We start from the raw sequence: 57671 nt of genomic DNA, 5'->3' as shown, positions 1-57671 counted from the left end.
ATGATCTTCCAGACCAAATTGATACATTGCAAATCGACTAGTGCGCCGAAAATCGATTTCCCGCAAGTTTCTGCCTTTGGGTCATTAAGATCAAGAAGAATATCCACCTGCTTCGGTGACGACGCTTACAGCAAGGCCAGGCTTTGAATTTCGCGGCTTATGATTGGCATCGCTCTCGGTTTGCGTCATCCCCCACATCCGGCTTCCGACTACTCACTTCGCGGACGGCTCGTCTTGAACAGGATTTCTCAGGATACCGACGCGACCAACCTCGACTTCACATACGTCTCCGGCAGAAAGGAAACGCGGTGGCTTGCGGCCTACGCCTACGCCGGATGGCGTGCCGGTCAAGATAAGGTCGCCAACCTCAAGTCGAACTGCCTGGCTGATATGGGACACAAGGAACGGCAAATCGAACATCATGTTGTCCGTGTTGTCGTCCTGGACCGTTTCGCCATTGACGCGCGTAGAGATCGCCAAGCCACGAGCGCCAGGCGGCAGTTCGTCAGCTGTCACAATTTCCGGGCCGATACTGCCCGACTTCTCGAAGTTCTTTCCGAGGGTCCATTGCGTAGAAGCAAGCTGCCAATCTCGCATGGAGCCGTCGTTGGCGATCGTATATCCAGCCACATGATCGAGCGCGTTCTCCTCGGTGATTCTGAAGCCACTCCGGCCGATAACTGCAGTCAACTCTCCTTCCCAGTCGAATTTCTCTGAAACAACGGGACGAAGAATGGGTGCGGAGTCACCGACGAACGAGGAAAGCAACCGAAGAAATATTGTCGGCGCTGCCGGCTTCTGCACCGCAGGAGCTCGCTCTGCCCCGGACGTTTCTCTGACGTGTTCCAAATAGTTGAGGCCTACGCAAAAAATCCTATTCGTCGCCTCTACCGGTGGCAATAGCTTCACATCTGACACGGGGATCGTTTGCAAAGAAGCAACTGAGCCAAGCCAATCCGTCAATGCCGAGCGAAAATCCGGCATGGCGAAAACCTCGGCGATGGTAGACGCCTGCGCGCTGTCCAGAAGCACAATCCGCTGATCAATCCGAACGCCGACTTCGCTCTTTCCCTTGTATTCGAATTTAACCAGACGCATGTCGTTCCCCTACAATCACGTTTTCAAACTCCCTGAGCAAGCTAGATCCGGACTTTGCGTCAGCCTTCCGCAATTGCCCTGCGAAGCGCCGGCTCGATGGAACGAGCAGGCGCTTTCGAATGGGCATCGTTCTCACGCAGGACGCCGCTGTCCATTGCAGCGACCCCTTCGCAGCACCCGACGAAGTTTCGCGGGCGTTTACGAGCGTAGGAACTCGAGGTTAACCCGATTGAACTCATCGAGAGCCTCCCATTGCGCCCAATGCGTAGCGCCTCGCAATTCGACAACCCGGGCGTTGGGAATGAGCTTGGCGTATTCATAAGAACACGCGAGGAAGCTATCCTTGCGATCAACCGCAGCAATGATCAGATAGGAACTCTTGACGCTGCGTGCTTCCTCATCGGTCACGACGCCATTGGTCCAGGAATGATCGAGGCCTTTGAAAATGTTTTCCATGGCCTGACGCATTCCAGGCTGACCATAGATCTTGAGGCGAATGCCCAACAGATCCGGCATCCGCTGCTCGGGATCGCCAATCAAACCGGCGAAGATCTTTTCCATCAACGGCCATGTGGGATTTTCGGCCGCGGCCATTCGGATCTTGTTGCCTTCAATGAAGAAAGGACTCGACATGTCGGGCGCAGCTGATGCCCGTCCCCAAGCTGAGACCATCGTCACCTTCTCTACGCGCTCAGGATTGGCCGCCGCCAGCTTCGTTGCGATCCAGGAGCCGAGGGAAATGCCGAGGAAGGACGCCTTTTCGATCTTGAGGGCGTCCATGCAATTTCTCACATGGTTGACGTATTCCGCCGTTGTAATGATCCTGTTCGGCTTATCCGTATAGCCGTGCCCGAGAAGATCGAAGGCGTAAGTATCGAAATGCTCCGCGTGCACCGGAAAATTGGCGAAGGAATTTTCCCAGCTTCCTCCCAATCCGTGCAACATGATGAGCTTGGGAGCGCCTTTCGGGCCGCCGTTGATGTACCGAGTTTTTATGCCGCCGGCATCCACATATCCCTGATGGAAAGATGCATCAGCAAGATGAGTCCAAATACTCTCGTATTTCTTTTCCGCCGTCATAATCGTCCCTGACATTTGTTGTGAGCGAAACTCATCAGAAAGGCGCGTCGCACCTTCGGCGATGGGCCGCACGCGATATCAGGCAGGCTCGTCTCGGTAGAGAAAGCTAGTGAGACTCGCCATCGCCCCATTCGACATAAATCGATTATCGTCAATGAAATCGATTTTGTCAAGGACCTCAAGGTGAGGATCTTATGAACATCGGCGTTTGTCTCCTCGTCGGAGGTCGGCGTTTCGGGATCGTTGTTCATCGCAACCGAGAACGGCGGCGAGTGACGATCTGACGAGCAACCGCACGGCCCTCGCGAGTTCAGAGGCCGAGATACGCTTTACGGATATGCGACTGCTGCGAGAGTTCTTTAGGATGCCCACAGCCGGCGATGCGACCGTCGTCCAGAACGTAAGCACGGTCCGCGATCTCCAGAGCCTTGAGCACGTTCTGCTCGACCAGCAGAACGGAAAGACCCCTGCTACGCAGCTCTGATATGATGTCGAACATCGTGTCCACGACGGAAGGAGCAAGTCCAAGAGACGGCTCGTCAAATAACACGAGACGCGGCCGCGTCATCAGCGCACGACCGATCGCGACCATTTGCTGCTGTCCGCCCGATAGCTGTCCTGCGGCCTGCTTCCGTTTCTCGCGCAACACCGGGAATAGCGTGTAGATCTCCTCCAGATGCTCCAAACGGTGTTTCCGCGCTTTTCTTACATAGGAGCCGATCTCCAGGTTCTCCTCTACGGTCATCTGCACGAACAGGCGCCGTCCTTCCGGTATAAGGGCGATGCCATGGCTGCAAAATTCGTGTGAAGGCACCGTCGTCATGTTGGTCCCCGAAAACATAAGACGTCCGTCTTTCGGTCTCAACAGCCCTGCGATGGAATTGATCAACGTGCTCTTCCCGGCACCATTCGGACCAATGACCGAGACGATTTCGCCGGTGTCGACGGAGAGCGAGGCATCCCACACTGCTATCGCGCTGCCGTAGGCAATCTGCAGATTCGTCGCTTCAAGCAGCAGCATATGCTTTTCCCAGATACAAACTGACGACGGAAGGATTGCGCATGATTGTCTGAGGATCTCCGATCACCAGCAGCTTGCCTCCGTCGAGCACTGCGACACGGTCCGACAGTTCTACTACGGCACGCATGAGGTGTTCGACAAAAATGATACTGGTGCCTTGCGCCCGGATGTTCTTGATCAGCTCGATCGCGTGCTCAATCTCACTCGGGTTCAGACCGGATAAAACTTCGTCCAGAAGAAGAACGCGGGGTCTGGCGGCAAGTGCCCTGGCCAGCTCGAGAAACTTCCGCTCGTGCAGATTCAGCGAATCCGGAGTTGCGTGAGCCTTGGACGCGAGACTTGCGAACTGGAGCCAATGCCACGCCTCTTCCCGTACCGATCGGGGCGAGAACGATCGGTTCGCAAAAGTCGTCGAGAGCATCACATTCTCAAGCACTGTCATTTGCTCGAAAGGACGGGGGATCTGATAAGTTCGTGCGATGCCGTGCTGCGCGACCAAATGGCCCGGTAGAGCCTCGATCTGAATGCCATCGCATATTATTTGGCCCGAACTCAGCTTGAAGTGGCCGCTGATCGCATTGATGAGCGTGGTCTTCCCGGATCCGTTCGGTCCGACCAAGCCGAGGATCTCCCCGCGATGCACGGAAAGATTGACGCCTTGGAGGGCATGTAGTCCTCCGAATGATTTTTTGGCCTCGACGATGTCGAGAATAACTGAATTTCCAGATCGCGGCTCCGGACGGACCGCGGCCTGCAACGGACGCGAAGCGGCTAGTGGCTCTAACGCGTCGCCGTGGCGAGTTCGCCGGAAGCGGTTCAGCAGATTCGGTACGATGCCATTGGGCAGGAACAAGGTTAGAATTACCAAAGCCAGCGCGACAAAGGCGCGCCCGAGAACCGAATAATCGCCACCCGTAAAAGTGAAGGTCGATCCAGCAATCAGCATGGCGCCGACGGCCGGCCCGAGCCAGTGACGACCACCGCCGAGAATACTCATCAGTACGACATATAGTGGAACCGTATGGCCGAACGTCTCGCCGACCGTCACATAGCCGACATACATGGCATGCAAGCCTCCGATCGCCCCGGCAAGCCCGGAGCTCAGAGCAAGAGCGATCATCTTGAACCAGAACGTCGGAACGCCGTTCACCTCAGCCGCATCTTCGTCATCGCGAATGGCAAAAAGTCCGGTTCCGAAGCGCGAGCGACCGATCGCATATAGACTCGCAACCGAAAGGGCCGCGAGGCCAAAGCCGAGCAGATATAGCGAAGTGGAAGAATCGCCTCCGAAGGTGGGGGGAGCTACGCCGGCGAGATAAACGCCTCCACCACCGTCGATGGGCGTATTCTGGATGATTGTTGCAACGACAAACGTGATCGCCAGCGTGAATAAGGCAAAGAACGCGCCACGTAGCTTATGATTGGGAAATACGACGACTCCGATAGCGGAGCCGAGCAACGCGGAAACTGTGGCCGCGGCCGGCAGCGTCCACAGAAATGGAACGCCAAACTTCGTCGTCAACGTGGCAGTCGTGTAAACGCCGACACCAAAGAACACGCCATGTCCAAAGCTGAGATAGCCGGCATACCCGCCTAGGATGTTCCAGCTGCTTGCTAAGGCCACCCATAGGAAAATTGTGTAGAGAACATCCTGATAATAGGGGGACGGATTGGCGTAGGGGAATAGAACGAAGCCGAGAACGATGACAATCGCGGCTACGAAGCCTTTGCGCGATGGGACTTTCACAGCCATTTGGGTTGCCAGATCAGCAATACGATAAGGATGGAAAAGGCCACCAGAGGAGACCATACGGGAGAGATGATCGCCATTGTGAGGGACTCGGAAACGCCGATGCCAATTCCCGCGATCAATGCGCCAAGAGGATTTCCGAGTCTGCCGATAATAACGACCGCAAACACCACGCCGAACCACGACCACATCTGAGAGGGAGATAATGTTGACACGAGCGCAATGAATACGCCACCGATAGCGGCAAGAGCCGCGCAGAGGCCCGCCAAAAGCAGTCCGAGGAGGCGAACATTGATGCCGAAGGCGGTCGCAATGGTCGCGTCCGCACTGACAGCCCGAAGAGCGCGACCCGCGTAAGTGTAACGCAGACCGGCCCAGGTCAAAATGCTGAGCATCGCCGCGGCGATGAATGCGCAGAAGTCGAAAATCGGAACAAAGATCGGTCCCAGTCGCATTGACTGGGTCGAATAAGCGAGTTCGTACCGTCGAAAATCAGCCGTCCAGATGAACTGGATGAGACTTTCTATCGCGACGAGCAGACCAAAAGTGACCAACAGCGAGGTAAGATGTGAGACTCGAAAGCGAACCAGAATGGCATGCAGCGCGACGCCAAAGAGAAAAAACGGCGGCAGTATACAGATAGCAACTAGCCACGGCGCTATTCCATGCGCCGTGCCTAGATCGTAGGTGATATATGCCGCCAGAAACGTGAGTCCAAGGTAGGCGATGTTGACGACGCTCAGAATGCCCCAGCTTAACGTCAAGCCAAGGGCCATAAGTCCGTACAAGCCGCCAAGCAGAACGCCGGCCACTAACGCTTGTCCGATCAAAGTGGGGCTAGGCATGGCTCGTCTCATTCAGGGCAGTTGGGCGGTCCTGCCCGGTGGAGCAAATTCGCTGGGCCAGACAATCGTCCACTTGCCGTCCAGGAGCTGGCGGACCTTGGTCAGATCCTCTCCTTGATTGTACTGCTTGTTGAATTGCAGCGGACCATGCATGGTCGGAACCGTGTTCGACCGCAGCCACGCAGCCAAAACCTTATCCTCGAGGCTTTTGGTCGAGTTGACAGCTGCAGCAAGGATCTGCCAGCTGACGTACTGAGCGACAGCTTGCCCCTCCACATACGGGTAAGGGAGTCCGGCTTTCACAGCACGATCGTGGAAGACAGACCCGAACTTCACGAATTCCTTGTCGGACGTGAAAGGTTCATGATCCTCGATGAACGATACCGAGAGGGCATTTTTCGCTTCCGGCACCGCAGCGATCGCCGGCGATGGATACAGTTGGTATTGTCGAGGCGGCTGATAATCGAGCTTCTTAAGCGACTCGAGCAGCTGACTGCCCTCCGGACCAATTGCGCCAGCCCAGAGAAAGTCTGCATTGGCCTCCTTGACCCGTGCCGCAATGGCACCGAAGTCACGCGTCCCGAAATCGTACTCCAGGTCCAGGACAACCGAGAGCCCACGCTCCTCCGCGACCTTCTTTGCTCCGTTCGTCACAAATTGCACAGACGGGAATTTACTTGCCACGAACGCAACCGACCGCGGCGGCGTCTTAGAGCGCGCAAGCAGGTCGAAGACCTTGGCCGGCAAGGTCTTGTTCGGCTCCGGACCAAATGGCGTCGCCGGGAACGCCATGTCATATGTAACCAGGCTGGGTATGCCCAGACTGTAGTGAACCAGTAGTTTTCCGTGCCGTTGAGCAACAACTGCAGCAGCGAGAATGCCGCTCGTCGCATAGGGCCCTATGAGGAGATCAACTTTGTCTGCCGTGATCAGCTTCTCGTAGAGGCTTCGCGCGACCTCCGGCTTGGATTGGTCATCATAGAGCACCCACTCGATCGGCCGGCCCAGCAATCCGCCCGCCAGATTGATTTGCTCGACCGCGACCTCGGCGCTGACCTTATGGAGGAGAGCTGTCTGGGCAAGGGGCCCCGTCAACGCCAGTGTGCTGCCAATGCGCACCGGCGCGCCCGCTGCAGGAGCCGCGTCAAGCCGTGCGCCAATACCGGCTGCAGCGAACGCGAGCGCCAACTTCAATGCCGTGCGACGAGTGGTGCCGCAGCGATCATCAAGACTATCTCTCGGGTTTTTCAAGCGCCTTCCCCCCACCTGATTTTTCCCCGCTTATAGATTCGAAAATCTATTTGTCAACATAAAATCGATTATTGGGTCGCGACACTCCGTCTGTTTGGACGGGATGCAAACGAAGTCATGGCCCCCGCGGACGACTCGCGAGGGCCTCCGTGCTTCAACTACGGCCGTGCCGGATCACTCTGCGGAGCCGTCGCCGCCGATCACGTCACCGAACAGTTCCCATTTTTCGCCCTTGAACCGCTCCAGCTGAAGCAGATCAATCGGAGCGAAAGAGGTCGGACGCGTGCTTATCTCGACGCCGGGCAGCAGGGTGTCAGGGACAAAGTCCTTCAGGAGCTTTTGGCGATTGATCGTAAGCGTCGTTCCGCTCCCACCTTCTCGCGGCGCATGGGATAGGCGAGTTTCACGATCTCTTTGAAGGGATCGGTTTGTGTCTATGCTTGACCATACGTTTAAATCGGACGTGACGACGGGCCGGCTGGAAGTGATCACGGAGACCGGACGACGTCGCTGGTTTTCCAGGGACGACAAGGCCCGGATTGTCGAGGAGACGCTGGTCCCAAGCGCGGTAGTTTCCGAGATTGCCCGACGACATGGGCTGACACCGCAACAAGTGCTCACTTGGCTACGGCAAGCACGTCGGCCAGCGGCAACGAAGCCTGACGATCCCGGTGGTAGATGCCACGGCGCCGGCCGTGGCTGCGGGCCATGAGCGCAAGACAGCGCGATGCAAGGCCAAACCAGATGCCAGGGTCATCGAGATCGAAGCCGGAGGCGTTACCATCCGGGCCGGCCAGGCGCGGACGCGGCGATGATTGCGGCCATCGTTCATGCGCTGAAGGCGATCCGGTGATCGGCCCGTCCGGAACTGTCCGGGTGATGGTGGCAACCAAGCCGGTCGACTTCCGCAAGGGAATGGAGGGGCTTGCCCTGTTGGTGCGCGAGCACATGAAGGCCGATCCATTCTCAGGCGCTGTTTATGTGTTCCGAGCCAAGCGGGCGGACCGGATCAAGCTGATCTTTTGGGAGGCTACGGGTTTGTGCCTGTTCGCCAAGCGGCTGGAAGACGGCGTCTTCCAGCGCCCAGTGATGTTCGGCCCGAAATCAGCATCAACAGATTTCGCATGTTATATTCGCCCCCAACATTCGACTATGCGGCTTAGAATCGCGAGCCCAGCGATCTGCATCGACTCAGAAATTACGCGGCTTCGTGTGCCATTGAAAAGCGCCAGGATAATGGGGTGGGCGCGAGGAACCTCGTCAGTCGACGTCGCGCGCTCGGTGGTTTATTGTCAGGCTAAGCACTTCCCATACCGCATGCGATCATCGGAGCCACGTCAGCGGCGTCGTGCCCGTAGAGCCAGCTAACGTCGGGAATCGAGCGGCCACCCGAATCCGCCGTCAGCGCGTCGCGTTGCTGCTGTTCGGGCCCGTCCGGCAGATGGAACCTCACGCGGTTGGCGGCACTAGCCTGCTGAAGCCGCGTGACACGCGGCTTGCGGATCTCCTCATAACGCCGGAGCGCGGCCGGCACGTCATCCGGCATCATCCTTAAAAGCGCGGCAAGTGTCGCGCCGTCTTCGACGGATTGCGCTGCGCCCTGTGCCATGAAGGGCAGCATGGGATGACAGGCGTCGCCCAGCAGCGTCACGCGGCCCTTGGTCCAGCCCGGTAGCTCGGGACGGTCGTGCAGCGCCCAGACGAAGGTCTCTGGAAAGGCCGCGATCAGCTCCTGCACCGTGGGATGCCACCCCTCGTATCGGGCCCGCACGTCGGCGACACGGCCCGGCGTCATCCAGCCATCGTCCGTCCATTCGCTATGCTCCTTGATGCAGACCACGTTCATGAACTGACCGGCACTGACCCAGTAATGCACAACGTGTCCGTCAGGCCCCATCCAGTTGTGCGCGGCGACATCGATATCGAGATGCCGGATCCGCTCGGCCGGCACCAAGCCGCGCCAGGCAGCGCAGCCGGTGAAGCGCGCCTTGACGGAACCAAACAGAAGCGCATGTACGCGGCTGTGGATGCCGTCGGCGCCGACCACCAGGTCCGCATCGGCGATCACACCGTTCTCGAAGCGCGCGATGACGCTCTCATCCTTCTCATCCAATCCCACCAACCTGTGTCCGACATGCACGCGCTCACTCGGCAAGGCCGCCCGTAGCATCTCGGCGAGGTCGCCGCGATGGAAGTGGTAGTGTGGCGCACCGAACGCCGCCTCCAACTCGGGCCCCACCGGAATGCTCTGCAACTTGCGGCCGTCGTCCCAGCGGCGTAGATGTATGGCTCGCGACCGCACCCCCACTTTGTCCATCGTCGGCTTCAGCCCGAGGCGGATCAGGAGTCGCGAGGCGTTGGGGCTGATCTGGATGCCCGCGCCGATTTCGCCGATGCGCGACGTCTGCTCGTAGACATGGACGTCGAAGCCCATCCGCAGCAGATGGAGCGCAGCAGAAAGACCACCTATACCACCACCTATGACGGCGATACTCATTGTCTTCAAGTCAGCTCGCATTGTATTTTGTGTGTTCGTCTGCATCGCCAAACCTTCCTCGTCCTGGAATCGTCCGGACCACGGAGCCGCGTATCCTCAAAATGTGTCACCGGACAGCTGGCCCGACGCCGTCCATTGCGGCCGTGGCACGGGTTAACGTCATTTCTGCGTGGCGCCTCCGCCGAACTGCTAACAGCGCCACCAATGCCGCTGTCACAAGTCCCGGGCCGCAGACAAAGAGCATCACTTGGATCGGCGGCAGCCCGAGGCTCAGAAGCGCGCCGCCAACGATTGGTCCCACGATCCCGCCCGGCCGACTGATAGCCAGCGCCCAACCGACGCCTGTTGCCCGTGTCTCGGAGGGATAGGCGGCAGCAGCCAAGCCGTTCAGCCCATTTTGACTCCCGATGAAGCCGCCACCCGCGATGGCCAGTGCGACCATCATGGGAACTATCGGCAAGCGCACCAGGCCGACGATGCCGATTGAGATTGCGCCGATGAGGAGGCTCGTCGCCAGCGTCCGTTCAGCTCCATATCGGGCGATGATCGGTCCGAGAAGCAACGCACTGATGATCGCACCTGCCGGAAAGGTCGACGTAGCGAACGCAGCTTCAGAGGGCGTAAAGCCCTCGAGATTGAGTACGGTCGGCAACCAATAGTTGATGAGATAAGTGTCCATGAGATTAATCAGAAAGATTGCCCACAGAAGGATCGTCGTCAGCGCGAGCCCGTCGACAAACAAGCTCTTGACTGGATTTTTTTTGGCGGAAGGCGGTCGCACGCCGCTTTGGAACTGCGGCGATTCCGGCAGAGCTGGGATCAATACCATTAGTAGAACCAGCGGAGCGACGCCTCCGACATAGAAGATGCCCTGCCAGCCCCAGTGCGGAAGAACCTGGGCGGCAATCTGGCCGGCGAAAAAGCCGCCGATCGCGCCGCCGGTGAACATCAACATCACTACCGAGGCGCGCCAACGATCCGAAGTGTAGTCCGAGGTAAGGGCAACCGTCGTCGGCATCACACCTCCTATCCCGATTCCTGTGACGAAACGCAGCGCCACTAACATGGGGAGGGAATTCGCCCACGCAGAGGCCAAGGAGAACAGACCAAACAGCGCCACCGAAATCAGCAGCGTCGGCTTTCGCCCAAACAGATCCGCCGCAGGTCCTGCCAGCATTGCTCCGACCATGATGCCGATGCTTGAAGACACGAAAGCCGGGGTGAATGCGGCTGATGGCAGCGACCACTCCTTGGCGAGAGACGGAATCGCGAGGCCGATGGATATAAGATCGTAGCCATCAAGCATTTGGATAAGGCCGCATAGAAGAGCGACGCGCCACAGCAGCGGACTCGAAGACCGAGCTCCAGCAGCGATGTTCTCGTTGGCCACCATCATTTTCGTTGCTTCCACTTGTTGTCAGGCCGCGCGCTTTCAGCAACTTTCCTTGCTCCACTTGTCACCAATTGCGCGGAGGGAAACTTGCTCGTCACGAAATCAACCGATAAAGGCGGCGTCTTGGATCGTGCGAGAACGTCAAATACCTTAGCCGGCAAGTCTTGTCGGGCCCGGCGCGGAATGGCGTAGTTGGGAAGGCCGTGTTACATGTGACGAGGTGACGCATATCCAAACACTAGTGGATACGCAGCTTGCCGTGGCGCTGCGTGACGCCGACCGCAGCTAGAACCCCTCTACCCGCGTACGGCCAAAGAAGTAGAATAACCTCATTTACCGTGATCAGCGTTTCGTAGAGGCTTCGCGCCTCTTCAGGCCTAAGGCGGGTCGTCATAGAGCACCGCTCGGTAAGCCGACCGAGCAATGCGCCCGGAAAATCGATTTGGTCGATCGCGACCTCGGTGCTGACCGGTGCGGACGAGAGCTGTCTGGGCAAGCAGAGCCGTTAATGCCGGGCGGGGTACTCCAACTCGCAAAGGCTGGCCAGGCGCGGGGCCGTGAGTCGCCCGCTGGCGCCGGGCGCTGCCAAGGCGACCGCCGCCATCAAATCCTCGCGCCGAATCACGCGTCATGACTGCCTCCCCGCTTCTGCAAGAGTCCCCCTCATAGCTTTTTGCAGTTCCCCTATAAGCACATAAATCGATTTGTCAATATAAAATCGATTTATACGGGAGGCTATGTCTCTTGCTGGCTGACTACATCTGCCGCAGCCCAAAGCGGCTTGGAGTCTGATCGTTAATCGTTGCAGTCCCGCTTTCCGAGCTCTCTGCTCCGAGAGATTTTGAACAATGTAATCGTGGGGAAGAGAGAATGCGGTTGGTTAGTTTCGAACATAATGGAACGGTCGAACGGTCGTGGACGCGTCTCGCGACGGCGCTACGTAATGGCACCGCGGACGTTCTTATCGTGACTGGGGACGTGCCGCTGCCGGACTGTTAGCCACAGCCGTCGCGTGTTGAGCTCAATTAGTCGAACCGACAGGCGCTCTTCGAGCGCGCGGAGGTGCCCGCTCGCCGCCGCATTGGATATCTGCAAGCTTTCTGCGGCCCTGGAGAGATCGCCAAGCTCGGCGGTCGGACCTCGCGTACGAACGCATGAAGGTGACGAGTAAGCGCCTCGCTGATCTGCCGGATTCGCGGATCGGACGCACCACTGATCCGCTCGAGTACCGCATCAGTAATCGTAATTTCATTGAAGTTACGCATGACGTCTCCAAAACTCCGGTTTGCCGTTGGAAAGTCGCATCGTTCAGAGGATGCAAACGGGCGCGGATTCCAGTAGGCGTTAGTGACGGCGAGTTCGGCCGCTTTCGCGATACCACTCTCGGGCATTCCGATATCGCGCAATGCGGTCTTTGCATTCGGTCGCTTTGCAAATTCGTAGAGTCCCTACGCGTCAACTCAGCCAATCGCACGCGAGACGCGCGCCGCCGCATCTGGGACCACCTCTGCGTTATAGGCGAGCGCATAAGGCAGCACGATCGTATGTGTCTCGGCGTGCGGCAGATCGAACGTGCCTCCGAGCGTGTGACAGAGCTTTATGATGCAGCGCCATATCGACTGCGCCGAGGCAGACACCGCAAAGCCAGGCGCCATAGAGCGCCTCTGCGCGTGCGTCGCGGTCGTCGGATCTCGCGGTGATGGCAGGCAGCGCGTTTGCCAGTGCGCGAATCCCTTCTTCCGCCATCAGCGAAGTCACGGGATTGGTGTCGCGCGCGTAAAGCGCTTCCACCGCATGCGCGATGGCATTGATGCCGGAAGTGGCGGCCAAGCCTACGGGCAGCGTCAAGGTTAGATCGACGTCGTAAATCACGGTCTCGGGCAGCACCGCTGCGTCGCGCACCGCGGTCTTCAGCCCATTCTCGGTCTGGCCGACGATCGGGGTCATCTCCGAGGCGGCATACGTGGTGGGAATGCAGAGCTGGTTGACGCCAGTGCGCAAGGCGAGCGCCTTGCCAAGGCCCGTGGTGGATCCGCCGCCGAGCGACACAACGCAATCCGCTTCGCAGGCCTTCATCACCGCCAGCGCCTGAGCGGTGACCTCGACCGGCGTATGCATGGCGGCCGCCGGAAAGAGGCCGGCATAGAGAGGGCCGCACCTAGGCTCTTGCCTTGCGCCTCCTGCTGGGGCGTCGTGAGCACCAGAGCGCGGTTGCCGCCTAGCCGCTCGACTTCGGCCTTGGCGGCGGCAATTGTGCCGCTGCCAAACACAACCCGGGACGGCAGGTTTTCAAAGATAAACGAACCGATCATGCGCCGGTCTCTATAATGAGATGATGGAACTGAAAGCGCCCCTTACCACCTCCTTACGGACTTGGGAGGCGCTTCTGCGATTAGACTCTGGCGACTACTCGCGCGCAACATCCTCCGCGCCAATTACGTCGCCGAACAGTTCCCACTTCTCGCCTTTGAATCGCTCGATGCGGAGCTGAGTGATTGGAGCGAAAGAGACGGCGCTGGTGTTGATCGTCACGCCCGGCAGTAGAGTGTCTGGGACAAAGCCTTTCAGGCTCGCGGCCTGTTTCATGACATTCGCGCGCGAGAGATCGTCGCCGCACATCTCAAGGACCTTCACGAGCGTTTGGGCTGCGGCATAGCCGTGGACGATGCCGGCATCGGTCTTGTCTGCGCCCGGCATGTACCTGTCGAGAAACTCCGACCATTTCTTCATGCCAGGATCGTCGTTCCACTGCGGATCAGCGCCATCCTTAGCGTAGGCCGCGGACAACACTCCCTGCGCGTTCTCGAAGCCTGCCGGCTTCATCACGCTGCCGACAAAAGAAGCCCCATTGTTGATGATCTGCAGTGGCTTCCAGTTGAGCTCGGCCGTCTTCTTTATCGCCTGAGCCCCGAATTTCGCCGTCGCAAAAATCATCAAAACGTCGGGATTGGCCACCTTGATCTTTGCGATATGGGAGTCGATAGACGGTTCGGAGACTTCGTAGCTCTCTTCCATGACAATGGTGGAACCGGCCCTGTCGCCGAGCATATCTTTGACACCTTTCAGATAGTCCTTACCAAAATCGTCATTCTGATAGAGAATAGCAGCCTTGGCGTCAGGCTTCTCCTTCATCAGCCATTTCGCGAAGACCTTTGCCTCGGTCTGGTAATTCAACTGCCAACCCATGGTCCACGGGAAGGTCTTCGGGTCGTTCCACTTCGAAGCGCCGCTTGCGACGAATAGTTGCGGGACTTTTTTTGCGTTCAGATACTTCTGGATAGCCGTGTTCGATGGCGTGCCAAGGGAACTGAAGACAAGGAGCACCTCTTCGCTTTCGACGAGTTTGCGAACCTGCTCAACCGCCTTCGGCGGCGAGTACGCGTCGTCATAGGAAATGAACTTGATCTTACGACCGTTGATACCCCCCTGGTCGTTGATCATTCGGAAATATGCTTCTTCCGTTTTGCCGATGATGCCATAGGCGGACGCCGGGCCGCTATAGGGCACTATGTTGCCGATCTTGATCTCAGTGTCGGAAGCACCGATATCGTATATCTTTTGCGCGAGCGCCGGGCTGGAGCTAACGGCTGCGATGGCCGCCAATAGCAATAGGGGTCGTGGTTTTCTCAAAGGCATCGAAATCTCCCTGTGCCGGTTATGGTCGTTTTCTGGACATATTAATCAGTTGTTGTGTGACGATCGCAGCCTGCTTATGAGATCGCTGTTCTCTTGGAAACGAACAGCCGCTTGGATCTCAGCGATTCCCGCAGAGCGAGTACTCCCGAATGAGACCGTTTGGCAGGCACAAATCGTTATGGGCACCCGGTGCCCAGTCGGCGAGGCGCGTGCCGCTAGGGGTAGCCAAGCGGAGGCGATAGACGGCCTCAGCAATCAACTCTTTCTCTTCCACACGCAGCGCTGGGGCCACCGGTCCTTGCGAATCCCTGGAGAGTCATCGCCGAACTCCCTCGCCCGCGCTCGAACGCCGGCTCGCGCAACGCAGAGCCGCCTAGCGGCTGCTGACAACACTTTGTGGTAAGGAGCTCTTTTTGTGAACTCGAGCCCCCGCTCACGTCGCCGGCCAATGGGCCGACGGCGCTGCCGTCGACAGACACAAGCTTCCTCCCGAACTGACGTGCGCGTTTATGCTTACGGCGCTCATTTAGCTTAGGGGTGGGCAGTCGCCCGAAAAATGCGCCCAATGCAAATGATTGTTTCAGCCCGTGAAGGAATGGGAGGGCCCGCGACTTCTGGGATTAGGCAATTCAGAAATGATCCTAGAAGCTTCCGGTCGGCAGACTTGTAACTGCACTAGGCGCGGAAGATCGTCGCCGGTTCTCCGCCATCGATGGCGAGGACTTGTCCCGCGATGAAGCAAGCTTCGTCGCTGGCAAGAAAGAGACACGCTGCGGCAACATCGGTATTCACCCCTTTACCTTCAGTGCGTTGAGCAGGGTGGTGACGTCCGAGGCCTGGTCTAGCCCCTCCACTGCTAAGATGAGGGCGTCGGCTAGGGCCAGGTCGATCGGGTCGATCAGGGCGTGTGTCTTCGCAACCACCTCGGCGTGGGTCATCGGCTGCACGGCCGAGCCCTTGGCAAGCGTCGGGTTCCCAGCGGATATGGCAATCGTCGTGCCATCGGTGAGTTCGATGTGCAGTCGAGGGCCATCTTCCAGGCCGATCGACTTGTCCACGGTAAAGGTGATCCGGTCGAATACACTGCGCACCTCGGGCTCATTGAGCCTCGGCGGCTCAAACTGGCCGAGGCCGGCCTCGCCACTGACCAGCGTCACACTCACCGCATAGGGTAGGCTGAACTGCGCATCGAAGACTGTCTCGATTGGATAGACATTGATCATGTCGTAGGCGGTCTGCCCAGCGATGATGTCGAAGCGCTTTACGTTGTTTGCCCGCAGGCCGCGATTGCCCATCAGCCTGAGCACCGTGTCGATCGTGGAGTGACTGCCGCGGCAACAGGCGTAGGGCTTGAGATAAGAAGAGGCAACGTTGAGGTTGACGCCGAGACCATCCAGCGCTTTCTCCCGGAAACCCGCGCCGCCGTTGTACGTGGTGAAAAGCCCACCGAACTCCGACTCGAAGATCCGATGCGGACCGGTAATGCCACCCTGGGCAAGCAGGGCTGCATCCACACCAGTCTCGCACGCCTTTCCGGGGTGAAGGCGCTTAGTCATCGCACCGTCGTCGATGAATGCCCACACGCCTCCCGTGAAAGAGCCCGCGATGCCTAGCGCATTTGCGAACTTCTCGGCATCCAACCCGAGTACCTTAGCTGCGGCTGCCGCAGCGCCAAGGCTTCCCATGGTGCCCGACGAGTGCCAGCCCCGGCCGGTGTGTACCGCGAAGCCGCCGACAGCGAGCAGTGAGCGATATCCGACGTCGTATCCGGCAATCGTCGCGAGCAGGAAATCCCGCCCTGAGGCGCCCACTGACTCAGCAACTGCCAGAGCAGCCGGAATAACCGTCGACCCGGCATGTCCTGCCCCGCCACCATCGTCAAAGTCACGGGCATGCGCCGATGTGCCATTCGCGAGCGCGGCCTGGGAAAGCGGCAGTCGATCCGGCGTGCCCCACACGGTCGCGCCAGCCCGACGCCCATTCGCCGTGGTGAGTACGCGGATGACACTGGCGGCTTCCGATGTACGCGCGCCTGCGAGGGCAACGGAGAGAGTATCAAGGACGTGATCCTTGATGCCCGCGATTTCCGCTTCGGGAATGTCGGCCCAAGTTATCCCCGACCACAGCGCCGAGAAGCGCTCGGTCAAGGTGCCGATGCTGTCGGTGTCAAATGTCATCGTTACCTCTGTAGGTCGAGCGTTAGGTGGGTTCTGAGCCAGCAGCGAGTTCCCGAAGGATTGCGTCCGTATGCTCGCCCAACCGTGGAATCGCCCCCATTCGAGCCTCCCAGCGATTGCTACGCCCAGGCGGAAGGAGGGCGGGAATCTTCCCAGCCGGGCTGCCGACGAAGCGCCAGCGGTCGCGGGCTCGCAACTGGGGGTGCTGCCACAGCCCCGCTATATCATTGACTGACGCATTGGCGATGCCCGCTTTGTCGAGGCGTTCGAGCACCTCGACACGGTCTAGAGATTTGAACTTGTCGAAGATGATGGCGTCCAGCGCCTGCCGGTTAGCATTGCGTCGCGTATTGCTGTCAAAGCGCTCGTCCACAGCCAGCGTCTCATCGTCGAGAACATGCGCGCAGAAGGCGTTCCACTCCCGCTCGTTCTGCAAGCCCAGCATTACCGTGCCATCGCGCCCAGTGGCGAATGGACCATAGGGGTAGATGCTCGCGTGCGAGGCGCCGGCACGTAAGGGCGGCGATGCGCCATCGAAAGCGTAATACAGCGGATATCCCATCCACTCGGTCAGCGCCTCTAACATGGACAGGTCGATGTGCGCCCCCTCACCGGTTTTATGACGCAGCAGTAGGGCGGAAAGGATGTTGCTGTAGGCGTACATGCCGGCGGCGATGTCGGCAATCGAGTTGCCGGCCTTGCTGGGCGTGTCGGGCGTGCCGGTAATGGAGAGAAAGCCAGCCTCGCTTTGGATCAGCAGGTCGTAGGCTTTCTTGTCGCGGTAGGGGCCGTCGCCGCCGTAGCCCGAGATGTCGCACACGATGAGCCGGGGATGCGCGACATGCAGCGAGGCGTAATCGAGCCCCATGCGCGCTGTGGCGCCGGGCGACAGATTCTGCACCAGCACGTCCGCCTGGCCCACCAGGGCCTTCAAGGCGGACAGCCCGTCCGGGTCCTTGATATCCAGGACCAGGCTTTCCTTGCTGCGGTTGGTCCAGACAAAGTGCGACGCCTCGCCGCGGACCCTATCATCGTAAGCGCGGGCGAAATCGCCCGTCCCTGGCCGTTCGACCTTGATGACGCGCGCTCCCATGTCCGCGAGCTGGCGCGTGCAGAAAGGCGCGGCGATGGCGTGCTCGAGGGATACGACGCTGATGTCTTGTAGCGGCAACGACATTCGGAAACTCCGGCTTCTAGTTCAGGGTTGCGGCTGCCTGCATGATCAGCCGCCCTTCATGATCAGCCGCCCACAGGCTAGCTGAGCGCCCGTCGGCGGACGGCGCGCCATTTAGACTGAACGATTTCCCATCGAACGTGGGACGAACAGCTCTGAACTGGAAGCTGGCGATTTCCCGGTCAGGCGCCTGCCGTCGCACCAGATCGATTAGAAGCGTGGCAATGAGCGGTCCGTGAACCACCAAGCCAGGATACCCTTCGACTTTGGTCACGTACTCGCGGTCATAGTGGATGCGATGTCCGTTGAACGTCAGGGCTGAATAGCGGAACAGAAGAACATCGTCCGGCTCGACATTGCGCTGCCATGGGGCACCAATCCGTGCTGGCGTTGGAGCTGGCTCCACATCGCCAGGGCGCTTCGCTTCACGATAAACAACGTCGTGAAACTCGGTGAGCGCTGGTCCAGCGTGATCAGCGCGAAAGAGTTCATGACGCACCTTCACGAACACTAGCCGACCGGTGCGCCCCTCCTTGATCGCAACATCGTCTATTGTCGACACCCGTTTGACTGAATCACCAACTCTCAGCGGGGAATGGAATTCAAACTGACTGCCCGCCCACATCCGACGCTGCAGCGGTACCGGCGGCAAGAAGCCGCCTCGGCGAGCATGGCCGTCCCGCCCTAGTTCGCTCTGCCGATGGGCGGGCAGAAAATATAACCAATGCCACAGCGGTTGAAGCGGCATCCCTACAGAAGCATCTATCTCCGGGAGATCCAACGTCGCGTTGAGCGCCCGGACCGGCGCACGCGTGATCTCGTCGTTTAGAGTCTCGCTCTGTCCGATCCATTGGCGCAGATGCGCAAGATCAGCAATCGTGTCGCTCATTTCTAACTGCGCCTCCTGAAGAATTCCGGGGGATGTCGCCCCACGGCACGCCCTTCGATGTCTCGTACCATAAAGGCCGGTGCACTCGATTGGGGTCGGCTGCAGAATGGTCACGCCCCACCTTCAACTCGTCGCGAAAGCCAGTCGCGCAGGCTTGCCGACACCATCTCCGGAACTTCGATCGTCGAAAGGTGCCCGCAAGGGAAAATCTCAAGTTCTGCTCCCGGTACTGATCGCGCGATTTCATTAGCTAGGCTGGGTGCTGAAATGCGGTCTTCGTCACCTGCTATCACCAGCGTCGGCAAGGCGATCCCCCGCAACTCCCTCCGTCGATCGAGGCGATCGAGCACAGCCCGTTGCAGTCGCAAATACCCGTCGACGCCAACCTTACGAGCCATTGCAGCGGCGAGGGTCGCGACCTCCGCCTTACCCCCAGCGACAGTCTCCGCGAGCTTGTCCGCGACCGTGTCAAACAGACCCCGCTTGGCATCATCAACAAAAGCATTTGAGCGTTGAACCTGGAGCGGAGACGCTGGTCTCGCATTTGTATTCAGAAGGGCCACTCCTGCCAAGCGCGCGTCCCCGCGCAGCGCCACCTCCAGCGCCACGTACCCACCCATCGAAATGCCCGCAATCACAAACCTGGCGGGAGCATCCGTCAGAATCTCGTCAGCAAAGTCGGCGATCGACTCCCCGCTGCAGCGCGCAATGGTTGGCTCGACAATGTCAGATACCTGATCGATGACGGGCTGCCATAGGCGTCCGTCGGACGCCATTCCCGGCACGAAGATCACGTGATGCTTGCTCAAGAGACTCTCCATTTCGTATTGCTTTGAATCTCCGCAGGGCATCGTGAATGGGCGAGCGCGCTGCGAGAGTGGGATCTACGTGAAATATTCGAATAGACTTGCGCTACACAGACGCGGCGGAATGGGCCGGAGGCTCCGAACTCATCCGGGATGTCAGCATCAAACGTTCGACAAGCGTGACTTTATCGTCGGCAAGTCTTCGGATCTTTGCCATATCGACGGCACGTTGCGCCGGATCGCTGGTATCGAAGATCATTCGCTTGGTCTCCGATGCAGCCGGTGAGACGACCTCCAGAAAGACACGACGACGGTCTTCCGCATACTTGTCGAGCACTTCGTCGCCCGCACTGCCTTGGACTACCGCGGAAAGGGCCTTGTATAGGACGTAGACATCGAACAGCCCGCCAAGGAGGCCGTAACCACCGCTGGGGTTGGTGGCATGGGCAGCGTCGCCCGCAAGCAGCACGCGTCGGACGCGAAACATCGTGGCCGCGCGTTGGTGCATCCGATAGGGTGAATAGGCCTCGAGCGTGTAATCCTTCGCTGCCGGGACGATCACCTCCAAGAACTTCCTCAGGCGCTCCGGTACGCCCTCTTCCGGCAGGTTCAAGTCCTCGCTGTAGGTGCATCGCCAAAGGTCATTCTGGTCTAGCTTGACGATAATGGCTCCATACGTGGAATCGATCAGGAACGTCGTGCGAGCGAAGCCGTACTTGGCGAAATCGAGACGAAGATTTGCAGCGACAAAGCGCTCGGGCCAGGTGATACCCTCGAACTCCAGGCCCAATGCGCTTCGAACCGCGCTGCCGGCACCATCGGCTCCGACGAGCCAACCGCTGCGGAACCTCACCTCCCCATCTGGCCCAACGGCGTCCACCGAGACGCCCTCGGCATCCTGCTCGATATCGGTGACATTGACACCCCAGTGAACATTAACATTTGGATAAGCGGCGAGCTTTCGCAGCGCGATCTCCGCAAGCCGGTGCTGACCGAGGTGAAGGTTGTACGGAAACTTCGTCAGCCCTTCCAATACGTTCAAGCTGAAATCAATTCGTTCGCCGGTTGCAAACTCGATGTAGCTGTAGTCTTGCTTCGAGAAACCGATCTGGAGGGCCTCGTCCAGAAGACCCAGCTCCGACAAGCCTTCTAGGCAAGACCAATGGTACGTTATTGCGCGCGGCGATGCGACGATACCGTTCGCCCGCTCCAACACGTTGACGGAGATTCCGGATTTCGCCAATCCGAGAGCAGCGATCAGCCCGACGGGGCCAGCGCCGACGATTGTGACGGCCTTCGCAGAGGTCATGATCATCCTTTCCCTCTTTTATCTGTTATGACCACGTCCCCCGCCGAAGCGGACTATCTAACACGGTCGTTGACTTTGATCCGACTAGGACCTGAAGACGGTGGCAGACGCTCCGCCATCGACGGCAAGGACCTGCCCAGTGATGAAGCTCGCCTCGTCGCTGGCCAGAAAGAGACACGCCGCAGCAACCTCATCGGCCCGACCGGGGCGCCCCAGCGGAGTCGACTGCACGGAGAAGTTCCTGAACGCGACGTTGTCGCGTAGGCGGGCTTGCGTCCGGGGTGTTTCGATGATGCCTGGCGCGACGACGTTGACGCGGACAGCGAATGAGGCACAATCGTTGGCCATCTGCCGAGTCAGGCCGATCATTCCTGCCTTCGTAGCCGCGTAGGAGGCATTGTTGGGAAATCCGAGAATGCCCTGGACCGAAGATATGTTGATAATCGATCCACCGGAATTTTGCGAACGGCAAAGCTGCAAGAACGGCCGCGAGACACGGAGCACGCTCTTGAGATTCACGTCGAAGATGCGGTCGAATTCCTCATCCGTGGTGTCGTAAGCGGCAGTCATTCCGGCAATCCCGACGTTGTTCACCAAGACGTTTGGACAGTTCGAGATGCCGACCGCCGCCGCAAGTATGGCTTCTCCCGAAGCCGCTCGACTGACGTCGGCGACGACGGCAATGGCGCGGGAGCCAGCCGCCCGGCAAAGATCCACAGTTTCGTCGAGCCCCTCCGACAGGCCCGCCGCGACTACGGACGCCCCCTCCTCCGCAAATCGAATGGCCGTCGCGCGACCGATCCCCGAACCTGCACCGGTCACGATGGCCGTTCTATTGGAAAGCCTGCCTGTCATCTTCACCATCACCTAGATCTGCAAAACACGAATGGATTCGAGCGATCTCCATATCGCCGGCAAATCCAATGATGCGCATACGCGGAGGAATCCGTTTGAGGCTCGCCGACTGCGCGGACCTCGCTTTCGCGAATGACTCATCGCGAGTTCTCTCGGTCGATGAGCGACCTTACCGGTTGCCAAGTCAGTTCATTCTTCAGCATTGTTCGGATCTTCACAAAATCCGCACGACGCTCGAACGCCAACACTCCGGTGACGATATCGGATCGCCTGTAGATGAAGAGGGAGCCGCTCGAGTTCCGGCTCTCGATAATCTCTTCATCGCCCGCGCGATGGCCGGCAAACTGGATGCGCACGCCATGCTGGTCGGACCAAAAGTATGGGACGTTGGCACAGACCTCTAGCGGCAATCCGAGAATGTCATTTGCCGCGTTGATGCCGGCCACGCGCCCCTGCTCTGCTGCATTGGTCCAATGTTCAACCCTCATATCCGTGTCCCAGCGCTGGTTGGGCCACCGAACCACATCACCGGCTGCGAACACATGATCGGCCGCTCGCAGCGCTCCGTCACAGTGAATGCCGTTCTCCACGCGCAAGCCGGATTGCTGCAGCCACTCAGTCGAAGGCCGAACGCCCACCCCGAGGACAATCACGTCGGCAGGAACTCTCGACCCGTCACCAAGCTCCAGTACACGGCCATCGCCTTGATCGACTACGTCGACGACCTGCTCGCCGAATCTCAGAACTACGCCGGCACCTCGGTGAAGCGCTTCGTAATCCCTGAACACGGGCTCGCCGAACCTGCCCAGGGGCTTGCGTGCGAGATCGATGAGCGCGACCCGCCGTCCTTCGTTCGCCAGCATGGAGGCCAGTTCACCCCCGATGAAGCCCGCTCCTACTATTGCTACGGACTTCAAGGGATTGGCGAGTGCCCGACGAAGCGAAACCGCATCGTCGTAACGCCTGAGTGTGAAGATATCGGGTAGGCCGGACAATGCAGGCGGAATGATCGCCTCGCAGCCCGTGGCGATCACGAGCGACCGATAGTGCAGCGTCCCGGACGAATGGACCACCTTCCTGGCATCGACATCCAGCTCTTCGGCTGTGGTACCGAGCAGGAAGTTGACGCCATGGCTCCTTAGCTCGTTGACGGCCGGATAGATCAGTGCATCGAGCGACATCTGCTTTGTCAGGCCGACCTTCGACAGTGGAGGACGCTCGTACGGAGGATGCGTCTCGTCGCTGATCATCGTGATGGTGAGGTCGGGAGCATGCCGGGCGACCGTCTGCGCCGCACGTAGGCCGGCGATCGATCCACCGACAATCGCGACATCGCAATACGGTTGCGGCATCGTATTCACTGTCGCAGATCGACGGTGAGTGACTTGACCAGCCACCGGCCGCCGACCTGGGCGACTTCCGTCCCCTCATCGACGACGACCGAGTTCGGGTAGAACGTCACGAGATAACGAACGACTTCCTCCATCTCTACGCGAGCGAGGCTTTGGCCAAGGCATCCGTGCGCACCCGTACTGAACGTGAGCGGCTGATTTCTCTCCCTTTGCAAATCGAATTCGCCAGGTCGTTCGAAACGCTCAGGATCACGGTTTGCCGACCAGATAGCGACGTGAACGTCGGTGTCCTGAGAAATGACGACGCCGTCCAGATCGACGCTTTCCGTAGCGATCTTGCTCACGATGCCAGGTCTCGGAAAGAGTCTCGTGGCTTCGACGACCGCCGCTGGGATTAGCGTTTCATCGCCTTTGAGCTTGGACCAGACCTCACGATTACGCAGGAGAGTCCATATAGTGAGGCCGATCTGATGCGAGGTGTTCACGGAACTGGCCTCGAGCATGGCCGTCGCGTCGTTCAACAGCTCTTCCGGCGAGAGTTTGCCCGCCTCCTGCTCCTTGATGAGAAAGGAAAGCATATCGTTACCGAGGCCATCCGCTTTCTTGCGGGCAACCAGGTTCCGCAAGTAGTCGAAGAGCTCGTCGTACGCATTCAAGATCACGGGGGCCAAGCGTGTGTCTCGGCTGAGGAGCGACAAAGTGCGCGCGGAAAGGCTTGCAACCTTCGGAGCGTCGGTCGCAGGGGCGCCGGCGAGATAACAGTAGATGCGGGCCGGAATCGGGTCGGCGACGGCAGTATGGAATGGTACCTGCCCGCTGATATCGTGCATGATGTCGCTCAGGATGTCCCTGAGAACGCCCCTAATCTCCTCCACGGTATTGGGCCCCATGAAGCGGGCTAAGGGTGTTCTCAGCCGCATGTGTTGCGGTCCTTCCGCCATGAGGATGCTCTGGGCACGGAATTCGTGCACGGAGCCGGCGGTGATGCCGAACTTCTCCATGAGATTGAGGGCCGCATTTTTGAACCGCGAGTCGCGAAGCACACGCGTCGCCAATGCGTAACTGAGCACGACATACCCCGCCGAGCCGAAGGCCAGCGGTTTGCCATCGAGCGCCCCCCCCCGTGCCGCTGAGGCTCCGACGAGAAAGGCTCCATGACCGGTAGCGCCCGCGACGCGCGCGAGATCGCTCCCATCGGACAGCACAGGATCGCCTCCTCCACCTCGTCCTTGCGGTCTTCGTCGACCTCATTCATCAGCAGCTTCAATGCACCGTCTCTCCCGATCTCGAAGACATCCGGCATTAGCGCCGCGCACGATCCATTGGCATCGCATCGGTCAAAATCCACCTTGATCTTGATCATAACGACAGACCTCCCAAAGCAAGCGAGCGAGACTCTCGAACAATCGGACCTTCGACGCCTCTGCGTCTCGTTGCGATAGCCCCACAAATAGCGCTCGCGGTGCGAGCCGCGGTCTCTTCATTCATGACCGAGCCGACGAAGGAAGCGATGAGACCCGCACGAATACGATCGAGCGGCCGGAACGATCCCACATTGCAGGAACTTGTTGTTGGTTGTTGAGATTAGGTCTCGTCATGGTGTTTTTCCTAGTGTCCGTGGTGAAGCTCTTAAATGACGTTCCGCCTGTTCCTTGCAGGGAAGGCAACGTTTCATCGCGTCTTCTGCGCAGTGTCGAGGGCAAGCCTGAGATTGGCCGGAACCATGGGATACCCCCATCGTCGTCCTGTGCGCAGCATGGATCGCTGATAAGCTCCTACGAGCATCTCCGTGTAGGTCAGCGTAAGAGCGGTCGCATCCATCACTGCGACACCATCCAACTCCCGGATGTCCAGGTGCGCGACGAATTCGTTCAACACGCCTTCGCCCGGAATGACGACGTCCGCTCCTGCATCAATCGCTTTGCGAGCGGCCGCCTCGAAGGCGGCTCTAAGTCCCTTTGGCTCGTCAAAGGCGCGCTGCAGATCGAATTCGTCATAGGCCGGAGCAAGACTGACGATATCTACGAGACGCGCATTCAGCCTGTGACGGTCCACGCTTTCCGCCAGCATCCGCGCACCAGCTGGAGAGATCGTCACAATGCCGATCAGCGGAGCAACCGAACAGCCGGCTAAGAGACAACTTTCCATCATCGATGTGACCGGAATATCGAGAGCCGCTCGGGCTTCGCGAAGCGCGGGCTCAGCAAACGAAGCGATCATAACGGCATCGAATCCCTCAAGTTCGGCGCGCTCAACCTGCGCAAGCACGACATTCGCAACGCGGTTTCGCTCGCGCGGATATTCGAGGGCCCGCGCAGGAGAGGAGGATCCGTAGGTCCCGATCGGCACTCCATGGAGGACCACCTCAACACCCGGTCCCGCGACCGCTGCGAAGCGGCGCTTTAACGATTCCGCGTAGTGAGGAAGTGCATCGAGTTCTGTGACGGACTGGTGCCAAATACGCATCGTGTCGCTCGCTTCACGCCCACTCGCCGGTACGCTGGGCGCCGTCCGACGCGCACTCGCACGGAACATCGTCGCATCGGGTATGCGACATCAACGAAGAATCCCGCGATGGACATGCCTTCAAGAAAGGCTGCCAAGCACCGATGGCCGCGATGCTATCGCCCATGTTCCGTCCCTGACGGTTCGTATTACGTTTCGTATTGGAGTCATCGGTATGCGAATTTCCGCCCAGAACAAATGCCGCTGGCGTAAGAAACTCTTTCACCCGATGGAATAATCGTGATTGATACGTTCGATCGATCCGGTCATGGCCCCGACGATCGCGCATCGCGGAACATCGCTGGGCATGCCGTGCAGAAACGGCTGGGCTTTGGCTCTCGAGATTCACCAGCTCATCGCGGCTGCTCTGAATGTCGGGACAGACCGCTCGGTCGCACGGATGTGCAACCTTTCAAGTCGGCCGCCGGAGAAGACAACGTCACCTGATGGAGACGTGATCGATACGCCGCGGCAAATGCCGCGCACTCAGGTCATTCTTTGGAACGGACTTGATCGTCCTCAATCCAGGAAGGGGATACTGCGCGTCGCCCAGCTCGCTCCGGACTCAGCCGAAGCGCTCGCGCATCCACTTCTGTTCGCACTTATTCGCTGCGAAGTGCTTGAGAATGAAATCCACAAAGACGCGAATTCGCGCTGGCTGGTGCTTACGCGTATGGAATGCGACATTGATAACTACCGGATCCAACTTCCAACCGTTCAAAACGGGGACAAGACGCCCCGCGCGCACATCCTCGTAGATCGTATACATCGGTTGGATCAGGATGCCTCCGTTGGCCAGAGCCGCTTCGCAAAGGACGCGCCCTTCGGTCGATAGCATAGCAGCATTCAATCGCACCGCTTCTTTCCTATCACCGCGCGAAAAAGAGAATGCTTGAGGGCCCCGAGAGAACCCATATAGAAGTGTGGGATGTCGTTGCAGGTCTTTTGGCGATGACGGAGTGCCGTGCTCAGCCAGGTACTGTGGAGACGCAACCGGGAGATAGCGCGCGCGCGCAAGCTTGCGAATCGTTATGCTTGAATCCGGCTCGAACGGCCGTGTTCGTATGGCTACATCGACCCCGGGATCGATGACATCCTGATAGTGATTTGCCCCCATGAAATGGATGGAAATGCCAGGGTACAGCCGCTGAAACTGTGGAATTATGGGGGCTAGGTGCATCATTCCAAAAGAAGGTGAACTGGTTATCGAGACTACCCCGGACGGCTGTTTGGTGGAGTCGGCAGCCTGTACATCAGCCTCGGCGAGATCGGCCAACAATTGTACGCACCGTTGATAGTATGCCCGACCAGCATCCGTCAGCCAAAGACGACGCGTCGTTCTCTCTAACAGTCTCGACCCAAGCCGTTTCTCAAGCGAACTGAGGCAGCGACTAGCGGTCGGATCCGACAAGCCCAGTTTCTCTGCTGCACGCGTGATACTGCCAAGCTCGACCGCACGGACAAACATTTCCAATTCTGTAAGGCGATCCACTTAAGGCCTCCGGGGCAAAAAAGAGCCCTGCTCATTTGGCGAACGCCTCATGTGCTCCACCATTTGTCAGGGTGCGCAGAATACATGGTTCAGAACCTAACGTCCTTCTGAATAGTCGACAGACAGGACCCTTGCCACTCCTCTGCATAATGAGCAGGCTGCCGACGCTAATCATGGAAAACGGTTGAACCACAACTGCTTCATACGTGGCTCCAAGGAAGGTCCAACCTGGTACCCATAAGACCCCTGGTGCGACAGCGGCAGTCTGAATCCCCGTACCTTTACCAATCGCGGTAATGATCGGGCCAGCGAGAGTTGACTGATAAGTAAAGACCTCATCGAACATATAGATCTCCGCCGGCCGAACGCCCGCGCTCGCTCTGGTTTGGTTGATGCCTACGGTGTGGTCAGCAAAGACCTGCCTTGATCATCTTGCGGTTGAAGCAGATGCAGCCGCACGTGGTCACGGTGACAGCTTTCTCGTAGAAGGGATAGTCGAGATCCGGCAACCCGTGATATTGCCGTGGCGAGGATTGGTAATGTTGCGCCGGGACTTGCATGTTGAGTGTCTGATGCGACCGTTCGTATATTGTAGCACTCGATGAATTCATCGAACCTGGCCTGCTGTTCGAGAACGTGTGCGCCGTAGGTTTTGTCGTCTCCAGCTGGAGGGTGAGGTGCATGCGTTCGTGACGGCGATTTTGCTGCGGGTGGCCGGGCTTGATGCCCTCGATCCGATGGAAGGTCAGCGCCTCGCTCTGGACCGTGTTCACGATAGGTGGGAATCCGCCGTCCGACCGTGCGACCAAGCCACGAACCATTCGAATTTACTGAGGGAAGTTAGCGCGCTGTGACGCCGGCTACGCGACGATCATCATCACGGCAACATCTATTCAGAGTACTTGATCCAAAAAGGCGCGAGTCCTCGGGTCTTTCGCAGCTTTAAAGAATTCTGCCGGTTCACCGTGTTCCACGATCAGACCGCGATCCGTGAAATAGACGCGGTCAGCTACTTCCCTCGCAAAACTCATCTCGTGAGTAACCAAAAGACAAGTCATATCTTCTTCTGTAAGTTCGCGAATGGTGCGGAGAACCTCTTTGACTGTTTCCGGATCGAGAGCCGCGGTTACCTCATCGAAAAGCATGATGCTGGGGTTCATGGCCAGTGAACGGGCGATGGCAACGCGTTGCTGCTGTCCTCCAGACAATTCACCCAGGTAACGGTTTTCAAGCCCATTTAAACGCACCTTCTTCATGAGCTTCACAGCACGATCGAGAACAGCCTCCTTCGGCTCGCGCAGAACGTGAATGGGCGCCATCATGATGTTCTGGAGTGCCGTCTTGTGCGGAAACAAATTGTATTGCTGAAATACTATACCAACTTTTCTTCGTAGCTTGAGCTTGTCGATGTTAGGATCGGAGACCTCCTGGCCCTCCACTTTTATCGAACCGCTCTGAATATTTGCCAAGCCATTAATACACAACGGATGAGCGTAGATTTTCCCGATCCTGAGGGTCCTATGATACAAATTGCGTCGCGCCTGTGGACGTCGAATGAGATCCCCCGCAGAACTTCAACGTCACCGAACGATTTGTGAACGTCGAGCAATGAAACGATCGGTTGATCGGGCGGCCATACATCACTCGCATCAGGCGTAGACGGCATATTTTCGCTCCAACCAGAGAGTCAGCCTTGATATCGGATAGATGAAGAAGAAAAACAGAAGGAGAATGAAGGAATAGAACGGCACCAGCAGGCTTGTGCGCGCGCCTAAGGCCTCCATGGCTTGCTGGGCATTGCCTACCGCCTCATGTACGCCCAGCACCGCGGCAATCGGCGTAGAAAGCACCAAGATAGCGTACGTATTCATCCATGGAGCCATCATCCGCTTGATGCACTGGGGTAGAATAATCATGCTTAAGGTCTGCCATCTCGAAAAGCCCAGGCTTTCGGAAGATTCCCACTGACCCTTGGGCACTGACAAAATCGCGCCCCGTACTACTTCAGCAACGTTCGCTGAAACGGGAATGGCAATCGTCGACGAGGTAGTCGATCGAACCTCTACCCGGGTGGCGAGATCCCGATGGCGGTACGCATCGTGCCTAGGACAACAACGTCTCTTCCATATCAAAGACACCTATAGACTGGTGAAAAACTCAGGAAAACCCTGCCGACGTTTCTGCGCCGTCAGTAGCTACTAATCAGCTCCTCTCGGTGCTCCTCGAGCCAACTCCGCAGGATAAGCGGCTTACGACCAATCACACGTTCAACAAAGTCATTTCGTGCCCAAACGACTTCGTTTTCCCGTTCGTATTGGAAGAAATCCCAAAGATAGCTCAAGCGATTCTCTCCGAGGTCGGCATAGGCACGGAAAAAGCTTTCTCTCTGTCCGTCATGAACAATCTTTGTCTGAAAGGAATCGCTCATGAGGTCAGCAACTTCCGCGAACCTCAGAATGTCGTGTCCGTTATTTAATGTGTGGAATTGGCCGACGTGACGATGATCTGTCGACAGGAAAAGGCGACCAGCCACCTCAGCAATCTCACGTGGATCGATATACGGAATAAGTCGCTCCGGCCAGATAAGCCTCCCGTCGCGTCGCAACCCCTCCTTCATCCAAAAGAAGTTGTCCATGAAGGTCGCCCCGATGTTGAGATAGGTGACAGGCAAGTCGCTCTCGTCGAGTATCTGTTTCGCAATCGGGTGTTGAATCGGAAGACCCAAACCATGACGGCGCAGCGACAGGGGAATCCGTCTGCGATTTGCTTCCGGCTGGACGCCGAGAAGCCGCAAGATCTGGACGGCTCTGTTAGCTCTTTTTAGGAGCACAACGAGATTCGTCATCGACTCCTTCTCGTCCGTACCACTTTTCGTCAAAACGAAGATGCCTTCCATTCCGTCGACAGCTTTCTCGAGCGATGGAAGATCGAAGTAGCTGGCCATTGCGATTTGCGCATAGGGGTGCTCACGGCGAAGAACCTCGCGCTTGGCAGGATTGCTCGTTGCGAGACGCAGCTGAATTTGAGGCGCCTCGCGGTGGAGGAAACGTGCAAGGGGACCGCCAATATGCGCGGCTGCACCAAAGATCAGGATCTTGTTTGGGATGCGCTTTCGACCTTGGGACATTTCTACCCTGCCACGCGGTGTGCGAAGGACGTCTCGAGGGAACCGTTTACTATCCTGTTCCAAACAGCAGGCGCGTGCTCAACTTTGGGTCGCGGCGGCCTTTTTGGCCGGCGGAAGGCCAGCAAAATCGGTCGGCGGGAGACCCATCGCCTCGACGAATTGATGCCGAACCTCCTCCGGCTGGCCAGCCTGGAAGATGTATGATGTTGACATCAGACGCTTGCGAGGATCTGCGAGTATCTCCGCCCTGGAGTAACCGTTGACCAGAGCATCTCGCTCCATGACAGGAAGCTCGACGCACCGATTGTGAGCGGGATCCCGAATGATGCCCTTTGCTTCGCCGCCTGCGGCAATCCGGTCCATTTCTTCGAAAAAGCGTCGTCGGATCATGACGATGCCCTTGTCGCTGGTTCCCAGATGCTCCTGAGTTCGGTCGGCTATCGTGCCCTGCCCGACCCAGGCCAGGAAGTCCTGGTTCATGACATGGCTCGTGATCCAGCGCCCGTTCTCGTCGTAGATCGGTCCTCGCCAGGTAGGGATCGTTTTCTGAACGTATGGCTCTTGCTCGCGCGGCACGCGCGTGTACTTCCACGTGATACTCAACGTGTTGGCATCATCGATTGGAACCCGCCATTCGAAGTGCTCGCCAAGGAAGAAGCCGTTGGGCCAAAGACAAACGCGCCCTACTTTCCATTGGGGATGAGTTTCGTCGCTGTCATCCTTGATCCTCTTGTAAACGAACCCGTATTCGAATTCCTCGAACTCGAGTTTGAGATGGGCCGCCGCGTAGGGAGCCTCCACGCCGCGAAGCCGCTGACCCCAATTCTCGTGCATCCATTCGAAATGCACAGGATCGATTGAATTTTCCTGACACTGGAACCAGTTGCACGGAATTTCGGATATGACGATCTGGGAGAAGCCATTTTTCCAGGAAAAGGGCTCCCAGTTTGGTAAGAGCGGGATGGGTTGGGGTCCCATATACACCCAGACCAATCCAGCAAATATCTGCACGGGATAAGCCTTGATGCGAATTTTTTCGCGCATCCGATATTGCGGGTTCGCGAGGTCTTCGAATGGCTGAGAAACGCATGCGCCCGACTGGTCGAATTGCCATCCGTGATAGCTGCAGCGCAGACCGCAGTCTTCAGTCATACCGTACGCCATGTCCGCCCGGCGATGAGGGCAATGCCTGTCGATCAGACCAAACGTGCCGCTCCTGTCCTTGTAAAGGACCAGGTCCTCCCCCAACAGTCGAACCGGCTTGCTCTCGATCGTGTCGAATTCGGATGCGCCCGCGATGGGCATCCAGTATCGGCGAAGGAGCTCGCCCATCGGCGTGCCAGGCCCCACCTCGGTCAGCTGCCGGTTCTTTTCTGCGCTCAGCATTCCTAGATCCTTGCGGTCACTCAACGGCCTCCTCTGCCCCCTCGTCCAGGGCCCGAGGATCAGCCATTCGCGTCTCGACGAGTACGGTTGTTCAGCGCGTAAGGACCTTCAGGACCAACTCGCGAAAGCTATACCAGTGCCTGTTCCTCCCGGAGTCCGATATCCTGGATAGTATTCGGACCAATCATTGGTGAGGGCCTCCGATATCCCCGCGACCATGAGCCAGTTCAATATCTCGGAGGAGCCAGAATTAAGTTCGCCCCTCGTCAGCGAGATCAGCGACTCCCGGTCCTTGCTCTTGAGCGCAGCGAGGATCCTTCGGTCGAGCTTCTCATCCACCACAAAATGGCTCAATCCGCCGCTGGCGATCACGGCGACCCTTAGATCCGTGTTGGAGGCCTCGATGACCGCGGCGATCTTCCGACCGACATCGTAGGCGCGGCGTGCGGTAGGAGCATTCGGCGGAAAGTAAGTGTTGAGGAGTACCGGGACCACGGGAATCGATCGACCCTTGAACAGGCGCTCGATAATGAACCCATAGGCGTGGCCGAAGCCGGCTTTAAGCGGGTCGTCGACCTTGGCTGCCGCCCCGATATCGACGTCGCTCTCGACCAATCCGTGAATAACTTCGAGCGCAAACTTCGGATGCCCGGGAAACGAATGGACAGCGTCCATCGCGTATCCCTTCATGACGGGAGTGACCCAACCCGGCGTTTGCGGCGTAATGTGACGTTCGTGAGTTAGAATCTCTTCACCGTAGAAGATCGAGATCGCCGGCATGTTCGACAGTGAGAAAAGTTCCGCCTGATCGTCTCCGACGATGATCACCACATCTGGCGCCGCGGTCTCAAGCCGATCCGCCATACGGTCGAGAGCCTTTTGTGATGCAGCCTCGATCTCCAGAAACTTCTTCTCGTTTGCCACAGCCGCGTACGGAGCCCCATTCTCCTGCACAAGCTGGTCATAGGACACGAACCTGCCGTCCGAAAGGTTCAGTGCATTGTTCTTCAGATCTTCGGCGGCACGTTCGGCCCATCGCTTACCCTCGAGTGTAAGCATCGGAGTGTGCGACGCAGCAAGGCTGAGCACGATCTTGGCCATACCGGCCCTCCCTCTAAGTTATCTTGTCCATATGGACTATATTTGCATGATCAGTTGGTGGATGCAAATTGAAAAACCAATTGCTCTTCGGATTTCTATCTATACCATATGGACTGTTTAATATGGACGCGCGACGGCAATCCGTCCGCAGCACCCGAACGATATCGAAGCGCGGCAGCTTTCGCGTTTGAAAAATGAAAGAACTAGAGGAGACGACCCACGTGATAATCGACGCCCACGCACATCTCGTCGCGCCGCCGAGCTTTTATGCTCATCGAGGAAACCTCTTCGTTGCACGAGGCCAATACGGAAAATATGCCGCAAAGATTGCCGATGCTGATCTGGAAAAATCAGCTGCCCAGAACATCTCCGTCATGGACGGCGTCGGCACAGATCTACAGGTTTTGTCGCCGCGTCCTTTCATGCTTGTTCACGGCGAAACTCGATGGGAAGACATCGTCACCTGGACCGAAGACAACAACAATCTCATCGCGCGTACAGTTAAGATGCACCCAAAGCGATTTCGCGGAGTTGGAGGGTTGCCGCAGGCCACGGGCGCGCCGGTCGAGACCATGTTCGACGAAATCAAGCGCTGCATGAATGACCTTGGCTTCCTCGGCGTACTGTTAAATCCAGATCCGTCCGAAGGCGCCGGAAAGACCCCTCCCCTTGGCGACTCCTACTGGTATCCGCTGTACGATTTTCTCTGTAAGCATGACATTCCCGCGCACATCCACAGTTGCGCCTGTTGTGGACGGGAGACCTACGACGAGCACTTCATTACGGAAGAAAGTCTTGCGATCACGTCAATCGCGCGATCCGACGTCTTCACGCGTTTTCCGCCCCTGAAGCTGCTGGTCAGCCATGGCGGCGGCTCGATTCCGTACCAAGTCGGACGCTGGAGATCGAATCGTCAGATGTTCGCGGCAGCGGCCGACGGCAAGAAGACCGAAACCTTCGATCAGACGCTGAAACGATTCTGGTTCGATACCGTCCTGCATCACAAGAAATCTCTCGAGCTTCTCTTTGAAGTCGTCGGGGCGGATCGCTGCGTGTTCGGAACCGAAAGGCCCGGCAGCGGCGGGGGCATCGATCCGGTCAGCGGACGCCCCTATGACGATCTGAAGCCTGTCATCGAGTCAATCACGGAAATCAGCGACGACGACAAGAAGGGCATCTTCGAAAACAACGTCCGCAGGCTGTTCGCCCGGCTAGACGTATAACCAGTGAAGGAAAGGACCACAAATGCGATCACGCCGAAGCATTGAAGTCGAAGGGTTCAGCCATGGCGCCCAACCGATTCCCGCCGCGTCTCGCGTCGGCAATATCGTGATGACTGGGGGCGTCTACGGCCTTGATCCGAAGACAGGCAAGATACCAGACGATATCGACAAACAAGCGGAGTTGATGTTCTTCAATCTGGCCCGCATCATGGAGGCGGCCGGAACGTCAATCGATCGGATCGTCAAGATTACTGTGTTTGTCAAAACCCCGGAGGGCCGCCAAGCGGTCAACAAGCACTGGCAAATCGCGTTTCCTGATCCTGCCTCGCGCCCGGCGCGTCAAACGATCCACAATGACCATTTGGCTGCCAACATGTTGGTGCAGTGCGAAGCGACTGCTGTCGTGGAATAGCCGTCACATGACTGTATTCAGCTTTGCGCCTGTCGAGGCGTCGAGGGCCTGCAATGACTGAGCAGGCCCCTCGATCGATCGATCAGGCCCCTCTTTCGACGAGCACCGGTCCGAGAGGATGAGTCCGGGTGATTCTTTCGACCCGGAAGACAATCGCCGTCCCGTTCATCGCCGGATCGTGCGTCTGCTCGACCTCCGGGACGAGCTCATAGATGCGCTGACGCGCTGCCGGATCATCCTCAATCCGGGCAGTCGCTTCGACGACAAGCGTCGTGCGCGTCGTACTGTCTCGATAGAGAAGGCTGACAGGACCCGCGGCCCGGGCAATTCGCGCCAATCCGCCGTTCGGATCCCGAATCCAGGCGCAAAGCTCCATGTCGCCGAGCACTTGAACGCTTCCGCGCAAGGATAGCGACGGCTTGCCCTGGTCGGTCACGTAGGCGACAGCGACGGGGCGACCGTCGGCAAGAGCAGAGTTGAGTATCGAGCGGATATAGGGAGGGATCCGGCTCTGGCGCTCTGGCTGCGTCGGAAACGAGAAGCTTTCCTCCACGCCACTGACGAGGTTTCGATCGTCGTACTCAAATTGGAGCTTGTACTCCCGAGGCGCAGCGCCGAATGTCCCGAAATCCGCGCCAATCCTGACCCGGTCTCCTGCTCGCTCGGCCGGCGACCAGATGCCCTTTGCCAGAACCGGCGAGAACGGCGAAATCGTGATCAGCTCGGTGACGACGGCCTCACTGCCGCTCACGCCACGGCCGCGGCGGCGAAACACCACCTGCGGTGAAAGATGCCTTGCTGCGCTGCGTGCAGCCGAGGCTTCGCCGCAGCGCAAGGCTCGCGCAAACAGGTCTGCCGCAAAGAGACGTTCATCTGTCATCGTCAGCTCCCAATCCTCTTTCAACAAAGCCCGGTGCGCGGGCGGCGAAATCGCTTCTGATTGAACGATCAGATGTCGAGCACGAGCTTCTCGGTCTTGCTACCGGAGCAGCAGATCATGATCGCCTTGTTACTTGCACGCTCCGCATCGCTGAGCACCGAGTCCCTGTGGTCCGGAATTCCCTCGAGGACCGCGGTCTGACATTCGCCACAGATCCCGACTTCGCACGACGACGTCGCGGTAACCTCGGCCTCCTGGAGGACCTGCAGAATCGTTTTTCCTGCGGGTACGTCCAAAGTGCGACCGCTGCGCGCGAGCTCTATGGTGAAGCCGCCCTGGAGCTGAAGATCCGCTGTCGGCTTGAAGTCCTCGAGGTGAACTTGGGCGCATGGCAAGTCGGCGGCATGAGCGGCATCTTGAAAGGCCGTCAGCATGGGCTTGGGGCCACAACAATAGAAGTGCGCGCCCGGCATGACCTTCATTTGCGCTTCGATATCGAGGAATCCATCGCTCTCATCGTCATACCGAATCGTGACCTGATCTCCATAGGCCTGGAGGTCATCCCGAAACGCGGCGAGCGGACGGCTTCGACAGCAATAGTAGAGCCGCCAGCTCCTTCCCAACGAAGACAATCGATTGGCCATCGACAGGAGCGGCGTAACGCCGATCCCGCCGCCTATCAGCACTGACTTGGCGGCACCTTCGTCCAGCGAAAACAGGTTCCTTGGACTGGAGATCAGCAGTTCGTCGCCAATGGAGATGTTCTCATGGAAGTAGCGCGACCCGCCCCGGCTGCTCGGCTCGAGATACACCCCGACAACATACCGATCGCGGTCCTCTTGTGAGTTCAGCAGCGAATAGCTGCGCGTTATGCCGGTCGGCAACTGAATGTCGATGTGCGCCCCTGCTGCGAACGCCGGAAGATCGTCACCGGCCGGCCGCAGCTCGATCCGCCGCGTAACCCCGGTCTCTTGTCGAATTTCGCTGACCCGTACGGGAATGCCCTTCATGGCCTATTCGTCTCCACCCGCTCCCAATCGACTTTTTATTGGCATCGTGCCTTGGCGGTGATATATACACGATACAAATACGAAATGAAATTCCATTTTTGGAGGAGGGAAACATGCTATCGAGGGAGAACAACGACCTGATCTGCCGCGTCGGACGAGGCACCCCGATGGGTGAATTGATGCGGCAATATTGGATTCCGGCACTGCCATCATCCGAGTTTCCGGCGCCTGACTGTCCGCCCAAGCGCATGATGCTGCTCGGCGAAAAAATGGTGATGTTCCGCGACAGCGAAGGGCGGATGGGCGTTCTCGAGGAATTCTGCCCGCATCGCGGCGCGAGCCTCTACTTCGGGCGCAATGAGGAAGGCGGGTTGCGTTGCGCATACCACGGCTGGAAGTACGATATCACTGGCAAGTGCCTGGATACGCCGACCGAGCAGCCTGAACGACGTGAGAAATTCTGCGCCAACATCAACGCGCGCGCTTACCCCTGCCATGAGGTCAACCACATGGTGTGGGTCTATATGGGTTCGCGAAAGGAGCCGCCTCCGTTCCCCAAGTTCGAGATCAACGCATTGGCGGAAGACCAGGTCTATCCGCCCGTCATCATGATGGAGGAGGCGAACTGGCTCCAAAACCTGGAGGGAGACCTCGATTCCGCTCACCTCGATTGGGTCCACCGCCGTCTTCACGAGGATAGCCCGAAGCCCGAGAAGGGTCTGCGCGGCTTTTGGAATCCAACCGGTCGACCGCCCATCCTCGATGTGGAGACAACGCCTTATGGCGCTTACTACAGCGCCAAGCGCATTTTGCAGAACGGCGAGGAGTGGCACCGGATCAATCAATTCATCTTTCCGTTCCATACCATGATCACCTTGGGCGATGGCAGCGTGGGGCTTCGTTCGCACGTGCCGGTCGACGACCACCATTCGATGCTTATTCATCACCAGGGCTTCCCAAAAGGACCGATGCCAAACGAGACGAAGGCCTGGCTTGCGAACATGTTTGAAGAGGTTGGCGGATACATCGATCGCACGAACGATCCTCGCACCTACTTCATGACGAAGCTCAACAAGGCCAACGACTATGGCCGCGACCTCAAAGTGCAGCAGGACCTGATGTTCGTCGGCATTCCGTTCGCGGGAAATCTTCAGGACCGCGCCATGACCGAATTGATGACCAACGATCAGGACGAACCGATCTACGACCGCACAAAGGAGCACCTCAGCATATCTGACGCGATGATCGTGACCGTGCGCCGCCAACTCATCAATGCGGCAACAAAGCTCCGCGACGAAGGCCGGGCCCCCGACAATGTCGATCGCGTCGAGCTGGATATGGTTCGGTCAGGTTCGATACGGACTCCGGCAGGCGCCGACTGGAAGAACCTGAGCGAAAGCGCGCGCAGGGTCAGGCCGGGAGAGCTTTCCGCCAATGACGTTGGTCTGATCATCTAGACTGTCGCCCTCGCTCAATTGGAAGTCTGTCCCGCCACGCCGGGACAGACTTGCTCTCTTCGATCGGGACTTCTATCGAACTTCTTGCCTTCTTAACTGCACACGCGAAGGTTTTCGAGTTGCTTCTTAACGGCGGCCGCTGGCTTCAGCCGTACATCAGTGTGACCACGCCAGAGAAAGCCGATAGAAGCCGCGAACCATCATATGCTTGACGCGCTCTGAACGGCTCAAGTCGATATCATACTCGCCGATCGCAGGAAGCAGCGTCAGCAGAATCGTCTTGAGCATGCTACGGGCCGTATTGGCGCCGAGACAGATGTGCGGACCATAGCCAAAGCCGAAATGCCGCACGCGAGGACGGTCGATATCGAAGCGATCAGGGTCATGAATAGCCCGTTCGTCCCGGTTGGCTGCCCCGTAGCATACAACAACGCGGCCGTCGGCAGGTATGATCGAGTCTCGGATACGAACATCGCCCAGTGTCTGCCGGCCAAATGCCTGGGTCGAAGTGTCCCAGCGCACACACTCCTCGATTGTCGCATCCACTTTCGAGAGGTCGGCATTCAAATTTCGACGCTGATCCGGATTGCGCCAGAGCGCATACATGACATTCGAGAAAAAATGGCCAACGGAGGCATTGCCAGCGAGGAGAACCGTCGACATGTTGCCGAGGATCTCGTCGTCGGTCATGCCTGACCCATTGTCTTGAGCGTCTAGAAGTTGTGAGAAGAGGTCATCCGACCGGCGCTGCTTTCGGCGATCCAGCTGCTCGCTCAGAAGGTCGAACACTCCTTTCATCAGATCGGGCGGGAGTGCGAGGCCGAGAGCACCACCCCCCGCATGAAACAACTCGCGGCTGAGTTCGGCTGCTCGATCGGCTAGTGGTCCTTCGAGCCCAAGCATGCGCCCCAGAGCCCCGTAGAGGATCGGCCGACTAACCTCAGACATGAACTCGCACTCGCCGCGGTCCTTCACTTCGGCGAGTACGCGCTTGACATGCGCCTCGATCGCCGGCTGTCGTTCCAAGATTCGTGCCGGCGTAAAACCCTTCATCACGACGCGTCGGAGTTCATCGTGCCGCGGCGGATCAGTCGATCCAAGCGTCTTGCCAACCCTCAGCGGTGAATCCGTTATCGCGTTTCCGCGCGAGGATGAGAAGGTGGAATAGTCCTGTAGGATGGCGGCAACATCCTCATAGCGGGTGACGAAATAGAAGCCGCTCTCCTGGTGACGATAGACTGGACGTTCGTCGCGGAGCACCTTGTAGATTGGATAGGGGTCGTTGATGAAAGCAGGGTCATCCGGGTCGAAGTGAAATTCCATCGGGCGCTCCCTGAATTTGCCGTCATTTTCCTTATATATACCAATGGGACTATATATTTCGCAAGAGGCTATGTCTCCTTCGCGCAGCCGATTGGGAAAGGACGCGGCTTCAGCCGGCTTTTCGGCTGGTCGACTTCCGCATTCCGACATGGAGCTCAAGCGCATCGCGGTCCGCCGTGATCTGTGCACTCGTTCCGCTGCGTACCACCCTGCCGCGTTCGATGATCAAAGCCTCGTGTGCGAGTTCGAGAGCAAAGCCCGCGTGCTGCTCGACCAGAATGGCCGACATTCCTTCTTTCTCCACCACTTCGGTGATGCAGCGCGCCACGTCCTGCGCGACCACCGGCGCCAGACCTTCCAGCGGCTCATCAAGAAGCAAGACTGCGGGGTTTGTCACCAGCGCCCGCGCGATCGCCAGCATTTGCTGCTCGCCTCCTGATAGTTGGCCCGCATAGTTTTGGCGTCGTTCCAGCAATCGTGGAAAGAGGTCATGGACGCGGCGCATGGTCCACGGACCCTTCCTCGCCGCAATGAGCAAGTTCTCCTCGACCGTGAGGGGAGCAAATACATCCCGCCCCTGCGGTACCCAGCCTATGCCGCGTCGGCACCTCTGAAACGGCGGGACCCGGTTCAGCGACTGGCCGCTCAGCAGGATGTGGCCAGATCTGGGAGCCAAGTGCCCCGCGATCGCCAGCATCAGGGTGCTCTTGCCGACTCCATTGCGCCCAAGTACGGCCAAGGACCTTCCCCTCTCGAGGGAAAGAGACATATCGCTCAAAACAATACCGTCGCCGTAGCCGACCGTAAGCCCTTGCACCTCGAGCAGGAGGTCAGCCATGAGCCTTGGCTCCCAGGTAGACCCGCTGAACGTCGGGATCTCGCGCTATCTCCTCCGGAGGTCCCTCACACAGGATGGAACCGGCGACCAGGACTGTGATACGTTCGGCAAATCGAAATACCAGCTCCATGTCGTGCTCGATGAACAGGATGGACACGTCATTGGGGAGCGCTTCTATGGCCTCCATGACCTCATAGCTTTCCGAGGCGGGCACGCCCGCCGCCGGCTCATCAAGCAACAGCACGGAGGGCTTCCCGGAAAGCGCGAGTGCGATCTCCAGCAGGCGCTGCCGCCCATAGGGGAGCTCGCGGGTTGGCTTGAGACAGACATCTGCAAGCCCCGTCCTTGTCGCGATCTCGTGAGCTTCGTCCACGACATGCGAACACCTGGACAACGCTCTCAGGGGCTGTCCGAGCAGCCCCGACCGGCGGCACACTGCGAGCACAAGTGATTCAAGCGGTGTGAGGCGGGGAAACAGGGCATTGACCTGGAAAGTCCGTCCCAGACCAAGAGCAATCCGGTTCTCGGTCGGAAGTTGGTCGATTCTCGCGCCGTTGAGGAATATCTGACCGCCGCTCGGTCGAAGAAAGCCGGTGAGCAGATGAACGAGCGAGCTTTTCCCAGCCCCATTCGGGCCGATCAAGGCGTGCCTGGCGCCGCGGCCCAAGCTGAAATTCACGCAGTTGGTGACGGTCAGGCCACCGAACGACTTGCACAGATCGGCCGTATGGAGAGCGGGCCCGTTCATGCTGCGGTCCCGGTCATGGCTCGTATTCGCCTGGACAGTATAGCTACTGCGCCGACGAGCCCACCTCGTGCGGATAGCATCATACCTATCAGGATCAAACCGAGCCAGAACATCCAGTAGACCGGATTGAGGGCCGACAGGATATCGCGCAACCACACAAAGAGCGCCGCTCCCAGGAATCCACCGATCAGCGAACCCAAACCACCCACCACCAGCATGATCAACGTGGAGACGGAGCGGTCGAAGCTGAGCGTCTCCAACGCCACGATCTGCGTGGTCTGGGCAAGGAGCGCACCAGCAAGGCCGGCCACGGTGGCTGAAAGCGTGAAGGCGATCATCTTGCGTTTCGCAGAGGAAATGGCGAGGGAGGCAATTCGGATCGGATTCTCGCGCATACCTTCCAAAGCGAGGCCCTCCGGGGAGCCGACGTACAGCCGGGCCGCGAGATAGAGCGCAAAGGCGATGGCATAGGCGTACCAGAATGCCGTTTTTCCGAATAGGTCGAACTCGAAGCGTCCCAGCACAGGCCACATATCGATTCCCTGAAGACCGGTATCGCCGCCGGTCAGCCAAGGCATGCGGCTGGCGGCCTCGTAGACCAGCAGACCTACGCACATTGTGACCATCAGCATCGCAGCTCCGTGGACGCGAGCAATGACGATGCTAAAGAGCAAGCCTGTTGCACCCGCGACCGCGCCCCCGACGAGCAGCCCAGACAGCGGCTCGCCCCAGCCGTGCGCCGCCAGTAGACCTGCCGCGTAGGCGCCCAGGCCAAAAAAGGCGGCGTGGCCGAAGGAGGGAATGCCTCCGTAGCCGAGCAACAGGTCGAGAGACATCGCAAACAAGCCGCTGATGATGATTTGAGTCAGCAGCACAAGATGTGTGGGAAAAACGAAGTAGCTGCATGCAGCGGCGACCCAGAACGCGATCTCAAGAGAGCGCCATCGCGCCCTCTCCCTGATCGCCTGTCGCGCAAGGGCAATGTCCACGACGGTCATTGTCGTCGGCCCGCAAGCCCTTGCGGTCGAACTGTCAGAACGATGAGGGCCGTCGCATAGAGGATGAAGCCTCCAGCTTCAGGCAAGAGATACTTCCCCACCACATCCACCGCGCCAAACAGAACCGCCGCAAGGAATGTCCCGCCGAGAGACCCCAGGCCGCCGACGCTGACGACGATGAGCAAATCCGTGAGAAACTTGATTGGAAAATACGGATCAAGCCCGACCAGCTTGACGCTCAAGGCTCCGCCAAGACCCGCAAGGGCCGAGCCGAGCGCAAATGCCGCCGCGTAAAGCCGGTCGACGTCAACGCCGCAGGAAGCGGTCATTCGCCGATTGGCGACAGCCGCACGAATCTTCGCGCCAAAGGTCGTATGCTCGATGAGGCCAACGACTCCCGCCAGAAGCGCGAGGCCGACCAGTATCAAGAAGGCGCGATAGCTATTGATCTCGACGGCGCCAAGTCGAATATTGCCTTCGAGCCAGGCCGGTACGGATATCGCAATCTGCTCAGGACCGACCAAATAGGTTGCTGCGGCAATCGCGACATAGACTACTCCAATCGTCATCAGAACCTGCTCAAGCTCTGGCGCTCGGTAGAAGCGATGGAAGAGGACACGCTCGAACGACGCGCCCACGAGAGCGGCGATGACAGCAGCCGCAATCACGGCGGGGATGAAGGGAACGCCCACTTTGGCTATCAGAAGCGCGGCCGCATATCCTCCGACCATCGCGAATGCCGCGTGGGCCATGTTCGCGAAATTCATGAGCCCAAGCGTGATCGACAATCCTCCCGCCATAAGGAACAAAACGAACCCATAAGCAATGCCTGCGACAAGGATGTTGACAAATCCGAGCATCAGCGTGCGTCAGCGCGCGGACCCGGGATCCTTGACCCCGGGCACCGATGCGAACTCGACATTGACGAGTTTACCATCACGCTTCTCGACTTTCCGAAAATAGATTGTCTGCACGATATCACGCGTGGCCGGGTCGATCTCGATCGGACCGCGCGGGCTCTCGAATTTCAAGTGCTTGATGATCTCCATCGTCTTGTCGGGGTCTAGCTCACTCTTCTGTTGCTCTACCGCCGAGTAGATCGCATGCAGCACGTCATAGCTCGTTGCCGCCATGAAATTCAGCGACTTGTCAGGGGCCACGCTGGAGTAGACAGCGGCAAACTCCCGATTCACAGCGGAGTCGTGGGTTGGCGTATAGTGGAACGCTGTGATCACGCCGAGCGCGGCATCGCCAGCCGTCGGCAAATTGGGTTCGTCGACGATATCGCCGGTGCCAATGATCTTGGTCGCCTGGTCTAGGCCAGCTTCTTTGCACTGCCGCAGAAAGATCGAGGGGAGCTCGCCTGCCGCCATGAAGACAAACACTGCATCCGGCTTCGCATCCTTGATCCGCTGAATGTAGGGAGAGTAGTCGGTCGTCTTCATGGGTGCTCGCACCGATCCGACGATGGTACCACCGACGGCTTTGAACTCTCGAATGAACATTGCCTCGGCGTCCAAGCCGGGCTCAAACTCGTGAACGAACGTATAGACGTTCTTGAGCCCCTGCTTTGCAGTGTAAATCGCGATCTCTTTCGCCACCGAGGTGGTCGTGAATCCAAAGCGCACCGCGTATGGGTGTTTGGCAAGTATTCCTGACGTGGCCGAATTGACGATCAGCAGCGGTACTTTGGCGGAGGTCGATAAGGGGGCCACGGCCATCGTGTTCGCCGTGTAATCCATCCCGGCCAGGAAATCGACTTTCTCGCCGACGATCAGCTCTTGTGCGATGCGGCGAGCGACGTCGGGGGCCGGCCCCGTCGTGTCCCGCCGGATAATTTGCACTTTGCGTCCAGCGACGACGGTACCATTCTGCTTTTGAAAGGCGGCAATCGCGGCATCGGTGATCGCGCCAGCGCTCGCGCCAGGCCCGGTGTAACTCATGATCCATCCGATTTTCACCGGGCGATCGTCCGCGCGCGCGATCGTCACCATGCCCAGCATTGCGCATGCGACCATGATCGTTTTGAACATGGCACCCTCCCCTCATCGTTCTTATCCACTTAATATAGACCATGCGGACAGTTTTATCAACTGCGCAAGAGACCTCGATCGGCCGAGAGCTGAGCCAGTGTGGTGGCGAGCTCGCTCAATTTGGTCCAACACAACCGTGCGTCTTGATGTACGGATCACCTCCCGTCACGATCAACAGAGCCCCTGAGCAAGCGTTAGGGACTAAGTTTTCTTCCGGAGACGAACGAGGGTGTCGATTCGCGCGATCTCGTACCCATCGGGTATTTGGGATATCGGAGCGACGGACAGTTCTGAGTGATCAATGTCAACCAGCTCATGGGTGTGTTCGATGTAGAAATGCTGATGAGCTGTTGTATTCGTATCGAAGTAGGTCTTCGTGCCATCGACACTCAGGGAACGCAGCAGGCCCGCTTGTGTCAGATGATTTAGCGTATTGTATACGGTCGCAAGCGAGACCGCGATACGCGCCTTCGTCGCCTGTTCGAAGACCATTTCGGCGGTCACGTGTTGCTCTGCGTTCCGAAACAACAAGTCAGCGAGCGCCAAGCGCTGGCGGGTCGGGCGCAAGTTGGCGGATAGGAGGATTTCGTTGATCTTCCGCGATGCGTCGGACCCGCCTTGTGCCGGCCGCTCGCGCACCCGCGCGGCCCATCCAATTGTTGTGTCATCGCTGGCCATGTGCATTCGTATCCAGGACCCAGTCGCGCCCCTCATGTTCCGAACTTGCTCTGGATCGCCTTGTCCAGCGTCTCGCCGCCGACGAAGCGCTGTCGGAGCTCGCGCTTCAACAGCTTCCCGGATGGGTTCTTCGGCAGACTGTCGACGAATACGACGCGCTTCGGCACCTTGAAATGCGCCATCGATCCGGCACAGTGCTTGACGACGGCATCCTCATCGAGCGTCTCGCCGGTCTTGACCACGACGATGGCGGTGACCGCCTCGATCCAGCGCGGATCTGGTAGACCCACGACGGCGACCTCGGAGACCGCTGGGATCTTGTAGATCATCTCTTCGACCTCGCGGCTTGCGACATTCTCGCCGCCGGTCTTGATCATGTCCTTGACGCGATCGACGACGGCGATGTAGCCCTCGGCATCGACGGTGGCGAGGTCGCCGGAGTGAAACCAGCCGCCCGCGAATGCCGCCGCGGTCTTCACCGGATCATTGTAATAGCCGGACAACAGATGCGGCGAGCGGTGCACGATCTCGCCGACTTCGCCAACGTTGACGTCCTCCATCGCGATATTGACCACACGCGTCTCGACATTGAGCACGGGCTTGCCGGCCGAACCGGCCTTGCGGAGCTGGTCCGCAGGGCCCAGCACGGTCGCCAGCGGCGCGATCTCGGTCTGGCCGTAGAAGTTCCAGAACTTGACGTTGGGCAGCCGCCGCTGCAGCTCCAGCAGCACCTCCACCGGCATGATCGAGGCGCCGTAATAACCCTTCTGCAACGTCGACAGATCGGTCTTGTCGAAATTCGGCGAGCGCAGCATCGCGATCCAGATCGTCGGCGGCGCGAAGAACGAGGTGATCTTGTGCGCCTGGATCAGCGCCAGGATGTTGTCGGCGGTCGGCTTGCCCGTGATCACGCCGGAAGCGCCGAGATAGATCTGCGGTCCCAGGAACACGTCGAGCTGGGCACAGTGATAGAGCGGCAGCGCGTGGAGGAATCTGTCGTCCACGCTCATGCCGCCGTCGATGATGCAGCTGACATACTGCCACATCACCGCTTCATGGGTCAGCATCGCGCCCTTCGGCAGGGATTCCGTGCCGCTGGTGTAGACGATCTGCGCAAGATCGCGGCTGTCGACGGAGGCCTCGAGATACGAGCCGTCGGCATCCAGGAGATCGTCGAAGGTGGTGAGACCGGCAGGTGCGGTGATGGGATCCTCACCCGGCAGCCAGATCAGTTTTTCGACCGCGCAATCCTTCGTGCTCGCGGCGCGCGCCGGCTCAACGAAATCGGGGCCGGTCGCGAGCAGCTTTGCGCCAGAGCTTCTCAGGATGAAATTGATTTCGTCCGGATGGAGCATGAAGTTGATCGGCACCAGCACCGCGCCGATCCGTGCCACGGCAAAGCGCAAGGTCGCAAACGCGTGCGAATTGCGCGACAGCACGGCGAGCCGGTCCCCCTTCTTCACGCTGAGACCGAGCAGGCCGCGTGCCAGCCGATTGCAGATCGCGTCCAGCTCCGAGAACGTCCAGCGCACCGAACCGCAGGCCAGGGCGGGCTTGTTCGGCTCGCGAGCCGCCGACCGGCGCAAGAGATCGCCGATGGAATGCTCGCGGGCCTTCGCCATGGTGCTTGTCAGGTCGCCTGTCATATTCGCTCCGCTGGAAATTCGGTCAATCATCGGCTCCGCCCTACTCCGCCTTAAATCGGGAGTAGAGACGCGTGCAATTGCATTCGAATATGTTGGCGCGGTCTTCCTTTGACAGGATCGAAAGCTCTTCGATGACCGGCTTCAGATCGTCGTAGTCGCGACCCGTCTTCGGGTCTTTCGCGCTTCCGGTTCCTGGCTTTTCTGTCGCGAACAGCACCCGGTCAGCGCCAACCGTTTTGACGAGCAGCTCAATCGCGTTCTTGTCATATGTGCACGTGTCGAAGTGGAATTGCCTCAGCTTTTCGTCGAAAGTGGCTCCTCCGCGTCGAACGGCCCAGGCGCGGAAGCGTCCCATGTGATACGGAATCGCGCCTCCTCCGTGCGGAACGATGAGCTTCAACGTCGGAAATCTTTCGAACACGCGAGACTCGAGCACCGAGATGATCGCGATGCTTTCCTCGTTGATGAACTTCAGGGTGTAGGACTCGCGCGGATGGCAACTGCTTGCAGAGTGCACCAGCATCGGGACGTCGAGCGCGCACGCCTTTTCATAAAGAGGATACCAGAATTCGTCACCCAATCCGGGCGGCGGAAGTCCGTCGCCCTCGGTCGGATCCGGATTGAGAAGGCAGCCAATGAACCCCTGCTCCTTCACTCGAAATTCCAACTCTGAAAGGCAGTTGGCCGGGCTCGCATCGCGATATTGCGGGAGGCCGGCGACAGCCCGAAATCTCTCCGGGAACAGCTGAACGGTTCGATGGATCACATCGTTCATGTGCCGGGTCCAGAGCTCGCTGACCTTCGCCGGTTTGACGGAATGCATCTGCATGTAGGGGCGCGGCGAAAGAAACTGAATGTCGGTGCCGACGCGGTCCATGATATCGATGATCGTCTGCGCAGCCTCGCGGATGCTTTCGTCCGGCACCTTTGCGCTCGCGGCCGGATTGCCGCGGTTCGACACCAATTCAGCCATGTACTTGTAGCTTTCGGGCGCCAGGACGACATGTGCGTGCGAGTCGATGATCAGCGGCATGGGTAAGTCCTCTTCGGTTTGCCTGTCTTAGAAATTGTAGATATCGAGTGTGCGTTCGCCCTGCCCTAGGCGTTTCAGGATCGACGCTTCTTTCGCTTCCCGAGCCACGGACTTCTCAACGACGTCCGCCACCAAAGTCCGCGGGATCGCGACCACTCCGTCGTAGTCGCCGACAATGAGGTCCCCCGCGCGAACCACAACGTCCTCGATCAAGGTGGGGTAGTTGATCCAGCCCCGCGCGCCATAGTCCTTTCCCGTTCCTCGCATGCACAGACCCCGCGCAAAGATCGGAAAATCGGAGCTCGCCAATGTCGCTCCATCGCGAACGAAACCATTGATCACGAGGCCAGCGAGGCCACGCTGACGCGCGGCGCACGACATGATCTCACCCCAATAACCGAACTCATAACCGCCTTCGACGTCGACCACGAGAACGTCGCCGGGTTGAGCCAAGTAGATCGCGCGATGAAGCCACAAATTGTCACCCGGCGGCGAATGGACCGTGACTGCCGGTCCACAAACGCGAAAATGCGGATCGAGAGGCTTAATTGCCGCGGGTAGTGCGCCGATGCGACCGGCGGCTTCATGAATAGTCGATGTCGGCAACTCACTCGCGGAGCGGAGCAGCGCCGCAGCCGGCCGTTCGAAGTCGGTCCTCACGGTCGCCAGCGCTCGAGACGCGTCGGAGCCGGCCATCATCGTTCCTCCGCTCGCGTTTGCAATTGATGATAGCGGTGAGTCTCGCGAGCTTTGCGGAGGCTCATACCGCCCCTGACGGAGGCGCGAATTGCATCTTCCGCTTTTTGGATCTCTTCGGCGGATGCGAGAACTCTCTCCTCATGCTCCCTTGGAATCACGACAACGCCATCCGCGTCGCCTCGCATGAGATCGCCTGGACACACCCGCGCCCGGCCGATCGTGACGGGGATCTGCGTCGCCTCGACCTGCACGCGATCTTTGCCCGTCCGCATCCAGGACTCTCGGCTGTAGATGGGGTAATTTAATTCCAGGCAGAGCGCGACGTCGCGATTGATCCCGTCGATGACTGTCCCAGCGATACCTTTGCGATGAGCCACCTCGGTCAGGATATCGCCCCAGACCGTAACGTCGTCCCGCCCGCTATTGGCGAGGACGATCACCTCGCCGGCATCGACATCGTCGATGTAGTCGCCGACCGTCCCAGGAGGTGACCCGGCCACGCCGTACAGCAAGGTCCAAGCGCGGCCTGTCATCCGAAAGCCATACGACCGCGGCTTGATTTGATAGCATTGCCCGACGATCCCGTGCCGATCTAGTGCGTCACTTAGTGTAGCCGTATCCAGCCGCGCAGCGCGCTCTACATTAACGTCCACCATCTCTCCCCTCATCTCAGCGTAGCATGTGTTCGTAGTTGGCACCCATCACGTCGGTGACCTTGGAGCCGTCGAGCAGCGCTTTCGCCATAGCCGCCTCTCGGCCAGCGATCATCTCGGCAGCAGAAAGCACAGAGTCGATCTCAGTAGGCGGAATGAACGCAACTCCACTGGAGTCCGCCAGAACATAGTCACCAGCGTTCACGACTAGCTCGCCGATTGTAACCGGGCCGTTGACTTCGGCTTCGACCACACGCCCGCGAGCCGTTTTCGCCGTGAGCGACCTGCAGTAGATCGGAAACTTGTAAGTGCGGGCTTCATCGATATCGCGGACCGGACCATCCGCGACCACGCCGCCGATGCCTCTCAGCTTCGCTGCGAGACTCAAGATGCCCCCCCAGCTCCCGGCGTCAATTCCCGTGCGCTGTTCCACCACGATCACATCGCCAGGATCGGCCAGCTCGATTGCGGTTGTCCCGAGATGCTTGGGCGGGCCTTGGTGGGCCTTGGCCTCATCGCAGGCGACAAGCCTGTAGGTGACGACCTTCCCGGCGATCTTCGCAGGAACGGATTCAGCGCGAAGTCCGCTGACGACGCGGCCTTTGATCCCCAATTTGTCGAGCGCATCTGACACGGCACAGCAATCAAGTCGCTTAAGCCGCGTGACGGAATCCTCCATACTAATTTCCTCCTGCATTCCGATTGACGGGCAGCTGGCGCATAACGGATCGGATGCCACGCTGCCTCCAAAGAAAGGGCAGCCCGATGCGCTCGTTGCATCGGGCTGAGTTGCGCGACTCGGGAGGTCGCAAGCTTGCCAACCCTGGTGTAAGCCTCGCCTAACATCGGATTTCGCAACCAACGCGCTGACGACAGGTCATTCGTGACTGCACAATCACGCCAAGCGGAGACGGCATTATCCACCCTGTACTCCATCGCCGATCGGTGTCCATCGACCGGACTCGAAGCGCTGAATCCAAAACCTATTGATGGTACTGTAGTCATCAGGCGTTGTGGTCACGGTGATTCCCGGCAAGAGCAAGGGCACCTTCATGTCTTTGAGACGGGTCGCTAGGTCTAGCAGATTGTCGCGCGTCAACTTCGAACCAGCCTGCCGCAGAACGTGCGCCATGAGGTACGAGGCTTGGTAACCCGTTATGTAGCCGGCGTCCGATGGGTTCTTCCCGGGAAGATTATCGCGCATCCATGCATTGTATTCCTTGATATCATCATCATTCTGCCACCGCGGATCAGACGGATCTTTCGCGTAGCCGGTTGAGATGATGCCTTCTGCCCGATCCAGGCCCGCCGGCTTAAGAACCGTCTCCACCCCCGAGGCGATGCTGCAGACCAGATTGAGCGGCTTCCAGCCGATCTCATGGCGGACTCGGATCTGCATCGCGCCGAATTTCTGAGTCCCCGCGAAATAGAAGACGTTGGCTCCCGATGCCTTGGCCGTGATCAGCTGACTTTCGATGGTGGGACTGGTCACCTCGAAACTCTGTTCGCTGACGATCAGACGTTTCGCGCTCTCTCCCAGGCCTGACTTGAAGCCAGAGACGAAGTCCTTACCAAGATCATCGTTCTGATAGAGAATGGCGATCTTGGGATCCGGGACGCTTGAGAGGACGTATCGAGCCGTTGCCCGGGCCTCGGCCGCGTAGCCTGGCAGCATCGGTATGGTCCACCGAAATGCTGTTGGATCGGCAAATCTGCTCGCGCCAGTCGCGATGAAGAGCTGAGGCACCTTCTTGCCGTTGAGATATTTCTGGACCGCCGCGTTGGTCGGCGTTCCTACCGAACCATAGATGGCGAACACCTCATCGCCTTCAACCAGCTTGCGCGTCAGTTCGACGGTCTTCGGGGGGCTATATCCATCGTCGAGCGAGATAAGCGTGACCTTGCGTCCATTGATCCCACCTTTTTTGTTGATTGCCTCAAAGTACGCCGTCGAAGCGAACCCGGTAGTGGCCGCCGCTGATACCGGTCCTCCATACGGCTGAGTTTGCCCCAGTTTGATCTCTGAATCGGAGGCGCCGGAATCATACTCTTGAGCAAACGACGAAGATGCGAGACACATCAGCAATAGAGCAGACTTCCCAACTGTACCCAGCATTCCATCCTCCTCCTTCTTTGTCCGCCTCTTGGTGCGGTCTACCTGGTTCAACCTAGTCTGAAGATTGGCGGCCCAGCTTGCGGCACCACTCAGATGCCCACGGAAGCGGGCCAGCGCGGCTTTAGCGCTTGAGTCACCCCCTGATCGAAAGAGCAGCGTCGTCGCGTGCGGTCAGATGATGAGGCTAACTTCCGCCGCAGCAGGTTCACCCGGAATCGTGGTACGCGCGGTTTCGCTCTGCCTCTTCCAGTCGGATCCCGCCGGATAGTGTAGCGAGGCCGAACGAACGCGATCGAGGCCCACATCGTCGACGTTTGCCGGGATCTTCCCTTCGTCGCGCAGCTTCGTCGCCGCATTAACGAGTTGGCGCCTCACGGTGACGATCATCGCGTCGGACGAACTAAGATGCTCTTTCGTTCGATCATAAATCGGCTCATCCTGATCGTTGGTCATCAACTCCGTCATGGCGCGATCCTGCAGATTACCGGAGAAGGGAATGCCGCAGAACATTGTTTGGCTCTGAACGCTAAGATCGCGACCGTAATCGTTGCGCTTGTTGGCCTTGGTCAGGAAATACGTTCGCGGATCGTTGGTCCGCTCGACAAAGCCACCGACCTCGTCGAACGTGTTGGCGTGCGATGCCAGCTCTTCGTCCGACAGCGACTTTGTCGGATGTCCTCGGTGCGAGATCAACATGGCATGATTGTCATCGAGCGGCACGAAGGAGCGGAGATTGATGCTGCCGTCCCCAATTGTAATCATCGTATGGAATGGGAAGATGAATTGGTTGACTCGATGCCACTCGCTTCCGTCATCGAACTTGCGCATTGCGGAATAATAGGCGCCGTAGTTCGTGGCGACGACATCGAGCACCGGCGGAAGACCGGTCGGATTCCAGAAGCCGCGAATACCCTTCTGCGGCTTTGGGCTATCTTCATGAAGACGTCGATGCACCCAATCGAGGTGAGCAGAATCGAGGTCTCCCTCTAGGTTCTGCAACCAATTCGCTTCCTCCATCATGATGGAAGGACGATAAACGCGATCCTCTGGAAGAAGGTTGATCTCGAAGCGGGGGAAGGGAGGCGGCTCCTTGCGCGAACCGAGATAGACCCAAACCATGTGGTTTACCTCGTGACAGGGATAAGCGCGCGCCTTGATATTGGCGCAGAATTTCTCGCGTCGTTCGGGCTGCTCAGTCGGGGTATCCAGGCACTTGCCGGTGATGTCGAACTTCCAGCCGTGGTATGCGCAGCGCAGACCGCCATCCTCATTGCGACCGAAATAGAGGCTGGCGCCGCGATGCGGACAGAACTCCTCAAGAGCGCCCATCCGGCCTTCACTGTCCCGGAACATCACGAGCTTTTCGCCCAATAGCATCATACGCTTGGGGGCGCAGTCCGGCGAGGCGAACTCGGATGAGGGCAGTGCCGGGATCCAATATTGGCGCATCAGTTCCCCCATGGGAGTGCCACGGCCGACGCGACAGATCAGCTGGTTATTCTCGTTGGATAGCATGTGTCACTCCCTGGCTTTCCCGACGGGGAACCCGCCCCATCCATGGATAATGGAATTCTGTTTCGTATTTGATTATCGCGAAAGATACGCCATCTCGGAAGCCGGAGGCAATGCTAAATTTTGCATGTGGTCTATTTTAAAAAACGGAGCGGGCTCGGGATCATGGCGCTCGCGAGGACGTCTCGGTTGAACCGACATTACGATAGCCTCGCACAGCCCCCCGGCCCTGGACCGAGACCGCGAGGCTCAAGCTTCGCCGTTGACCCGAAGCCATGGCACGTCAGTCGGAAAGACCTTTTCGTGTTGGACCGTACTGCTGCGAGGTTTCGAAACCTCGGGGCAATGTCTCAAAGCCCCGCGCGCTGCAAATCGAACTCGTGCAATTTTTCGAGTTCCGAGATCACGTGGTCCAGCATGTCCGCCATGCCCTTACCGACGACATATCTCGGTTTTGGATTTGCGATTGTCGCTGCCGCTATTGCAGCCTCGACCACGGGCGTCAGATCGGTCAGCACATCTGCGGCTCTCTTTTCTCGAGCCTTTGCCATATCGGCCGCCATCTTTTGATAGGCGGGGCTGACCGTGCTCAACAATCGCTTATCCGCGATTGCCGTTTTGAACTGCCCAGGCAGGATCGATACTACCCTTACTCCGAAAGGCCTTGCGTCGATGTCGGCTCCAGCAGATATCGAATCCATCGCATGCTTTGACGAACAATACGCGTCGTATAGCGGCGTCGAAAAGATCGCGCCTATGGCCGTCACGTTGATGATCCGGCCCGCCTTCTGGTCGCGCATGATTGGCAGCACAAGCCGCATCATCTCGTGGGGTCCGAAAAAGTTCGTTTCGAACACCGCTCTCAGCAGTTCCAGGGAGGTGTCCTCGAGTGAGCCAGAGCACGCAACTCCCGCATTGTTGACAAGCACGTCCAGTCTCCCGAACAGATCGACCGCTCTGCCGACGGCGCGTTCACGCGATTGGGCGTCAGTGATGTCCAGCTGGAAAATGTCGAGCTTGGCGCCGTACTCGCGCGCAGCGGCTTGCAGCTTCGCCGGCGGCTCCTGCGGGCGACGCATCGTCGCGACGACCGAGTCGCCGCGCTGCAAGAAGCCAAGTGCAATGGCTTCGCCGAATCCAGAGCTACAACCCGTAACAAGCACGACCGCCATGTCTCTCTCCCTCGTTTTGAATTCAATTATGAATGCAAAACTGCAGGGGGTCAACTCGGGGCAGATCGCAACGCACTTGCGCCGCTGGTTGGCAAGCCCGCACGCATGTGCGGCCGCGGGCGCTGCCGGAGCGCAGGTTGTGTGCACAGGCGCCAGGGTTTCTGTGCGCGATCCATTGGTCCCGCTGGATCTGTTCGGCGGCGACTACCCAAGTGCGAGCCTCCTGCGCGTGTAGGTTCTCCCAGGCGGGCCTTGGAAGCTCGCTCGCCAGACGAAAAACCGTCCGCGTCGCGGGCAGCCTTTCAACAAATCATTCGTGCAAGCCAGCGTCGAGTTCTACATTTTTGGCGTTATTTCATATACTTACGAGGCGATAAGCAGCGGGGGACGGATCGAGAATGAGCAGGGTCAGCCATTTCCGCCTGGCATCCCAGTCGATATATTGCGGTCGCGAGATTGCGGGGAGAAGGCATTGGGACGTAAACGATTGGGCGAGGAGCGAGGAGCTGGCGCCAAGCCGGCCAAGAAGGCGCCCAGAGCCAGGGCGCAACAGAAGAAGGACGCCAATCGCGCAGCGCGGGTGCTGGAGATCATGGCCGCCTTCAATGTTGAAGATCGCTACCTCGGCAACGCCGAGATAGCCGAGCGGACCGGAATTCCTCGCCCTACGGTCTCACGGATAACCGCGACCCTGGTCGAGGAGGGTTATCTCAACTATCAAAACCGCATTGGAAAGTATGAGGTTGGTCCGCGCGTCCTGGCGTTGAGCTACTCATTGATGGCCCGACTTCAGATCTACACCAGGGCCCGCCCCTTCATGGAAGATCTTGCCAGGGAGGCGAGAGCGATCGTCGGACTTGGAATCCTGGACGGCCTGAACGTCGTCTTCATTGAATGCGCCATGGGTGATCAGCTGTATTCGCAGCGGGTCATGGTGGGATTTCGGGTGCCTGTCGCATTTACCTCGATAGGCTGGTCGTGCCTGTCAGCCATGAACTCGCCGCAGCGCGCGGAGGCGCTTCAAAGGCTGGAAGCGTTCTATCCCACCAGAAGCTCCGAGATCGCCTCGAATGTTAAAAGGGCGATAGCCGATGTCTGGGAACGCGGCTTCTGTATTTCCGAGGGCGCCTTTGAGGCGGGCGCCAACGCAGTTAGCGTCCCCTTCCTCGACAAGGATGGCCAGCAAATTCTGGCATTCAATATGATTGGATCAGACGCTATCCTCACGCGCCGCGCGATCGAATCAAAATGGGGGCCGCGGCTGGTCAAGATGGTGGAGCAATTTCGCGCGGCGGGCGAGCGGTCGCGCGAAACCGCTTCCACCTCACGTGCTCGATCGCGGCGCATCGGCTAAGAATGGCAGCTCTCCCACGCAAGGCACGAAGCTCCCTTCGCCTACTAAAAGATGTTTGTTTGCTACATTCATTCGGTGCAGACGGGAATTTAGACAATGAAACGGCGCACCGAACAACTTGAAACGGGCAGCGTTGAGCGGGTCCAACGTGGATTGCGTATGCTCATTTCGCAGGGCGTGCTGCTGCCCGGAGAACAGATCCGTCAAGAGGAGATGGCAGAAGAGTTCGGCGTAAGTCGGGTGCCGCTTCGGGAGGCGCTGACCATTCTGGCCGATCAGGGAATGCTCGATCATCATCTCAACAGGGGCTACTTCGTCGCGAAGCGAGTGCCGGAGGAACTGCATCAACTTTATCGCATGCTAAGCTTGCTGGAAGACGAACTTCTCGAAGCAATGGATTGGCCGACGAAGGACGAAATCACCCAGCTAAAGCTCCTCAATCGCAAGATGGCCGAGCTGGCGGAAGGAACCGACTGGGCAGACATGATATCGCTGAACCATCAGTTTCACATCAAGATCTTTAGCCTCAGTCGTTACAAGCTCATCTTCCGAGAGATCGAGCGGTTGTGGACGATGAACGATGTCTACATCGCGGGCAAGCTGGCTCTTCCCGAAGCCCGCCTAAGAACCGTCCAGGAACACGACAAAATCATCTTGGCATTGGCCAGAAAAGATCAAAATGCTTTGAAGCGGTCGTTTGAAGCTCATCGATCGAATGCGACCGCCGATCATGCGCCTCGATCATATGGCGGACCTAAAGCAAAGCTGGGCAGCAGATCGGCCACAAGGAAATTGCCGCTCAGGCGCAGGACAGGCGTATGAGGTCCCGTTGCAGAGCTAATCGCAGCGTACTGGCTCCAAAATACGAGACAATCGCCCTCGATGCGGACCGACATCAGTTCAATGTCGAGCGCGCACGTGGCGGAAGTTGAAAGTCCCTAGATACGCGAACTCAGGAGAGTAACACGCTTTGGCAGAGAACCTATTCAAAGAACAAAGCTCAAAATTCGTCAAGAAACGTCGCCGGCAACAACGGTCGATCGATACGCGAGAGCGCATCCTCAAGATCGCCTATTCCGAGTTTGCTGAAATGGGTTTTCAAGGGACTTCAACGCGCGTCATCGCCGCGAAGGCGGGCGTTCATCACCCATTGGTCACCTACCATTTCAAGAACAAGGAGAACCTTTGGAAGGCGGTAATGACCTCTGTTGCCGCAGATTTCACGGCGACATGGCAAGCTCGGATGGCCGGATTGAAGGACGTCGATGACGTAACCAAGCTTCGGCTGATCCAGGAAGATTTTGTGAGATTTGCGGCTGCCAATCCTGGCTTCCACTGGTTGATGGCAAACGAAGGTGATCGATCGACCAACAGGCTTCGGTGGGTCGTCGAAAATAGGACCAAGCCGTTCTTTGCGGCCGTCACCGGCCTGATAAGATCGGCGCAGAAAGCCGGTCGGTATGTTGAGGGCGACCCTTATCACCTCCTTTATCTCTTCATCGGCGCTGTCACCCGGATATTCATGCAGGCTGCAGAGGCCGAAGCGGTGACCGGCCAGTCCCCGTTTTCTCCAGCATTCGTCGAAAAGCACGTTGCGACCTGTTGTGCGCTTTTCTTTCGAGATCCGCCGATCTCGGCGCGCTCCCGAACCAATCGATCGAAAACCACCAAGAGGCCTTCGCGGGCAAACGGTTCGAAGGCTGAATAGGGTCATGAGCTGCGACGAAACCAGAGGGCGGCCAAACGAAAGTAGGCCGGCGCGTATCTGACCATTCGCGGAGCAAAGACGGTCTTTCTTGCTGATGTTTCGAGTCCCTACGAAAGACCAAATGTTTTTTGAACCTCGGCGCGACGCTCACTCATCGCTGCGGACACTTCCGTGAAGACCTTCTGCAGCACGGCGTTTTGTGAGAAGCGGTTGACGAGGCCGGCCAAGACAGGGTGAGCCGCGATCAAGCCTTTCTGTCCCAGATAGTCTTCGGCGGCGCGCACAAACGGGATAAAGGATGCAATCGTGGTGTCCGCCGTACTCAGCTCGCTACCGACGGCGTGCGGCCCCTCCTTCGACAGGAAATGCTCGAGATCGTCGAGGGACTTTATCAATTGCGGAGCATGGATCGAGATTCGTTTTTCGTCACGTGCGAGGGGAGCCTGGTGCAGGGAAATTGGCATCATGGGCTGGAGCCCGACTATGGCGCCCATAACATACAGTTCGACTATCCTGCTCAACATTCGCGCCCTGGCCCGAAGAAGTGGATTCCCTGGCCGGAGCGCGGGATGCGGGTGAAGCTCTTCCAGAAACTCGACAATCGAGTCGGACTCCGTGATCGTGAAACCATCATCAAGGACGAGGACCGGGATCTTGCCGATCGGTGTAATTGCCTTGAATGCGGACGACGTCATCCCGCCAAGGCTCGACGGTTTGATCATCTCGGCTTGGAGACCCTTGTAGTAGAGTGACGCGCGAACGCGAGCCGAGTACGGTGACAAGGGTGATGTGTAGAGCTTCAAGACTGCCTCCCTAGATCGGCCTTAGACGATTCAGTCACGACCGTCGGCGCGCTGTGCCAGTCGCGAAGTTCCCTGCTGCCGCAACCACCGCGGCTCGGCCGCTCTCGCAGCTGCCTCAACCGATCGCAAGCACAACGTTTCCAGTCACTGCACCGCTCGCGACGCTGTTGTGAGCCTTGGCAATCTCCGACAGCGGGTAGCATTCAGCAATGAGGTGGCGAACCTGATCATTGCCCAACCAGAACTGCAGGAGGCGGATTGCGCTGTCGCGCGCCGTCGGCGCGAGGCGGTAAACCGAAAAGAAGCGGGCGAGAACGGCGCGGTCAATCAGAGGCAGAAAAGGCAGTTTGAACTCGCGCTCACGACTACCGTAGACAACCCAGGTTCCGCCCTCGGCTAGCGCCTTGAGATTGGATTGGGCGTTGGAAGCTACATCGACCTCGATCACGCGATGGACGCGCTCGCCTCGCGTCGCTTCGAGAACCGCGTCCGCGACAGGGTCCGTGCGGTAGTTGATGCAGTGCGTGGCGCCCGCGTCACGTGCAAGCGCTGCCTTCTCCGCGCTACTGACGCTCGCTATCACATCGACAGCACCGAGCAAGCGAGCGAACTGGATCGCGTAGTATCCCAC

The 57671-nt window shown here is 58.5% G+C and carries 55 protein-coding genes and 6 pseudogenes (1 of these 61 running past the window's edge); 8 read left to right on the top strand and 53 right to left on the bottom strand.

Translation table 11 applies throughout. From position 1 onward, the window contains the following. From QCM77_RS17835 to QCM77_RS17800, 8 genes and pseudogenes are all read right to left on the bottom strand, one after another. Positions 1-107 carry the 5' end (the start) of a GntR family transcriptional regulator gene (locus tag QCM77_RS17835; protein WP_279684390.1) on the bottom strand. The gene continues 691 nt to the left of window position 1, outside the view, so 107 of the gene's 798 nt are visible here — the first part of the coding sequence; the start codon lies at positions 105-107; its stop codon lies beyond the left edge, outside the window. Positions 108-213: 106 nt separating this feature from the next. Next, a complete protein-coding gene (locus QCM77_RS17830; protein WP_279684389.1) occupies positions 214-1098 on the bottom strand; it encodes a fumarylacetoacetate hydrolase family protein in 885 nt (294 codons plus the stop codon). A gap of 198 nt (positions 1099-1296) precedes the next feature. Then, entirely contained in the window at positions 1297-2250 is a 954-nt protein-coding gene (locus tag QCM77_RS17825; RefSeq protein ID WP_279684388.1) for an alpha/beta fold hydrolase, read from the bottom strand. A 238-nt stretch (positions 2251-2488) separates the two neighbouring features. After that, a complete protein-coding gene (locus QCM77_RS17820) occupies positions 2489-3196 on the bottom strand; it encodes an ABC transporter ATP-binding protein (RefSeq protein ID WP_279684463.1) in 708 nt (235 codons plus the stop codon). Continuing rightward, a complete protein-coding gene (locus QCM77_RS17815) occupies positions 3186-4952 on the bottom strand; it encodes a branched-chain amino acid ABC transporter ATP-binding protein/permease (RefSeq protein ID WP_279684387.1) in 1767 nt (588 codons plus the stop codon). Before QCM77_RS17815 ends, QCM77_RS17820 begins: the two co-directional genes overlap by 11 nt. Beyond that, complete coding sequence (locus tag QCM77_RS17810; protein ID WP_279684386.1) at positions 4943-5794, bottom strand: branched-chain amino acid ABC transporter permease; 852 nt, start codon at positions 5792-5794, stop codon at positions 4943-4945. Before QCM77_RS17810 ends, QCM77_RS17815 begins: the two co-directional genes overlap by 10 nt. Before the next feature lie 12 nt (positions 5795-5806). Then, the gene (locus tag QCM77_RS17805) at positions 5807-7045 is read right to left on the bottom strand and encodes an amino acid ABC transporter substrate-binding protein (protein WP_279684385.1); all 1239 of its coding nucleotides are present in this window, start codon (positions 7043-7045) and stop codon (positions 5807-5809) included. A gap of 174 nt (positions 7046-7219) precedes the next feature. Then, a pseudogene (locus QCM77_RS17800) lies at positions 7220-7378 on the bottom strand (ABC transporter substrate-binding protein); the annotation flags it as partial. 103 nt (positions 7379-7481) lie between these two features. On the opposite strand from QCM77_RS17800, the gene QCM77_RS17795 reads away from it, so the two are divergent. Further along, a complete protein-coding gene (locus tag QCM77_RS17795; protein ID WP_279684384.1) occupies positions 7482-7757 on the top strand; it encodes a transposase in 276 nt (91 codons plus the stop codon). Here the strand turns inward: QCM77_RS17795 and QCM77_RS17790 are convergent. Continuing rightward, entirely contained in the window at positions 7663-7938 is a 276-nt protein-coding gene (locus QCM77_RS17790) for a hypothetical protein (RefSeq protein WP_279684469.1), read from the bottom strand. The genes QCM77_RS17795 and QCM77_RS17790 overlap by 95 nt on opposite strands. Here QCM77_RS17790 and tnpB point away from each other — a divergent pair. Continuing rightward, the gene (gene tnpB, locus QCM77_RS17785) at positions 7925-8413 is read left to right on the top strand and encodes an IS66 family insertion sequence element accessory protein TnpB (protein ID WP_462804330.1); all 489 of its coding nucleotides are present in this window, start codon (positions 7925-7927) and stop codon (positions 8411-8413) included. The two genes, QCM77_RS17790 and tnpB, sit on opposite strands and share 14 nt — an antisense overlap. Here tnpB and QCM77_RS17780 read toward each other — a convergent pair. The 25 genes and pseudogenes from QCM77_RS17780 to QCM77_RS17660 form a co-directional block, all read right to left on the bottom strand. Further along, positions 8343-9587: an FAD-dependent monooxygenase gene (locus QCM77_RS17780; protein ID WP_279684383.1), complete on the bottom strand. Its 1245-nt coding sequence runs from the start codon at positions 9585-9587 to the stop codon at positions 8343-8345. The genes tnpB and QCM77_RS17780 overlap by 71 nt on opposite strands. Positions 9588-9648: 61 nt before the next feature. Then, entirely contained in the window at positions 9649-10938 is a 1290-nt protein-coding gene (locus QCM77_RS17775) for an MFS transporter (protein ID WP_279684382.1), read from the bottom strand. 990 nt (positions 10939-11928) lie between these two features. After that, positions 11929-12069 (bottom strand): annotated as a pseudogene (locus QCM77_RS17770) (helix-turn-helix domain-containing protein); the annotation flags it as partial. Then, positions 12066-12200, bottom strand: a pseudogene (locus QCM77_RS17765) (hydroxyquinol 1,2-dioxygenase); the annotation flags it as partial. The pseudogenes QCM77_RS17770 and QCM77_RS17765, both read right to left, overlap by 4 nt. A gap of 57 nt (positions 12201-12257) precedes the next feature. Beyond that, a pseudogene (locus QCM77_RS17760) lies at positions 12258-13247 on the bottom strand (maleylacetate reductase); the annotation flags it as partial. Positions 13248-13341: 94 nt separating this feature from the next. After that, positions 13342-14571, bottom strand: a complete 1230-nt coding sequence (locus QCM77_RS17755; RefSeq protein ID WP_279684380.1) for an ABC transporter substrate-binding protein — start codon at positions 14569-14571, stop codon at positions 13342-13344. A gap of 675 nt (positions 14572-15246) precedes the next feature. Continuing rightward, on the bottom strand, positions 15247-15363 hold the full coding sequence (locus QCM77_RS17750) for an SDR family oxidoreductase (protein ID WP_279684379.1): 117 nt from the start codon (positions 15361-15363) through the stop codon (positions 15247-15249). Beyond that, positions 15360-16748 (bottom strand): MmgE/PrpD family protein, encoded by a 1389-nt coding sequence (locus tag QCM77_RS17745; protein WP_279684378.1) that lies wholly within the window; start codon positions 16746-16748, stop codon positions 15360-15362. The genes QCM77_RS17750 and QCM77_RS17745 overlap by 4 nt, the downstream gene beginning before the upstream one ends. A gap of 22 nt (positions 16749-16770) precedes the next feature. Beyond that, positions 16771-17925 carry a CaiB/BaiF CoA transferase family protein gene (locus QCM77_RS17740; RefSeq protein ID WP_279684377.1) on the bottom strand — a complete coding sequence of 385 codons (1155 nt, stop codon included), beginning with the start codon at positions 17923-17925 and terminating at the stop codon, positions 16771-16773. Positions 17926-17941: 16 nt separating this feature from the next. Continuing rightward, positions 17942-18811 (bottom strand): HTD2 family dehydratase, encoded by an 870-nt coding sequence (locus QCM77_RS17735; protein WP_279684376.1) that lies wholly within the window; start codon positions 18809-18811, stop codon positions 17942-17944. A 110-nt stretch (positions 18812-18921) separates the two neighbouring features. Next, entirely contained in the window at positions 18922-19620 is a 699-nt protein-coding gene (locus tag QCM77_RS17730; protein ID WP_279684375.1) for an alpha/beta fold hydrolase, read from the bottom strand. Positions 19621-19723: 103 nt separating this feature from the next. After that, on the bottom strand, positions 19724-20926 hold the full coding sequence (locus QCM77_RS17725) for an FAD-dependent monooxygenase (RefSeq protein WP_279684374.1): 1203 nt from the start codon (positions 20924-20926) through the stop codon (positions 19724-19726). Positions 20927-21010: 84 nt separating this feature from the next. Then, positions 21011-21790: an SDR family NAD(P)-dependent oxidoreductase gene (locus QCM77_RS17720; RefSeq protein ID WP_279684462.1), complete on the bottom strand. Its 780-nt coding sequence runs from the start codon at positions 21788-21790 to the stop codon at positions 21011-21013. 128 nt (positions 21791-21918) lie between these two features. Continuing rightward, on the bottom strand, positions 21919-23133 hold the full coding sequence (locus QCM77_RS17715) for an NAD(P)/FAD-dependent oxidoreductase (RefSeq protein WP_279684461.1): 1215 nt from the start codon (positions 23131-23133) through the stop codon (positions 21919-21921). A 5-nt stretch (positions 23134-23138) separates the two neighbouring features. Further along, positions 23139-24338, bottom strand: a complete 1200-nt coding sequence (locus QCM77_RS17710) for a cytochrome P450 (RefSeq protein ID WP_279684373.1) — start codon at positions 24336-24338, stop codon at positions 23139-23141. A gap of 35 nt (positions 24339-24373) precedes the next feature. Continuing rightward, positions 24374-24436, bottom strand: a pseudogene (locus QCM77_RS17705) (hypothetical protein); the annotation flags it as partial. A gap of 368 nt (positions 24437-24804) precedes the next feature. Beyond that, a complete protein-coding gene (locus QCM77_RS17700; RefSeq protein ID WP_279684372.1) occupies positions 24805-25599 on the bottom strand; it encodes an aspartate/glutamate racemase family protein in 795 nt (264 codons plus the stop codon). Between the two features lie 604 nt (positions 25600-26203). Continuing rightward, positions 26204-27130 carry a LysR family transcriptional regulator gene (locus QCM77_RS17695; RefSeq protein WP_279684371.1) on the bottom strand — a complete coding sequence of 309 codons (927 nt, stop codon included), beginning with the start codon at positions 27128-27130 and terminating at the stop codon, positions 26204-26206. Between the two features lie 31 nt (positions 27131-27161). Next, the gene (locus QCM77_RS17690; protein ID WP_279684370.1) at positions 27162-27476 is read right to left on the bottom strand and encodes a hypothetical protein; all 315 of its coding nucleotides are present in this window, start codon (positions 27474-27476) and stop codon (positions 27162-27164) included. A 61-nt stretch (positions 27477-27537) separates the two neighbouring features. Next, the gene (locus QCM77_RS17685; RefSeq protein WP_511337200.1) at positions 27538-27903 is read right to left on the bottom strand and encodes a hypothetical protein; all 366 of its coding nucleotides are present in this window, start codon (positions 27901-27903) and stop codon (positions 27538-27540) included. Positions 27904-28023: 120 nt separating this feature from the next. Continuing rightward, positions 28024-28796: pseudogene (locus QCM77_RS17680) on the bottom strand (amino acid ABC transporter ATP-binding protein). After that, positions 28780-29109 (bottom strand): ABC transporter permease subunit, encoded by a 330-nt coding sequence (locus QCM77_RS17675; RefSeq protein ID WP_347882380.1) that lies wholly within the window; start codon positions 29107-29109, stop codon positions 28780-28782. Before QCM77_RS17675 ends, QCM77_RS17680 begins: the two are co-directional and overlap by 17 nt. Before the next feature lie 209 nt (positions 29110-29318). Further along, positions 29319-30257, bottom strand: a complete 939-nt coding sequence (locus QCM77_RS17670) for a Rossmann-fold NAD(P)-binding domain-containing protein (protein ID WP_279684367.1) — start codon at positions 30255-30257, stop codon at positions 29319-29321. A 78-nt stretch (positions 30258-30335) separates the two neighbouring features. Next, the gene (locus QCM77_RS17665) at positions 30336-31643 is read right to left on the bottom strand and encodes a Rieske 2Fe-2S domain-containing protein (protein ID WP_279684366.1); all 1308 of its coding nucleotides are present in this window, start codon (positions 31641-31643) and stop codon (positions 30336-30338) included. A 108-nt stretch (positions 31644-31751) separates the two neighbouring features. Then, entirely contained in the window at positions 31752-32744 is a 993-nt protein-coding gene (locus QCM77_RS17660; protein ID WP_279684365.1) for a DODA-type extradiol aromatic ring-opening family dioxygenase, read from the bottom strand. Positions 32745-32965: 221 nt separating this feature from the next. Between QCM77_RS17660 and QCM77_RS17655 the strand changes: the two genes are divergently transcribed. Both QCM77_RS17655 and QCM77_RS17650 read left to right on the top strand, forming a co-directional pair. Next, positions 32966-33967, top strand: a complete 1002-nt coding sequence (locus QCM77_RS17655; protein WP_279684364.1) for an amidohydrolase family protein — start codon at positions 32966-32968, stop codon at positions 33965-33967. A 22-nt stretch (positions 33968-33989) separates the two neighbouring features. After that, on the top strand, positions 33990-34379 hold the full coding sequence (locus QCM77_RS17650) for a RidA family protein (RefSeq protein ID WP_279684363.1): 390 nt from the start codon (positions 33990-33992) through the stop codon (positions 34377-34379). 82 nt (positions 34380-34461) lie between these two features. Here QCM77_RS17650 and QCM77_RS17645 read toward each other — a convergent pair whose 3' ends face one another. Both QCM77_RS17645 and QCM77_RS17640 read right to left on the bottom strand, forming a co-directional pair. Continuing rightward, a complete protein-coding gene (locus QCM77_RS17645; RefSeq protein WP_279684362.1) occupies positions 34462-35259 on the bottom strand; it encodes a hypothetical protein in 798 nt (265 codons plus the stop codon). A gap of 68 nt (positions 35260-35327) precedes the next feature. Continuing rightward, positions 35328-36269: a PDR/VanB family oxidoreductase gene (locus QCM77_RS17640; protein WP_279684361.1), complete on the bottom strand. Its 942-nt coding sequence runs from the start codon at positions 36267-36269 to the stop codon at positions 35328-35330. Between the two features lie 113 nt (positions 36270-36382). On the opposite strand from QCM77_RS17640, the gene QCM77_RS17635 reads away from it, so the two are divergent. Beyond that, complete coding sequence (locus QCM77_RS17635) at positions 36383-37726, top strand: Rieske 2Fe-2S domain-containing protein (protein WP_347882384.1); 1344 nt, start codon at positions 36383-36385, stop codon at positions 37724-37726. A 156-nt stretch (positions 37727-37882) separates the two neighbouring features. On the opposite strand, the gene QCM77_RS17630 is transcribed toward QCM77_RS17635, so the two are convergent. The 15 genes from QCM77_RS17630 to QCM77_RS17560 form a co-directional block, all read right to left on the bottom strand. Next, positions 37883-39049, bottom strand: a complete 1167-nt coding sequence (locus QCM77_RS17630; protein ID WP_279684360.1) for a cytochrome P450 — start codon at positions 39047-39049, stop codon at positions 37883-37885. 109 nt (positions 39050-39158) lie between these two features. Then, positions 39159-39887 (bottom strand): ABC transporter ATP-binding protein, encoded by a 729-nt coding sequence (locus QCM77_RS17625; protein WP_279684359.1) that lies wholly within the window; start codon positions 39885-39887, stop codon positions 39159-39161. Then, positions 39880-40635 carry an ABC transporter ATP-binding protein gene (locus QCM77_RS17620; RefSeq protein WP_279684358.1) on the bottom strand — a complete coding sequence of 252 codons (756 nt, stop codon included), beginning with the start codon at positions 40633-40635 and terminating at the stop codon, positions 39880-39882. The genes QCM77_RS17625 and QCM77_RS17620 overlap by 8 nt, the downstream gene beginning before the upstream one ends. Next, positions 40632-41633: a branched-chain amino acid ABC transporter permease gene (locus QCM77_RS17615; protein WP_279684357.1), complete on the bottom strand. Its 1002-nt coding sequence runs from the start codon at positions 41631-41633 to the stop codon at positions 40632-40634. The genes QCM77_RS17620 and QCM77_RS17615 overlap by 4 nt, the downstream gene beginning before the upstream one ends. Further along, positions 41630-42493: a branched-chain amino acid ABC transporter permease gene (locus tag QCM77_RS17610; RefSeq protein WP_279684356.1), complete on the bottom strand. Its 864-nt coding sequence runs from the start codon at positions 42491-42493 to the stop codon at positions 41630-41632. The genes QCM77_RS17615 and QCM77_RS17610 overlap by 4 nt, the downstream gene beginning before the upstream one ends. 9 nt (positions 42494-42502) lie before the next feature. Further along, complete coding sequence (locus tag QCM77_RS17605; protein ID WP_279684355.1) at positions 42503-43666, bottom strand: ABC transporter substrate-binding protein; 1164 nt, start codon at positions 43664-43666, stop codon at positions 42503-42505. Between the two features lie 201 nt (positions 43667-43867). Then, positions 43868-44344: an iron response transcriptional regulator IrrA gene (gene irrA / locus QCM77_RS17600; protein WP_279684354.1), complete on the bottom strand. Its 477-nt coding sequence runs from the start codon at positions 44342-44344 to the stop codon at positions 43868-43870. Between the two features lie 32 nt (positions 44345-44376). Then, positions 44377-45990 carry an acyl-CoA synthetase gene (locus tag QCM77_RS17595; RefSeq protein ID WP_279684353.1) on the bottom strand — a complete coding sequence of 538 codons (1614 nt, stop codon included), beginning with the start codon at positions 45988-45990 and terminating at the stop codon, positions 44377-44379. A 40-nt stretch (positions 45991-46030) separates the two neighbouring features. Further along, entirely contained in the window at positions 46031-47023 is a 993-nt protein-coding gene (locus QCM77_RS17590) for an amidohydrolase family protein (protein WP_279684352.1), read from the bottom strand. Positions 47024-47050: 27 nt separating this feature from the next. Further along, positions 47051-47719, bottom strand: coding sequence for a 4-carboxy-4-hydroxy-2-oxoadipate aldolase/oxaloacetate decarboxylase (locus QCM77_RS17585; protein ID WP_279684458.1), 669 nt, complete (start codon positions 47717-47719; stop codon positions 47051-47053). Next, positions 47719-48378: an RraA family protein gene (locus QCM77_RS17580; RefSeq protein ID WP_279684351.1), complete on the bottom strand. Its 660-nt coding sequence runs from the start codon at positions 48376-48378 to the stop codon at positions 47719-47721. Before QCM77_RS17580 ends, QCM77_RS17585 begins: the two co-directional genes overlap by 1 nt. 13 nt (positions 48379-48391) lie before the next feature. Further along, the gene (locus tag QCM77_RS17575) at positions 48392-49054 is read right to left on the bottom strand and encodes an RraA family protein (RefSeq protein ID WP_279684350.1); all 663 of its coding nucleotides are present in this window, start codon (positions 49052-49054) and stop codon (positions 48392-48394) included. A gap of 237 nt (positions 49055-49291) precedes the next feature. Continuing rightward, complete coding sequence (locus tag QCM77_RS17570; protein ID WP_279684349.1) at positions 49292-50491, bottom strand: ABC transporter substrate-binding protein; 1200 nt, start codon at positions 50489-50491, stop codon at positions 49292-49294. Positions 50492-50662: 171 nt separating this feature from the next. Further along, on the bottom strand, positions 50663-52006 hold the full coding sequence (locus tag QCM77_RS17565; protein WP_279684348.1) for a Rieske 2Fe-2S domain-containing protein: 1344 nt from the start codon (positions 52004-52006) through the stop codon (positions 50663-50665). A gap of 347 nt (positions 52007-52353) precedes the next feature. Next, a complete protein-coding gene (locus tag QCM77_RS17560) occupies positions 52354-53175 on the bottom strand; it encodes an SDR family oxidoreductase (RefSeq protein WP_279684347.1) in 822 nt (273 codons plus the stop codon). 472 nt (positions 53176-53647) lie between these two features. On the opposite strand from QCM77_RS17560, the gene QCM77_RS17555 reads away from it, so the two are divergent. The 3 genes from QCM77_RS17555 to QCM77_RS17545 all read left to right on the top strand — a co-directional run bounded on the left by QCM77_RS17555 (position 53648) and on the right by QCM77_RS17545 (position 56237). After that, positions 53648-54529: an IclR family transcriptional regulator gene (locus QCM77_RS17555; RefSeq protein WP_279684346.1), complete on the top strand. Its 882-nt coding sequence runs from the start codon at positions 53648-53650 to the stop codon at positions 54527-54529. A 96-nt stretch (positions 54530-54625) separates the two neighbouring features. Continuing rightward, complete coding sequence (locus QCM77_RS17550; RefSeq protein ID WP_279684345.1) at positions 54626-55351, top strand: GntR family transcriptional regulator; 726 nt, start codon at positions 54626-54628, stop codon at positions 55349-55351. A 148-nt stretch (positions 55352-55499) separates the two neighbouring features. After that, positions 55500-56237, top strand: coding sequence for a TetR/AcrR family transcriptional regulator (locus QCM77_RS17545; protein WP_279684344.1), 738 nt, complete (start codon positions 55500-55502; stop codon positions 56235-56237). A 107-nt stretch (positions 56238-56344) separates the two neighbouring features. Here QCM77_RS17545 and QCM77_RS17540 read toward each other — a convergent pair whose 3' ends face one another. Then, positions 56345-57040, bottom strand: coding sequence for a glutathione S-transferase family protein (locus tag QCM77_RS17540; protein ID WP_279684343.1), 696 nt, complete (start codon positions 57038-57040; stop codon positions 56345-56347). Positions 57041-57155: 115 nt separating this feature from the next. Continuing rightward, a partial coding sequence (locus QCM77_RS17535) for a zinc-binding dehydrogenase (protein WP_279684342.1) occupies positions 57156-57671 on the bottom strand: 516 nt, incomplete at its 5' end.

This window comes from Bradyrhizobium nivariense (genome assembly GCF_029846695.2).
Classification (GTDB): Bacteria; Pseudomonadota; Alphaproteobacteria; order Rhizobiales; family Xanthobacteraceae; genus Bradyrhizobium.
This window is presented reverse-complemented; position numbering and strand designations above follow the sequence as displayed.

Bases quoted from the DNA above. Each gene is read 5' to 3' on its own strand.
- QCM77_RS17715 (WP_279684461.1), bottom strand. From the start codon at position 23,133: ATGCCGCAACCGTATTGCGATGTCGCGATTGTCGGTGGATCGATCGCC.
- QCM77_RS17580 (WP_279684351.1), bottom strand. From the start codon at position 48,378: ATGGTGGACGTTAATGTAGAGCGCGCTGCGCGGCTGGATACGGCTACA.
- QCM77_RS17720 (WP_279684462.1), bottom strand. From the start codon at position 21,790: ATGGTGAAGATGACAGGCAGGCTTTCCAATAGAACGGCCATCGTGACC.
- QCM77_RS17615 (WP_279684357.1), bottom strand. From the start codon at position 41,633: ATGACCGTCGTGGACATTGCCCTTGCGCGACAGGCGATCAGGGAGAGG.
- QCM77_RS17640 (WP_279684361.1), bottom strand. From the start codon at position 36,269: ATGAAGGGCATTCCCGTACGGGTCAGCGAAATTCGACAAGAGACCGGG.
- QCM77_RS17650 (WP_279684363.1), top strand. From the start codon at position 33,990: ATGCGATCACGCCGAAGCATTGAAGTCGAAGGGTTCAGCCATGGCGCC.
- QCM77_RS17630 (WP_279684360.1), bottom strand. From the start codon at position 39,049: ATGGAATTTCACTTCGACCCGGATGACCCTGCTTTCATCAACGACCCC.
- QCM77_RS17810 (WP_279684386.1), bottom strand. From the start codon at position 5,794: ATGCCTAGCCCCACTTTGATCGGACAAGCGTTAGTGGCCGGCGTTCTG.
- QCM77_RS17570 (WP_279684349.1), bottom strand. From the start codon at position 50,491: ATGCTGGGTACAGTTGGGAAGTCTGCTCTATTGCTGATGTGTCTCGCA.
- QCM77_RS17665 (WP_279684366.1), bottom strand. From the start codon at position 31,643: ATGCTGAGCGCAGAAAAGAACCGGCAGCTGACCGAGGTGGGGCCTGGC.
- QCM77_RS17590 (WP_279684352.1), bottom strand. From the start codon at position 47,023: ATGCCGCTGATCATCGACTCGCACGCACATGTCGTCCTGGCGCCCGAA.
- tnpB (WP_462804330.1), top strand. From the start codon at position 7,925: ATGGTGGCAACCAAGCCGGTCGACTTCCGCAAGGGAATGGAGGGGCTT.
- QCM77_RS17755 (WP_279684380.1), bottom strand. From the start codon at position 14,571: ATGCCTTTGAGAAAACCACGACCCCTATTGCTATTGGCGGCCATCGCA.
- QCM77_RS17660 (WP_279684365.1), bottom strand. From the start codon at position 32,744: ATGGCCAAGATCGTGCTCAGCCTTGCTGCGTCGCACACTCCGATGCTT.
- QCM77_RS17815 (WP_279684387.1), bottom strand. From the start codon at position 4,952: ATGGCTGTGAAAGTCCCATCGCGCAAAGGCTTCGTAGCCGCGATTGTC.
- QCM77_RS17605 (WP_279684355.1), bottom strand. From the start codon at position 43,666: ATGTTCAAAACGATCATGGTCGCATGCGCAATGCTGGGCATGGTGACG.
- QCM77_RS17645 (WP_279684362.1), bottom strand. From the start codon at position 35,259: ATGACAGATGAACGTCTCTTTGCGGCAGACCTGTTTGCGCGAGCCTTG.
- QCM77_RS17725 (WP_279684374.1), bottom strand. From the start codon at position 20,926: ATGACCTCTGCGAAGGCCGTCACAATCGTCGGCGCTGGCCCCGTCGGG.
- QCM77_RS17735 (WP_279684376.1), bottom strand. From the start codon at position 18,811: ATGAGCGACACGATTGCTGATCTTGCGCATCTGCGCCAATGGATCGGA.
- QCM77_RS17775 (WP_279684382.1), bottom strand. From the start codon at position 10,938: ATGATGGTGGCCAACGAGAACATCGCTGCTGGAGCTCGGTCTTCGAGT.
- QCM77_RS17740 (WP_279684377.1), bottom strand. From the start codon at position 17,925: ATGTCGTTGCCGCTACAAGACATCAGCGTCGTATCCCTCGAGCACGCC.
- irrA (WP_279684354.1), bottom strand. From the start codon at position 44,344: ATGGCCAGCGATGACACAACAATTGGATGGGCCGCGCGGGTGCGCGAG.
- QCM77_RS17780 (WP_279684383.1), bottom strand. From the start codon at position 9,587: ATGCAGACGAACACACAAAATACAATGCGAGCTGACTTGAAGACAATG.
- QCM77_RS17575 (WP_279684350.1), bottom strand. From the start codon at position 49,054: ATGGAGGATTCCGTCACGCGGCTTAAGCGACTTGATTGCTGTGCCGTG.
- QCM77_RS17635 (WP_347882384.1), top strand. From the start codon at position 36,383: ATGCTATCGAGGGAGAACAACGACCTGATCTGCCGCGTCGGACGAGGC.
- QCM77_RS17830 (WP_279684389.1), bottom strand. From the start codon at position 1,098: ATGCGTCTGGTTAAATTCGAATACAAGGGAAAGAGCGAAGTCGGCGTT.
- QCM77_RS17700 (WP_279684372.1), bottom strand. From the start codon at position 25,599: ATGCGTATTTGGCACCAGTCCGTCACAGAACTCGATGCACTTCCTCAC.
- QCM77_RS17670 (WP_279684367.1), bottom strand. From the start codon at position 30,257: ATGTCCCAAGGTCGAAAGCGCATCCCAAACAAGATCCTGATCTTTGGT.
- QCM77_RS17795 (WP_279684384.1), top strand. From the start codon at position 7,482: ATGCTTGACCATACGTTTAAATCGGACGTGACGACGGGCCGGCTGGAA.
- QCM77_RS17560 (WP_279684347.1), bottom strand. From the start codon at position 53,175: ATGGCGGTCGTGCTTGTTACGGGTTGTAGCTCTGGATTCGGCGAAGCC.
- QCM77_RS17620 (WP_279684358.1), bottom strand. From the start codon at position 40,635: ATGAACGGGCCCGCTCTCCATACGGCCGATCTGTGCAAGTCGTTCGGT.
- QCM77_RS17585 (WP_279684458.1), bottom strand. From the start codon at position 47,719: ATGGCCGGCTCCGACGCGTCTCGAGCGCTGGCGACCGTGAGGACCGAC.
- QCM77_RS17625 (WP_279684359.1), bottom strand. From the start codon at position 39,887: ATGGCTGACCTCCTGCTCGAGGTGCAAGGGCTTACGGTCGGCTACGGC.
- QCM77_RS17550 (WP_279684345.1), top strand. From the start codon at position 54,626: ATGAAACGGCGCACCGAACAACTTGAAACGGGCAGCGTTGAGCGGGTC.
- QCM77_RS17565 (WP_279684348.1), bottom strand. From the start codon at position 52,006: ATGCTATCCAACGAGAATAACCAGCTGATCTGTCGCGTCGGCCGTGGC.
- QCM77_RS17745 (WP_279684378.1), bottom strand. From the start codon at position 16,748: ATGACATTTGACACCGACAGCATCGGCACCTTGACCGAGCGCTTCTCG.
- QCM77_RS17610 (WP_279684356.1), bottom strand. From the start codon at position 42,493: ATGCTCGGATTTGTCAACATCCTTGTCGCAGGCATTGCTTATGGGTTC.
- QCM77_RS17595 (WP_279684353.1), bottom strand. From the start codon at position 45,990: ATGACAGGCGACCTGACAAGCACCATGGCGAAGGCCCGCGAGCATTCC.
- QCM77_RS17690 (WP_279684370.1), bottom strand. From the start codon at position 27,476: ATGTTCGATGAGGTCTTTACTTATCAGTCAACTCTCGCTGGCCCGATC.